The organism is Albimonas marina, from assembly GCF_029223255.1.
Lineage (GTDB): Bacteria > Pseudomonadota > Alphaproteobacteria > Rhodobacterales > Rhodobacteraceae > Albimonas.
This window is the reverse complement of the sequence record NZ_JARHUC010000004.1, coordinates 442050-498377: the sequence shown is the minus strand read 5'-3', so window position 1 is coordinate 498377 and position 56328 is coordinate 442050. Positions and strand designations below refer to the sequence as shown.

Below are 56328 nucleotides of genomic sequence, written 5' to 3'. Positions count from 1 at the left end.
AAGCTCGAGAACGTGCGCGTCCCCAAGGAGAACATCCTCTGGGGCGTCGGCAAGGGCTTCGAGATCTCCCAGGTCCGCCTGGGCCCGGGCCGCATCCATCACTGCATGCGCTCGATCGGCGCGGCGGAGAAGGCGCTGGACCTGATGATCTCGCGCGGGCTCAACCGCCAGGCCTTCGGCAAGCGGATCATCGATCTCGGCAAGAACATGGAGACCATCTCCCGCGCCCGGATCGAGATCGAGGCGATGCGCCTGATGGTCCTCAAGGCCGCCAAGGCGATGGACGTGCTGGGCAACAAGGAGGCCCGCGTCTGGGTCTCGATGGTGAAGGCCATGGTGCCCGAGAAGTGCTGCCAGATCATCGACCAGGCCATGCAGGTGCACGGCGCCACCGGCGTCTCGCAGTGGTCGCCGCTGTCGGAGATGTACACCAAGCAGCGCACCCTGCGCCTGGCCGACGGCCCCGACGAGGTCCACCACAACGTCATCGCCCGCGCCGAGGTGAAGGACTTCCAGTCCTCCAACGACCGCCAGGCCGCGATGAAGAACACCGCCGGCGGCAAGCTGTTCGAAGGGCCGTGAGGCCTCCCCGGGCGGCCTGAGCGCCGCCCGGCCTGAACCACAGACGCCCCGCCCGGGAGACCGGGCGGGGCGTCTTGCCTTTTCGACGCGGCCCGGGCCGTGGATCGACCGAGCCCGGAGGCGCGCGACGATGCAGATGACCTATACCGTTCTTCCCTGCGCGGACCTCGCGCGGTCGCGCGCGTTCTACGAGCAGGCCCTGGGCCTCCCGGTCGTCGAGGACCTGGAGGGCTGGGTCAGCTTCGACGTCGGCGGAACGCTGCTGACGCTGCGGCCCCGCGGCGTCTGGTGGGTCTGCGACGACGGCCCGATGCCGGCCGGCGCGTCGCCGGTCCAGATCGCCCTGCGCATCCCGGCCGAGAGCGTGGACGACTGGCACGACCGGCTGATGCGCCACGGGGCGACCCTCCTGCGCGCGCCGACGAACCTGCCGAAATGGGGCCACCGCGCGATGTTCTTCGCCGACCCCGACCGCAACATCGTCGAGCTCTACGCCGAACTCTGATCCCCGCGCCCCGCCCCTGCGCGCGGGTCCCGGGCGCGCCGCCCGGGACCCTGGGCGCTCATCCGTCGGCGGATTCGGGGACCGAAAACCGCTCCACCAGCAGGAACTTCTGCACCTTGCCGGTGGGCGTGCGCGGCAGGGCCTCGGTGTCGAAGAGGAACCGCTTGGGCGTCTTGAACCCCGCCATCCGCGCGCGGCAGTGCGCCTCCAGCGCCGCCGCGTCGACCGAGCCGGGCCTGGCGACGATCAGGGCGGTGACCGCCTCGCCCCACATCTCGTGGGGCAGCGCGAAGACCGCGGCGTCCTGCACGGCGGGGTGGTCGAGCAGCACCTCCTCGACCTCTGCGGCATGCACGTTCTGGCCGCCGGTGACGATCATGTCCTTCTTGCGCCCGCGGATCGTCAGGTAGCCCTCGGCGTCGATCGAGCCGAGGTCCCCGGTATGGATCCAGCCGTTGCGGAAGGTCTCGGCCGTCTTCTCGGGGTTCTGCCAGTAGGCCGTGGTGGCGTTGGGGGAGCGGCCGATGATCTCGCCCGTCTCGCCCACCGGCAGGTCGCGGCCCGCGTCGTCCACCACCCGCACCTCGGCGAACAGCACCGCGCGGCCGACCGAGCCGGGGGCGCGCCGGCGGTCCTCGGGCGTCGAGGCGACCAGGGCGCCGGTCTCCTGCATCCCGTAATACTCGTAGACGTGGGGGCAGAGCCGCGCCTCCGTCGCCCGCCGGATCGGCTCGGGCAGGGAGGAGCCGGCGAAGACCACCGCGCGCAGGCTGCTGAGGTCCGCCTGCACGTCGTCCTGCGCGGTCAGCAGCATCGCGGCCATGGTGGGCACGAGGTTGAGGATCGTCACCCCCTCGGCCTCGATGGCGCGCAGCACCGCCGCCGGCTCGAAGTTCATCAGCACGTTGGGCACGCCGTAGACCGCCGCGGCCCCGATCCAGGCGAAGCCGACCCGGCCGAAGGCGGGGAACACGGTCATCATCACGTCGCGGGGCGAGCAGTCGAAGCCGATGAACATCGGGGCGAGCGTCGCGTTGTTGTACTGCGACAGCAGGTAGGACTTGGGCAGGCCCGTCGTGCCGGAGGTGAGGTTGAAGTAGAAGGGATCGCTCTCCTCGACCTCCACCGTCGGCGGCGTCGGCGCGCCCTGCGCCAGCACCTCCTCGTAGAGGCGGGCCGAGGCGTCGCCGTCCGCCTCGCCCACGCGGATGCGCAGGTCGCGGCCGTGCCGGCAGGCGCCCGCGGCGGCGGCGAAGCGGTCCTCGTAGATCAGGCCGCGGGCGCCCATCGCCTCCATCAGCCCGTCGAGCTCGGGCGGCGCGAGGCGGTAGTTCAGCGGCACGCCCACGATCCCCGCCCGCGACAGGGCGAAGTAGATCTCCACGATCTCGGTGCGGTTCGACACCAGGAAGGCCAGCACGTCGCCCTTGGCGAAGCCGGCCGCGCCCAGCGCGTTGGCCAGGCGGTTGGCGCGCGCATCGACCTCGGCGTAGGTGGCGCGCCGGCCGGTCCCCACGTCGACCACCGCCGTGCGCTCGCCCCTGCGGATCGCGGCGGTCGCCAGCAGGCTGCCGGGCAGCATCTTTCCCAGCGCTCTATCCATGACGCTCTCTCCCTGTCGGCGCGTCTCCGCACGCCCTGAAACGGTGTCCGGGGGGCGGTTCGCCCGCCCTCCCGGCGCGGCTTGAAATCAGCTGACGTTGCGGCCGGCGTCGCTCCAGAACGGGGCGCGCAGATCGCGTTTCAGGATCTTGCCCGCCCCCGACAGGGGCAGCGGCTCGGACCGGATCTCGATCGAGCGGGGGCACTTGTAGTGCGCGATCAGGGCGCGGCAGTGCTCGATCAGCTCCGCCTCGGCGGCGGTCGCGCCGGGGGCGGCGTAGACCACGGCGTGCACCTGCTCGCCCCAGTGCTCGTGCGGGATGCCGATCACCGCGGCCTGGGCCACGGCGGGATGCTGGGCGAGCGCGTTCTCCACCTCGACCGAGTAGACGTTCTCGCCGCCGGTGATGATCATGTCCTTCACCCGGTCGACCACGTAGACGAAGCCGTCCTCGTCCAGGTAGCCGCCGTCGCCGGTGTGCATCCAGCCGCCCTTCAGGGCGTCCGCGGTCTCCTTCGGACGCTCCCAGTAGCCCATCATCACCACGTCGCCGCGCACGCAGATCTCGCCGACCTCGCCCACGGGCAGCGGGTTGTCCTCGGCGTCCACGATCCGCACCTCGCAGCCCAGCGTGGCGCGCCCGGCGGAGCGGTGGCGGCCCTTGGCGCGGCCCTCGCCGATATGCTCCTTCCAGTGCAGGACGGTGGCGATGGGCGAGAGCTCGGTCTGCCCGTAGGCCTGCGCGAACTCGACCCCCGGCAGGGCCTTCATCGCGCGGTCCAGCACCGCCTCCGAGATCGGGGAGGCGCCGTAGGCGATGCGGCGGAGCGAGCCGAGGTCGTAGTCCCCCACCTTCGGATGATCGACCAGCATCTGGATCATGGTGGGCACCAGCAGCGCGTCGGTGATCTTCTCGTCCTGGATCGCCTGCAGCACGCCGTCGGGCGTGAAGGCCCGGATCATCCGGTTCGAGCCGCCCGACAGCAGCAGCGAGAACATCGCCGCCCCGTTGGCCAGGTGGAACATCGGCGCCGCGTGCAGATAGGTGACGTCGACGCCGAACAGCCCCTCGGCCAGCGCGTTGAAGGCGTTCGCCGTCAGGTTCCCGTGGGAGAGCATCACCCCCTTGGATCGCCCGGTGGTGCCGCCGGTGTAGAAGATGCCGGCCAGGTCCTCGGCCTTGCGCATCGCGTCGGGGATCGGGTCGGAGGCGGTCGCCAGCGTCTCCCACGCGGTCATGCCCGCGGGCGGCTCGCCCGCGTCGGCGTAGACCAGCGCCATGCCGGGGAAGGCCTTGGCGATCTCGGCCCCCAGCTCGGCGAAAGCGCGGTCGACGATCAGCACCTTCGCGCGGCAATCCTCCAGCGCGTCGCGGTTCTCGACCGCGCTCCAGCGCACGTTGAGGGGGACGATCACCGCGCCCGCCCAGGCGGCGGCGAGATAGGCCTCGAGGTAGAGGTCCGAGTTCAGCGACAGGATCGCCACCCGCTCCCCCTCCGCCGCGCCCAGGCCGCGCAGGCCGCCGGCGGCGCGCGCCACCCGCTCGGCCACCTCGCCCCAGGTGCGGTATCGCCCCTCGAACCCGGTCGCCACGGCGTCGCGGTTGATCTGCGCCGCCCGGCGCAGTCCGTGCGTGAGATTCATCTCGTCCTCCCTGATTGCGCGCGGGGCGTCTTTTCGACCCCGTCGCGCCGGTCCGTCAGTCGTTCGCGAGCCCCTGGGTCAGCGTCTGCGCGAAATCCTCCACCACCGCCTCGGCGCTCATCGGGCCGTCGTCGCGATGCCAGCGGCCGATCCAGTTCAGCGCGCCGCCCAGCGCGAAGGCCGCCATCTTGGCGTCGCACGGGCGGATCGAGCCGTCCGCGATCCCCGCCTCGATCCAGCCGCGGAAGGCCGCGTCCACGCGCTTCTTGCACTCCGAGATGCCCTCGCGCTGGTCGGGCGTGAAATCCTGGACGTCGAAGCGGATCAGGCAGCGCCCGCGCGGGGTGGTCATCAGCAGTCCGTAGGCGCGGATCAGCGCCCGCAGGCGCGCCAGCCCGTCGCCGGGCCCCGCCTCGATCCGCGCGATCGCCTCGGCCGCCTGCTCGTAGCCCGCCATCCAGCAGGCGAACAGGATCTCGGTCTTGCCGGAGAAGTAGTTGTAGAGCGCCGGCTTGGTGATGTGCAGCCGCTCGGCCACCTGGTTGAGCGTGACGTGGTGGTAGCCCTGCTCGAGGAACAGCTCCAGCGCCGTGTCCAGGATCGCCTCGCGCTTGGCCGAGCGGTCGCGGCGGCGCCGCTCCGGCGTCGGAAAGGGCGAGATCTGCGTCGCGGGACGGGTCATGCGCGGGGTCGTCTCCTGCCGGGCCCGCGAACCGGAGTCGCGGGGCTGCGCCGTCGGGCGCATCATGGCGCCGAACGCGGTCGTTGACCACGACCACGGGCCCGTTTATTACCCACGGGTAACCAAATGTCCACGGGTAGGAACCGCCCGGGACGGCCAGGGAGGGCCGCAGATGTCCGGCAAGGCGCATGTCGCGGGCGTGGGGATGATCCCCTTCGCCAAACCGGGGGCGTCGGCCCCCTATCACGCGATGGGGGCCGAGGCCGCGCGCCTCGCGCTCGCCGACGCGGGCATCGGCTACGAGGACGTCGCCCAGGCCTACGTCGGCTACGTCTACGGGGATTCGACCTGCGGGCAGCGCGCGCTCTACCAGGTGGGCGCCACCGGCATCCCGATCGTGAACGTGAACAACAACTGCTCCACCGGCTCGACCGCGCTCTACCTCGCGCGCCAGGCGGTGGAATCGGGCCAGGTCGACTGCGTGCTGGCCCTGGGGTTCGAGCAGATGAACCCCGGCGCGCTGGGCGCCGTCTTCCACGACCGCGACAACGTCTTCGCCGCGTTCGACGCCGCCACCGACGCGCTCGTCGGCCATCCGGAGGTGCCGCTGGCGCTGCGCTATTTCGGCGGCGCGGGGCTGAGCCACATGGAGAAGCACGGCACGCCGCTGGCCTCCTTCGCCAAGATCCGCGCCAAGGCCTCCCGCCACGCCGCGAAGAACCCCAAGGCGGTGTTCCGCAAGGAGGTCACGGCCGAGGACGTGCTCGCCGACCAGGTGATCTGGCCCGGCGTGATGACCCGGCTGATGGCCTGCCCGCCCACCTGCGGCGCGGCGGCGGCGGTGCTGGTGTCGGAGCGCTTCGCGAAGGACCGCGGCCTCGACGCCTCGGTCCGCATCCGCGCCCAGGCGATGACCACCGACCGCCCCTCGACCTTCGAGGCCGGGGACATGATGCGCGTGGTCGGCTACGACATGGCGCGCGAGGCGGCCGACAAGGTCTACGAGGCCGCGGGCGTCGGCCCCGAGGACCTCGACGTGGTCGAGCTGCACGACTGCTTCGCCCACAACGAGCTGATCACCTACGAGGCGCTGCGCCTGTGCCCCGAGGGCGGGGCCGAGCGGTTCATCGACGACGGCGACAACACCTACGGCGGCCGGGTGGTGACCAACCCCTCGGGCGGCCTGCTGTCGAAGGGCCACCCGCTGGGCGCCACCGGCCTCGCGCAGTGCTACGAGCTGACCCGGCAGCTGCGCGGAACCGCCGAGGCGACCCAGGTCGCGGGCGCGCGCCTGGCGCTTCAGCACAACCTCGGCCTGGGCGGCGCCTGCGTGACCACCCTCTACGAGCGCGCCTGAGGGGGCCCCGCCCCCCTCTCGCCCCCACTTACGCCGGAGACGCCCCGCCCCATGACCGACCCCATCGACCCCGAGAGCGCGGTGATCGAGAGCCGCGAGGGCGCCGTCGCGGTGCTGCGGCTGAACAACCCCGCCCAGCTCAACGCCCTGACCCTGCCGATGATCGGCGCCCTGCGCCGGGCGGTGCAGCGCGCGATCGACGATCCGCAGGTCCGCGCCCTGCTGCTGACCGGCGAGGGGCGCGGCTTCTGCGCCGGCGCGCAGCTGGGCGGGGAGGTCTTCGCCTCCGGCGCCTCCATCGCCGACGGGATGCGCCGCGAGCTCAGCCCCCTGATCCTCGCCCTGCGCGAGGGGCCCAAGCCCGTGGTCTGCGCCGTCAACGGGGCGGCGGCGGGGGCGGGCGTGGGCATCGCGCTGGCCGGCGACGTGGTCATCGCGGCCCGCTCGGCGCGCTTCCTGCTCAGCTTCGGGCGGCTGGGGGCGGCGCTCGACGGGGGGACCTCGGTGCTGGTGCAGCAGCTCGCGGGCGCGGCGCGGGCGCGGGGCATGGCCCTGCTCGCCCGACCCCTCGACGCCGAGACGGCCGAGCGCTGGGGCCTGGTCTGGTCGGTCGTCGACGACGAGGCCCTGGCGGAGGAGGCGATGGCGACCGCCCGGGCCCTCGCCGACGGCCCGCCCCTGTCCCTCGCCACGATCAAGCGACAGCTGCGCGAGGGCTGGACCGCCGATCTCGCCGACGCGCTCGACGCCGAGGCGGGGGAGCAGGCGATCCTGTTCCAGACCGAGGACCTGCGCGAAGGCGCCGCCGCCTTCGTCGAACGCCGCGCCCCGGTCTTCCACGGCCGCTGAGCCCGCCCCCCTCCGGCGCGGGCCGCCCCGCGCCGGCGCGCCCTCCGATTGAATTCCCGGCCGGGGCGCGCCATGCTCGGACGCTGCGTCATGCGTGCCGATCCGAGGGGGGCCTCACCGATGCCCGGCGATCCCGAGCCGACCAAGCCGTTCCTTCTGGGGCTGACCATGGCGGGCTCCGTCTCGGCCGGCGCCTACCTCGCGGGGGTGGTCGATTTCCTGACCCGCGCGCTGGCCGCCCATGCCGAGGCGCACCCGGACCGCCCCGTGGTCCTGAAGGTCATCAGCGGCACGTCCGGGGGCGGCACCTCGGCGAGCCTCGTGGTCGCCTCCCTGCTCGACGGCCTCCCCTCCGAGCGCAAGCTGCATGCCGGGACCTACGCCCCCCGCCCGCAGGCGGCGCGCGACTACGCCTTCGCCCTCAGGCGCCTGCACGACATCTGGGTGACCGAGCTGGCCCTGACCGTCGATCCCCGCGCCGCCCGGCGCGCGAAGCCCGACCCAGACGCCGCGCCCGAGGACGACGAGACGCCCGAGGGCCTGCTGGGCGTCGCCGACCTCGAGGCCTGCCGCCGCCATCGCCTGCCGATCCCCTCGCTGCTCAGCGGCTTCGCCATCGACCGGGCGGCGAACCGGGCGCTGAAGGACGTGGTCTGGCGGCGCGGCGAGGGCTACCCGTTCCTGGCCGAGCCGCTGGACCTGTTCATCACCACCACCAACGTTCAGGGCGTGGTCTACCAGGCGCATTTCGACCGCCGCGCCGGCCACAAGATGTCCCGCCACGCCATGGCGCGCCACTTCGCGGTGCACGGGCTGGGCACGGTCCCGCTGGGCTCGGCCTGGCTCGAGGGCCACCACGACCGCGGCGTGCCCCTGCGCACGCCCCCCAGGGGCGGCGCCGTCGACCTCGGCGCCCGTCGCAAGGGCCGCGCCGCCACCGCCTGGACCGACCTGCGGGAGACGGCGATGGCCTCGGGCGCCTTCCCCGTCGGCCTCCCCTCCCGCTTCATCCATGCGAAGATGGGCGAGCACCAGGCCTTCGAGATCGATGGCGCGCCCAGCGCCGCCGGCGGCGCCTGGCCGCTGGACCTGCCGCTGGACGAGCTGCCCCGCCCCGACTGGGGCCTCGCCAAGACCTCTCCCGACGGGGACGCCACCTACGTCGCCGTCGACGGCGGGGTGACCAACAACGAGCCCTTCGAATTCGCCCGCTACACCCTGCGCCCGAAGGCGAAGGGGCGCGGCGGAAAGAAGGGCTCCGACTGGCTCGACCCCAACCCCCGCGGCTCGGCCGAGGCCGACCGCGCCGTCATCATGATCGACGCCTTCCCCGAGGGCGGCGTCTTCGCCACCGTCTCGCCCGAGAACCCGCTCGACCTCGCCGGCGCGGGGCTGCCGGGCGTGGTCGGCAAGCTCTTCGGCGCGATGATCTCCCAGGCGCGCTTCAAGCCGGCGGAGCTCGCGGCCGCGGCCATGCCCAACGTGAAGTCCCGCTTCATGATCGCCCCCAGCCGCCCGGCGGAGGGCGGCAGCCAGGCGCTGACCGGCGCCTCGCTGCTGGCCTGCGGGGCGCTGGGCGGGTTCTCGGGCTTCCTCGACCTGCGCTTCCGCCAGCACGACTTCATCCTCGGCCAGCGCAACTGCCAGCGCTTCCTGCAGGAGCATTTCGCGCTCGACCCCGCCAACCCGATCTTCGGGGGCGACCCCGGCGGCCCGCGCACCGCCGACGGCTCCGAGCGCCCGGTGGTCGAGCTGCCGCCGGAGCTGGCGCGCGAGATCCCGCAGCCCGACTGGCCGCGCATGTCCTTCGCCGAGCTCGACGCCCTGCGCGGCCCCATGCGCTCCCGCCTGCAGGGCCTCTACGAGACGCAGATCGCCTCCGCCCGACCCGGCTTCGCGATGCGGGCGGCGGGCTGGGCGCTGTGGAACGGGCTGGGGCGCGACCGCATCCTCGCCATCGCCCTGCGCTCGCTCGAGGCCGCGCTGATCGAGCACGGGCTGCTGGAGCTGGAGCTTCCGGAGAGCTTCCACGAGCCCCTGCCCCGCGGCGTCGTCGCCCGCCTCGTCTCCGCCGCCGACGCCGGGACCACCGTCGCCGAGATCGCCGAGGCCTTCGCGCAGGGCCGCCGCAGCCGCGGAGAGGCGCCGCTGCACCCCGGGGCCGAGGCCGACGAGCGCGCCGAGATCCAGCGCACCCTCGACCACCTGCGCGAGGTCCGCGCCGACCACCGCTGCCGGGTCGAGGCCGAGAAACGCGACGACGGCGCGACGGCCTATCGCCTGAAGCGCTTCGCCCCCGGCGGGATCTCGGGCCTGGTGGGGCGGCTCTTCGGCTGATCCGCCCGCCGCCGGGGGCCGACGCCCCTGCCGCACGATCCGCCGGGAATCACTGGAACTTGCCGACCGGCCGATAGAAACTGCGCCCCAACGAAGGCCGGCGCCCGCGACCGGCCCGCAATACGGGAGGGCCGCGCATGGACGACGGCATGAACCGCGAGGCCGCGTCGACGGCCGCCGCGCCGGGGGTGCTTGACGGCGTCCGGGTTCTGGATTTCAGCCGCTACATCGCGGGGCCCTACTGCGGCTCGATCCTCGGCGACCTGGGCGCCGAGGTGATCCGGGTCGAGCCCCACGGCGGCGCCGACGACCGCTACCTGCTGCGGCTCGACGGGTTCGAGGACGGCGCCCAGTTCCTGGCCCTGAACCGCAACAAGAAGTCCATCACCCTGGACCTGCGCAGCGCGCGCGGGCGCGAGGTGCTCGACCGGCTCGTCGCGGTGGCGGACGTGACGCTGACCAACATGCCGCCGCCCGCGCTGGCGAAGCTGGGGCTCGACTACGCCTCCCTGAAGGCGGCGAACCCGCGGATCATCTCGGCCAACGTCTCGGCCTACGGGCCAGAGGGTCCGCTCTCGGGGCGCAACGGCTTCGACCTGATCGGCCAGGCGATGAGCGGCGCCACCTACATGAGCGGCTGGCCCGGCCGCCCGGTGCGCACCGCGGCGAACTACGTCGACTTCGGCACCGGCCTGGGCACCGCCATCGGCGTGCTGGCCGCCCTGATGCACCGTCAGCAGACCGGCGAGGGGCAGGAGGTGCAGGCCTCCCTCCTCCAGACCGCGCTGACCTTCATGAACGCGGTCCTGCTCGAAGCCTCCACCGGCGTCGACCGCCCCCCCGCCGAGGGGCGCAGCCCCTACGCCGGCCCCGCCGAGCTGGTCCCCACCAGCGACGGCGCGGTGGTGGTGCAGGTGGTCGGCCCGGCGATGTTCGGCCGCCTGTGCGACGCCATCGGCCGGCCGGAGCTCGCGACCGATCCCCGCTTCGACACCGACGAGAAGCGCGGCGCCGCGGGGGCCGAGCTGTCGGCGATCCTCGCCGAATGGGCCGCGCCCCTGACCATGCAGCAGGCGATGGACGCGCTGGCGCAGGCGCGCATCCCCTCGGGCCCCGCCCTCAGCCCGATCCAGGCGATCAACGATCCGGGCGTGCGCGGCTCGGGCGTGTTCCAGGATCACCAGCCGCGAGCGGACGGCCCCGTCCTGCCGCTGGCGGGCCTGATCGCGCGGCTCTCGGCCTCGCCGGGCACGATCCGGGCGCCGGCGTCCTCGCCGGGCGCAGACACCCGCGCCACCCTGCGCCAGGCGGGCTTCACCGACGACGAGATCGACGCGCTCGCCGCCGACGGCTGCGTCTCGCCCCCCGACTGAGGGGCAGGGCCATGGGGGAGGCCGGGCGCTCAGCCCGGCGGGCAGAAGCCGACCTCGGGCGGGGTGCGCCCGGTCGCGGCGATGAAGCCCTGCAGCCGTCCCGTCGCCTCGGCCGTCGCGCCGGCGTCGGCGGCCGACCAGACCTTGCCCGGCGGCGTCTCGCACAGGCCCGCGCCGCAGTCGCTGGCGAAGGTGTTCCAGGTCCCCGTCGCGGGGTTCACCGGGCAGAAGCAGCTCGCCTCCGCCGAGACGCCGTCCCAGAAGCAGGGCTGGTCCAGGCAGTTGGCATAGAGCGCCCGCTTCCCCGCTGCGTCCGTCGGCGGGCAAAGCTGCATCCGCGCCCCGTCGAGCGTGCCGTAGCGCGCCCCCGGCGCCGCGTCGCCCAGCGAGTATTGCGAGAAGATCAGCTGCACCTGCCCGCTCCCGCCCAGCGGCGTCGCGAAGTCCGGCAGCGTCGTCGCCGAGCGCTGCAGGCAGGCCGTGTCGCCGATGTTGGCATTGTAGGCGGGCTCCGGACCCACCTTGACCACCGGACACGCGCAAGAGGCCCAGGTCACCGTCCCCGCCGCCGCGGGATCCTCCGGGCAGTCGGTCGGCGCGCCGTCGGCGTCGAGGCACGCGCACAGCGCGTGCGAGCACAGCGCATAGGCGTTCGCATCGCAGGTCGTGTTGTCCTGCGCGCGCGCCGCCCCGGGCGCGAGCAGGACCGCAAGCAGGGCCGCGAAAAGGAAACCGATCATCGTCCCACCCCTACGCCACGCACCGGACGGGCATGGTGGCCGCAAAGCGACGCAACGGCAAGCGCCGCGGCCCGGCGCGTCGGGCGCGCATTCGGCCAAAGGACGCGTTAACACTATGGAAACCGAACGACGCCGCGGGCACGGCCCCCGGCGCAACGCGCATGGGAGGCGCAGCATGACCGACACCGGATCCATCGACCGGCCCGCCGAGACCTCCGCCGAGGCCGCGGCCGCCGAGGCGCTCTCCGCCGCGCTCGCCGCCCAGGGCGGCGACCTCCCCCCCGACCTGCTGGTCTTCGGCGAGGAGGTGCCCGCCCGCAACCGCCAGGACTGGTCCCGCCAGCCCCCGGTGCGCCCGCTCGCCCTCGCCCGCCCCCGCTCGACCGCCGAGGTCGCCGCGGTGCTCGCCGCCTGCGCCCGCGCGGGCCTCGCGGTGGTGCCCCAGGGCGGGCTGACCGGGCTGGTGCGCGGCGCCCACCCCGTCGCCGGCGGCGTCGCCCTGTCGCTGGAGCGGATGACCGGCGTCGAGGAGGTGGACGTCGAGGGCGCCACGATGATCGTGCGCGCCGGCACGCCCCTGCACGAGGTGCAGGCGGCGGCCGACGCGGCGGGCCTGTTCTTCCCGCTCGACCTCGGCTCCCGCGGCTCCTGCTCGATCGGCGGCAACGTCTCGACCAACGCCGGCGGCAACCGGGTGATCCGCTACGGGACCGCCCGCGACCAGGTGCTGGGGCTCGAGGTGGTGCTGCCCGACGGCACGGTGGTCAACGCCCTGAACCGGCTGGTGAAGAACAACACCGGCTACGACATCAAGCACCTGTTCATCGGGGCCGAGGGGACGCTGGGGGTCATCACCCGCCTGGCGCTGCGGCTCCAGCCCAAGCCCGCCGCGCTGGACGTGGCGCTGTGCGCCCTGCCCGACTACGCCTCGCTTCTCTCGCTGCTCTCGGCCCTGCGCGCCCGCTTCGGCCCCGGCCTGACCAGCTTCGAGGCGATGTGGGACGAATACCTCGACACCATCACCTCCACCTTCGAGCTGCGCCGCCCCTTCGCCGCCCCCCACCGCTTCTACGCCATCGTCGAGATCTCCCGCTTCGGGGCCGGCGAGGACGCCCGCCTGCCCGACGCCCTGGGCGAGCTGATGGAGGAGGGCCTGATCGAGGACGCCCTGATCGCCCAGACCGAGCGCGAGGCCGCCGATTTCTGGAAGATCCGCGAGATCGTGGGCGACCTGCGCCAGAAGGCGGGGCCGCTGGTCTCCTACGACATCGGCCTGCCGGCGGGCGTCACCGACCGCTTCGTCGAGACCTCGGCCGCCCGCGTCCGCGCGCAATGGCCCGATGCGATGCACCTCGCCTACGGGCACCTGGGCGACAACAACCTGCACCTGATCGTGCGCTCCCCCGCCTGCGGGACCGACCAGCCGCGGGAGGGCTTCGACCGGGCGATCTACGACACGGTGCGGGAGTTCGGGGGCAGCATCTCGGCCGAGCACGGGATCGGCACCACCAAGCGCCCCTACCTCGGCCACACCCGCTCCCCCGAGGAGATCGCGGTGATGCGCCTGGTGAAGCGGGCGCTGGACCCGGACGGCCGCATGAACCCCGGCAAGGTGCTGGAGGAGGAGGGCTGAGGCCCTCTCCCCCCTCTCCGCGCTTGATTGACGTACCTCAGGACGACGTCTAGGTTTCGGGGCGGAGGCGCCCGATGAGACCGACGGTTCACGACATCGCGAAGGAGGCGGGCGTCAGCCTGGCGACGGTCGATCGCGTGCTGAACGCCCGCCCCGGCGTGCGCGAGAAGACCATCGCCCGGGTGCAGGAGGCGGTCGCCCGGCTGGGCTACGTGCGCGACGCCTCGGCCGCCAACCTCGCCCGCCAGCGCTTCTATCGCCTCGCCTTCGTGCTGCCGGAGGGGCCCAACCAGTTCGTCGACGCCCTGCGCGCCGCCCTGCTCGAGGCCTCGGCCACCCAGGTCGCGGACCGGGCGGCGGTCAAGGTGGTGACCACCCCGGCGCAGGACCCGCACGCCGTGGTCCGCGCGCTGCGCGCGCTGAACCCCCGCCGCCTCGACGGGGTGGCGATCATGGCGCCCGAGACGCCCCAGGTCCGCGACGCCGTCGCCCGCCTGAAGGCCGAGGGGCTGGCCGTGGTCGCCCTCGTCTCCGACCTGCCGAACGCCCCGCGGGACCGCTTCGTGGGCATCGACAACGTCGCCGCCGGGCGCACCGCCGCCCTGCTGATGGGCCGCTTCGCGCCCCAGGGCGGCGAGGTGCTGGTGGTCACCAACTCCCTGAGATCGCGGGACAGTCTCGACCGACGCCTCGGCTTCGACCAGGTGATGGCCGAGGATTTCCCGCGCCTCTCGGCCCTGCCCACCGCCGAGTCCTACGACGATCCCGCCCGCATGGAGACGGTGGCGCTGGAGGCCGCGCTGAACCGCCCGAAGCTGGTCGGCGTCTACTCGATGGGCTCGGGGAACACGCCGCTTCTGAAGGCGCTGCGCCGCTCCGGCCGGCTGGACGACCTGGTGGTGATCGGGCACGAGCTGACGCCGGCCACCCGCCGCGCGCTGCAGCTCGACGAGATGGCGGCCGTCATCTCGCAGGACGTCGGACACCTGGCGCGCAGCGCCCTGCGGGTGCTGCGCGCCGCCTGCGACGCCGCCCCCGTCTTCGAGGCGCAGGAGCGGATCCGCATCGAGATCGTGCTGCGCGAGAACCTGCCCTGATTCGCAGGCCCCGCGCCCTCCGGCCCGCCCCAGCCCCCACTCTCCCCCGATTTTCGCCCGCGCCGCCCTGCCCCGTCGCGCGCGCCGAATCCGCCTTGCGACCGAAGCGCTTGCGCCCGGAAACCGGCCTCGGGCCCGCGCCCGGCGGTCTGCGCAAAATGATGAACGTACCTCAAAACAGTGGACGTGAGGCACGCCCCTCATTTACGAATTCCCTGCACCCCGGCGCGCAGCGGAGGTGTGAAGAAGAACACACGCGCCTTCGTCCAGGGAGGACCCCACCATGAAGACCACCCCCGTCACCCTCGCGTCGGCCGTGGCCGTCGCCTCGGCGCTGGGCGCCGGACAGGCGAGCGCCGCGGACCTCACCCTGTGCTGGGCCGCCTGGGACCCCGCCAACGCCCTCATCGAGCTGAGCAAGGACTTCGAGGCGAAGTCCGGCCACAAGATGAGCTTCGAGTTCGTCCCCTGGCCCAACTTCGCCGACCGCATGCTCAACGAGCTCAACTCCGGCGGCCAGCTCTGCGACCTGATGATCGGCGACAGCCAGTGGATCGGCCTGGGCGCCGAGGCCGGGCATTACGTGAAGCTCAACGACTTCTTCGACGCCAACGGCATCGACATGGGCGACTTCATCCCCGCCACCGTGACGGGCTACGCCGAATGGCCCAAGGGCACGCCCAACTACTGGGCCCTGCCCGCCTTCGGCGACGTGGTCGGCTGGACCTACCGCAAGGACTGGTTCGAGAAGCCCGAGCTCCAGAAGGAGTTCAGCGAGAAATACGGCCGCGACCTCGCGCCCCCCAAGACGCTCGCCGAACTCAAGGACATCGCCGAGTTCTTCCAGGAGCGCGAGATCGACGGCAAGACCGTCTACGGCGCCGCGATCTATACCGAGCGCGGCTCGGAAGGCATCACCATGGGCGTCACCAACGCCCTCTACAACTACGGCTTCCTCTACGAGAACCCGGACAAGCCCTATGACCTCGAGGGCTACGTCAACTCGGCCGGCGCGGTGGAAGGGCTGGAGTTCTACAAGGCCCTCTACGACTGCTGCACGCCGCCGGGCTCGTCCGACTGGTACATGTCCGAGGACATCGACGCCTACAAGTCGGGCCAGGTGGCGCTGCAGATGAACTTCGCCTTCATCTGGCCCGGCGTCGAGGCCGACCCGAACGTGGGCGGCGGCAAGTCGGGCTATTTCGCCAATCCCGCCGGCCCCGCGGGGCATTTCGCCCAGCTCGGCGGCCAGGGCATCTCGGTCGTCAGCTACTCCGACCAGCAGGAGGCGGCGCTGGAATACATCCAGTGGTTCGCCCAGCCCGAGGTCCAGAAGAAGTGGTGGAGCCTCGGCGGCTACTCGGCCCTGAAGGCGGTGGTCGAGGATCCGGGCTTCGCCACCTCCCAGCCCTATGCGCAGACCTTCCTCGACAGCATGGCGATCGTGAAGGACTTCTGGGCGGAGCCCTCCTACGCCTCGCTGCTCCTGGCGATGCAGGACCGGGTCCACAAGTACGTCGTCGCCGGCCAGGGCACCGCGCAGGAGGCGCTGGACGGCCTGGTGAAGGACTGGACCGAGGTCTTCGAGGACGACGGCAAGCTCTGACCCCACGGGGTCGCCCCGGGCGCCGGCCCGCCCCCGCACGGGCGGTCCGGTCCGGGCGGACGCGGGATCCTCGCGCCCCGCGTCCGCCCTGAACCGCCCGGCCGGGACCACGCTTCCTCCCCCGGCCGGGCGGCCCCCCGCGCCCGCGAACCGCAAGGACTTCCGATGACCGACACGGCGATGGGCCGCGTGGCGGAGGCTACGCCGCCCGGCATGGCCCGACGCATCCGCGGCCTCTCCGACCGGGCGATCGCCTGGATCTTCGTGGCCCCGACGATCTTCCTGCTGCTGGCGGTGAACATCTTCCCGCTGATCTGGACGATCCGGCTGAGCTTCACCAACTTCCGCGCCAACCGCCCCAACGCCGAGGTCGAGAACATCGGCCTGCGCAACTACCAGCGCATCCTGACCGACGCCGACATCTGGGCGACGATGCAGGCGACGGCGCATTTCCTGTTCTGGACGCTGTTCTTCCAGGTGCTGCTGGGCTTCGCGCTCGCCTGGCTCATCAACCGCAAGTTCCGCCATTCCGACCTGTGGACGACGATCATCGTGCTGCCGATGATGCTGTCGCCGGCGGTGGTGGGGAACTTCTGGACCTTCCTCTACCAGCCCCAGATCGGCCTGTTCAATTACGCCATCGAGTTCCTGACCGGGGCGCCGGCCACCAGCTTCTCGATGATCGGCGAGGTCTCGCTCGCCCCTTGGGCCATCGTCATCGTCGACACCTGGATGTGGACGCCCTTCGTGATGCTGATCTGCCTCGCCGGGCTCCGCTCGATCCCCGAGTCGATCTACGAGGCCGCCGAGTGCGACCGCGCCTCCCCCTGGCGGCAGTTCTGGACGATCACCGTCCCCATGGTGCTGCCCTTCCTGATGCTGGCCGTGCTGTTCCGGGGCATCGAGAACTTCAAGATGTTCGACCTGGTGGTGCAGCTGACCGGCGGCGGCCCCGGCAACACCACCACGCTGACCTCGATCGACCTCAAGCGCGAGGCCTTCGAGAAGTGGCGCACGGGCTATTCCTCCGCCTACGCGATCATCCTGTTCGTCACGGTCTTCGGGCTCGCCTCGATCTACGTGAAGGCGCTGAACAAGGTGAAGGAACGATGAGTTTTTCGACCACCGATCCGTCTCCCCGCCAGAAGGCCGTCGCCGGCACGCTGGTGATCCTCTACGCGCTGGTCACGATGCTGCCGCTGGTCTGGATCGTGTCCACCGGCTTCAAGAGCTCGGCGGACAGCATCGCCTACCCGCCCAAGATCGCCTTCCAGCCGACGCTCGAGGGCTACGTGAACCTGTTCACCGCCCAGACCCGGCAGACGCCCGAATACCTCGCCGAGAACCCGCCGCAGACCTGGTACGAGGAGATCGTGCACGAGAAGGGCATGGTCATCGCCGGGCCGAGCCGGTTCGGGGAGCGGTTCCTGAACTCGGTCATCATCGGCTTCGGCTCGACCTTCCTCTCGGTCTTCCTCGGCACGCTCGCGGCCTACGCCTTCTCCCGCTACCGGATCCCGCTGAAGGACGACCTGCTGTTCTTCATCCTCTCGACCCGGATGATGCCGCCCATCGCGGTGGCCATCCCGATCTTCCTGATGTTCCGCAGCCTCGGGCTCTCGGACACGCACCTGGGGATGATCCTGCTCTACACCGCGGTGAACCTCTCGCTCTCGGTCTGGCTCCTGAAAGGCTTCATCGACGAGATCCCGCGCGAATACGAGGAGGCCGCGCTGATCGACGGCTACACCCGCTTCCAGGCCTTCCGGAAGGTGGTGCTGCCGCAGGCGGCCACCGGCATCGCCGCCACCGCGATCTTCTGCCTGATCTTCAGCTGGAACGAGTACGCCTTCGCGGTCCTGCTGACCTCGGGCACCGCGCAGACGGCGCCGCCCTTCATCCCCACGATCATCGGCGTGGGCGGCCAGGACTGGCCCGCCGTCGCCGCCGGCGCGACGCTGTTCCTGCTGCCGGTCATGGTCTTCACCATCCTGCTGCGCAAACACCTGCTGCGCGGGATCACCTTCGGAGCGGTGCGCAAATGACCCGGTTCCTGTCAGGCCTCGCCCGCCTCCGCCGCGGCCCGTGGGAGATGGTGGCCTCCATCGCCATCGGCCTGGGCGTGTTCATGCTGATGCAGCCGTTCTGGCTGGCGGCCTTCACCTGGTCGTTCCTGGTGCTGCTGACCGGCACGGTGATGTTCATCATCGTCAGCCATTTCCCGGAGGATCGCTGATGGCCGAGATCGTCATCCGCAACGTCCGCAAGCAGTTCGGCGACTTCACCGCCGTGCAGTCCTCGTCGTTCAAGGTCGAGGACGGCGAGTTCTTCATGCTGCTTGGCCCGTCGGGCTGCGGCAAGACCACCACCCTGCGCATGATCGCCGGCCTCGAGCTGCCGACGTCCGGCGAGATCCTGATCGGGGGCGAGGACGTCGCCTCCCGCCCCGCCTCCCAGCGCGACATCGCCTTCGTCTTCCAGATGTTCGCCCTCTACCCGCACCTGAACGTGCGCAAGAACATCGCCTATCCGCTGGTCAGCCAGGGGATGCCCCGCGCCGAGGTCCGCCGAAAGGTCGAGGAGGCCGCGCGCATCCTCGGGATCGAGGACATCCTCGACCGCCCCGTCGGCGGCCTCTCGGGCGGCGACCGGCAGCGCGTCGCCTTGGGTCGCGCCATCGTGCGCGACCCCGCCTGCTTCCTGATGGACGAGCCGCTGGGCGCGCTCGACGCCGAGTTCCGCGAGCGCATGGCCGAGGAGCTGCGCGCCCTGCACGACCGCATGGGCGCCACCACCATCTACGTCACCCACGACCAGCTCGAGGCGATGCAGATGGGCGACAAGATCGTGGTCATGAACCACGGGGTGATCGAGCAGTTCGGCGCCCCGCAGGACATCTACGACAAGCCCGCCACCCTGTTCGTGGCGGAGTTCATCGGCTCGCCCCCGATGAATTTCCTGCGCTTCCACGGAACGCTCCCCCCCGGCGCCACGCAGGCCAGCCTGCACCACGCCGCCCTCGGCCTGCCCGCCCTGCGCGAGGCCTTCGAGGGCGACATGGTCTACGGCGTGCGCCCCGAGCATGTGCGCCTGTCCGACGCCGCCCCCTACCGCGGCGAGGTGCTGGCGACCGAGTACCTGGGCACCACCCAGGTGGTCACGCTCGCCACCCCCAACGGCGAGGTGAAGGCCCGCATCCCCGCCGACCAGCCCGCCCGGATGGGCGAGACCGTGGGCCTCGAGTTCGACGGCCGCACCACCACCGTCTTCGACGCGCAATCGGGCCGCGCCCTGCGCTCGGAGCTGAACGAGGGGGTCCTGCATGGCTGAGATCCAGCTCGCCGGCGTCTCCAAGGCCTTCGGCGACACGCAGGCCCTGTCGGACGTGACGATGACCGTGCCCGACGGCGCCTTCGTGGTGCTGCTGGGCCCTACCGGCGCCGGCAAGACCACCACCCTGCGCCTGATCGCGGGGCTCGACCGGCCCGACCGCGGCGACATCCGCATCGCCGGACGCTCGGTCCTCTCGGACACGCCGGCCCAGCGCAACGTGGCGATGGTGTTCCAGCAATACTCGCTCTACCCCCACATGACGGTGCGCGAGAACCTGGCCTTCCCGCTCCGCTCCCCCATCCTGCGCACGCCCGAGCCCCAGATCGCCCGCAAGATCGCCGAGGTGGCCGAGGTCCTGCGGATCTCTCACAAGCTCGACAACAAGGCGACCGCGCTCTCGGGGGGCGAGATGCAGCGCGTCTCCATCGGCCGGGCGCTGGTGCGCGACCCGGCGGCGCACCTGATGGACGAGCCGCTGAGCTCCCTCGACGCCAAGCTGCGCGCGGAGCTGCGCGTCGAGCTCAAGCGCATCCAGGCGAGCCTGGGGGCCACCCTGCTCTACGTCACCCACGACCAGGTCGAGGCGATGACCATGGCGACCCACGTGGGCGTGCTCGACCACGGCCGGATGGTGCAGTTCGGCACGCCCCGCCAGATCTACGAGGACCCGGTCAGCCTCTACGTCGCCGGCCGCCTCGGCCTGCCGCGGATCAACGCCCTGCCCGCCGACCTCTGGGCCGGCGCGCCCGCCGGCGCCGCCGTCATCGGCCTGCGCCCCGAGCACATCGCCCACGATCACGGCCCGCAGGCGCAGGTGATCCGGGTCGAGCGGCTGGGTGACCAGACCCGCCTGCACCTCGCGCTCGCGGGCCACGCGCTGGTCACGCTCGCCGACCCCCACACCGCGCTGGAGCCGGGCGACGCCGTCCCCGTCGCCCCCCGCAACCCGCTCTATTTCGACGCCGCCGGCGCCCGGATCGCCTGAAGGGAGAGGCCCCATGGACCAGTTCATCAACACGAAGGACCGGCTCGTCACCGAGGCCATAGACGGCGCCCTGCGCACCGCCGGCGGGCGGCTCGCCCGGCTCGACGGCTACCCGCACATCAAGGTGGTGGTGCGCACCGACTGGGACCGCTCGAAGGTGGCCCTCGTCTCGGGCGGCGGCTCGGGGCACGAGCCCTCCCACGCGGGCTTCGTCGGCCAGGGGATGCTGACCGCGGCGGTGTGCGGAGAGGTCTTCGCCAGCCCGTCGGTCGACGCGGTGCTGGCCGGCATCCTCGCCGTCACCGGCAAGGCCGGGTGCCTGCTGATCGTGAAGAACTACACCGGCGACCGGCTGAACTTCGGGCTGGCGGCCGAGCGCGCCCGCGCCCAGGGCCTGAAGGTCGGCATGGTCATCGTCGACGACGACGTGGCCCTGCCCGACCTGCCCCAGGCCCGCGGCGTCGCCGGCACCCTCTTCGTCCACAAGATCGCCGGGGCGTTGGCCGAGCAGGGGGCCGACCTCGAGGCCGTGCAGGCCGCCGCCGAGCGCGTCATCAAGGGCGTCGCCTCGATCGGCATGTCGCTCGACACCTGCACCATCCCCGGATCGCCGAAGGAAACCCGCATCGCCCGCGGCAAGGCCGAGCTGGGCCTGGGCATCCACGGCGAGGCGGGGATCGAGCAGGTGGAGTTCTCCACCGCCCGCGACGCGATGGAGATGGTGGTCGACCGCCTCGCCCCCCACATCGGCCCGGGCCCGCACGTGGCGCTGCTGAACAACCTCGGCGGGGCCACGCCGCTGGAGATGGGCGTGCTGGCCGAGGAGCTGGTCCGCTCCCGCATCGGCTCGCAGGTCCGCTGGATGGTGGGGCCGGCGCCGCTGATGACCTCCCTCGACATGCAGGGCTTCTCGGTGTCGCTGCTGCCCGCCACCCGCGAGGATGAGGCCGCCCTGCAGGCCCCCGCCGCCCCCTGGGCCTGGCCCGGCTGCCGCGCGGTGGGGGAGGTGGAGGTGGTCGAGCTTCCCGACGGCCTGACCCCCATCCAGCCGATCCCCTCGGCCAACCCCGCCGTGCGCGCGTTGCTGGAGCGGTGCTGCACGATCCTGGTGGAGGCGGAGGCGGATCTGAACGCGCTCGACGCCAAGTCCGGCGACGGGGACACCGGCTCGACGCTCGCCACCGCCGCCCGGGCGCTGGCCGGGGCGATGGACCGGCTGCCGCTCGCCGACCAGACCCAGCTCTACCGCGCCATCGGGCTGGAGCTGAGCCAGACCATGGGCGGCTCCTCGGGCGTGCTGCTGGCGATCTTCTTCGCGGCCGCCGGCGACGGCTCGGCCTCGGGCAAGGACATGGTGGGGGCCCTGCGCGCGGGGCTCGAGCGGGTGCAGCAGGTGGGCGGCGCCCAGCCGGGCGACCGCACCCTGGTCGACGCCCTGACGCCTGCGCTCGAGGCGCTGCCCCGCGGCCTGGGCGCGGCGGCCAAGGCCGCGCGGGAGGGGGCCGACGCCACCGCCCGCATCACCCGCGCCCGCGCCGGCCGGGCGAGCTACCTGTCCGAGCAGAGCCTTGCGGGCCACAACGACCCCGGGGCGGAGGCGGTCGCGCGCCTGTTCGAACGTCTGCTGGCCGCCGAGACGGCCTGACGGTCGCGGGCGGCGCCGGCGCCCTGCACGGGCCGCCGGCGCCCCCGCTCAACCGCAGCCTTATGAAAACGTCATCATTTCAACGCTTGATCGAAGATGTTCCGGACAGGCACACTCCCGCCTGCCGCAGGATCACGTTCCAGCGACGCGACGCCGAGTCGGGCTCCGCCCCTTTGGGACTCGCCTGCGCGACGCCGCCTCCGGCGAACACAGGGAGACTGCGTCATGAGCAGCATTGTTCCAAACACCTTCAGACGGGCCTGGGTCGCCGCCGCGGCGCTGGCCTGCGTCGCCGGCGCCGCCTTCGCGCAGGAATCGAAGCCCAACATCCTCGTGATCTGGGGCGACGACATCGGCCAGTCGAACATCTCGGCCTACACCTTCGGCCTGATGGGCTACCGCACGCCCAACATCGACCGGATCGCCTCCGAGGGCATGATGTTCACCGACTACTACGGCGAACAGTCCTGCACCGCGGGCCGCTCCTCCTTCATCATGGGCCAGTCGGTGTTCCGCACGGGCCTGTCCAAGGTCGGCCTGCCCGGCGCCGACCTCGGCATGCGCGTCGAGGATCCGACCATCGCGGGCCTGCTGAAGGCGCAGGGCTACGACACCGGCCAGTTCGGCAAGAACCATCTCGGCGACAAGGACGAGATGCTGCCCACCAACCACGGCTTCGACGAGTTCCTGGGCAACCTCTACCACCTCAACGCCGAGGAGGAGCCCGAGAACGAGGACTATCCCGGCGACATGAAGCTCGCCGACGGCTCGACCTTCCGCGAGAAGTTCGGCCCCCGCGGCGTGATCAAGTCCTCCGCCGACGGCACGATCGAGGACACCGGCCCCCTCACCCGCAAGCGCATGGAGACCGTGGACGACGAGACGGTCGCCGCGGCGATCGACTTCATCAAGCGCAAGACCGACGAGGGCAAGCCCTGGTTCGTGTGGTGGAACGGCACCCGGATGCACTTCCGCACCCACGTCGCCCCCGAGATGCGCCAGAAGGCCGACGAGCTCGCCGGCCGTCACCTGGACGAATACCAGGCCGGCATGATCCAGCATGACATGCACGTGGGCCAGCTGCTCGACACGCTCGACGAGCTCGACATCGCCGACAACACCTTCGTGTTCTACTCGACCGACAACGGGCCGCACATGAACACCTGGCCCGACGCGGCCATGACCCCGTTCTGGTCCGAGAAGAACACCCAGTGGGAAGGCGCCTGGCGGGTGCCCGCGATGGTGCGCTGGCCCGGCAAGGTGCCCGAGCACTCGGTCTCCAACGAGATCGTGCACCACATGGACTGGCTGCCGACCTTCCTCGCCATGGCCGGGGCCCCGGACATCAAGGAGCAGCTCCTCCAGGGCGGCGTCCAGGCCATCGGGCGCGAGTACAAGGTGCATCTCGACGGCTACAACATCCTGCCGATGCTGACCGGCGAGACCGACAAGTCCCCGCGCGAGGAGATCTTCTACTTCACCGACGACGGCGACCTGGCGGCCCTGCGCTGGAACGACTGGAAGCTGACCTTCCTCGAGCAGACCGCCTGGGGCACGCTGCGCGCCTGGATGGAGCCGCTGACGCCCCTGCGCGTGCCGCTGATCTTCAACCTGCGCCGCGACCCCTACGAGCGGGCCTACCGCACCTCCAACACCTACTACGACTGGATGCTGGACCGCGCCTACATGCTGGTCCCCGCCCAGCAGTACGTGGCGAACTTCCTGTCCACGTTCCAGGAGTTCCCGCCCCGACAGAAGGCGGCGAGCTTCTCGCTCGACCAGGTGATGGAGAAGATGGCGCCCCCGGCCCAGTGAGGCCCGGCGCCCGATCCTGACCCCGGCGCGGACGACGGCCCCCGTCGTCCGCGCCTCTCCGATCCGCCTCCGCCCGCCGCCGCCGGCGCGTCCGGCGCCGGGACCGACCGGACCCGACGCGACGCCGCCCCTCGCCGGGCGCCCGCGTCCGGGCAGGCGTCGGCGCGAGACCGCGCGACGGGCGATCCGCCCCGCCGTCCCGCGCCCGCCGGACCGCCGCCCGCCAACAGGAGACGCGCCATGCGCAGCCTTCCCGCCTCCGCCGCCGCGCTCTGCGCCCTGCTCGCCGCCGCCCCCGCGCTCGCCGCCGATCCGCTGCCCCTGTGGGCCGACGACGGCGCCCAGGCCAAGATCGTGGCCTTCGTCGAGAGCGTCACAGAGGAAGGCGGCGCCGGCTATGTCGAGCCCTCGCGCCGCATCGCCGTCTTCGACAACGACGGCACCCTGTGGTCCGAGCAGCCGGTGTATTTCCAGGCGGTCTTCGCGCTCGACTACCTCAAGGCCCAGGCCGCGAAGGACCCCTCGATCCTGACCTCCCCGGCGCTGAAGGCCGGCGCCGCGGGCGACCTCGAGGCGCTGGCCGCCACCGGCATGGACGGGCTGCTCGAGGTGATCGAGGTCTCGCACGCCGGGCTCTCGGTCGAGGCGTTCCAGGACCGCGCCCGCGACTGGGCGACCACCGCCACGCACCCGACCACCGGCCTGACCTACGCGCAGATGACCTACGCCCCGATGGTCGAGCTGCTGGGCTACCTGCGCGACAACGGCTTCGCCACCTGGATCGTCTCGGGCGGCGGCGTCGACTTCATCCGCGGCTTCGCCGAGGCGGCCTACGGCATCCCCCCCTGGCAGGTCGTCGGCACCCGCGGCAACACCGAATGGGACCCCGCGACCAAGACCGTGATGAAGACCGGCGGCGCCACCCTGATCGACGACAAGGAGGGCAAGCCCGTCGGCATCGCCCAGCAGATCGGCGTGCGCCCGATCCTGGCCTTCGGCAACTCCGACGGCGACTACCAGATGCTGGACTACGTGACCTCGGGCGAGGGCCCCTCGCTGGGCCTGATCGTCCACCACACCGACGCCGAGCGCGAGTTCGCCTACGACCGCGACGGCCATATCGGCGTGCTCGACAAGGGCCTCGACGACGCCGAGGGCCGCGGCTGGGTGATCGTCGACATGAAGTCCGAATGGTCGAAGATCTGGAGCGGCGAGTGACGCCGCGCGACTCGGTCGAGGCGCTGCGCGCCCGCATGGGCGAGGCCATCGTCGGCCAGCAGGGGGTGATCGAGCGGCTGCTGATCGGCCTGCTCGCCAACGGCAACCTGCTGGTCGAGGGGCTGCCCGGCCTCGCCAAGACCCGGGCGATCAAGGCGCTGGCGAAGAACCTGGAATGCGCCTTCTCGCGCATCCAGTTCACGCCCGACCTGCTGCCCTCCGACGTCACCGGCACCGAGATCTATTCCCAGGAGACCGGCGGCTTCCGCTTCCAGCCGGGCCCGATCTTCGCCGACCTGGTGCTGGCCGACGAGATCAACCGCGCGCCCCCCAAGGTGCAGGCCGCCCTGCTGGAGGCGATGGAGGAGCGCCAGGTCACCGTCGGCGGCGCGACCCACAGGATGCCGCCCCTTTTCATGGTGATGGCCACCCAGAACCCCATCGAGCAGGAAGGCACCTACCCCCTGCCCGAGGCGCAGACCGACCGCTTCCTGATGCACGTCCTCGTCACCTGGCCCTCGGTCGAGGAGGAGGTGGAGGTGATCCGCCTGGTCCGCTCCGAGGAGATCGCCGCCCAGGCCCAGGCCTCCGACGCGCCCCCCGCGCCGACGCCCGAGCCGATCCCCCAGGCCGCGATCTTCGCCGCCCGGCGCGAGATCGCCGCGATCCACGCGGCGCCGGCCATCGAGCGCTACATGGCCGACCTCGTGCAGGCCACCCGCACGCCCGCCGCCTTCGGCGAGGACCTGGGCCGCTGGATCGAGATCGGCGCCAGCCCCCGCGCCTCCCTCGCGCTCGACCGCTGCGGGCGGGCGCACGCCTGGCTCGCCGGGCGCGACTACGTCGACCCCGAGGACCTGCGCGCCGTCGCCCCCGACGTCCTGCGCCACCGCCTGCGCCTGAGCTACGAGGCCCAGGGCGAGGGCGTCGCCCCCGACCGCGTGGTCGAGGAGATCCTCGCCACCGTCGCCCTGCCCTGAGGGCCCGCCCGGTGGCCGGCCCCTCCCCCTCCGACCGCGCCCGCCTGCGCGCCGGCCTCGTCGCCGCCCGGCCCCAGGCGCTGGACGATCCGCGGGTGCATGTCTCGCTCGCCGGCCTGCGGGCGCTCGAGGGGCGGGCGCGGGCGCTCAGCTTCGCGCCGCGCCAGCCGGCGCGCTCGGCCCTGAACGGGCGCCACGCCTCCCGCCTGCGCGGCCGCGGCCTGACCTTCGAGGAGCTGCGCGCCTACGTCCCCGGCGACGACGTGCGCGCCATCGACTGGAAAGCCACCGCGCGCATGGGCGAGCCCTTCGTGCGCGTGACGACGGAGGAGCGCGACCGCCCCGCCCTGATCGTCGTGGACCAGCGCATGTCGATGTTCTTCGGCTCGGTCCTCAACATGAAGGCGGTGACGGCGGCCGAGGCGGCGGCGCTGGCCGCCTTCCGCATCGCCGACCAGGGCGACCGGGTCGGGGGGATCGTCTTCGGCGACGCCCACCTGGCCGAGATCCGCCCCGCCCGCGGGCGCGCGGCGCTCGACCGCTTCCTCGCCGCGCTGGCCGAGGCGAACGGGATGCTCGCGGCCGACGCCCCGACCCTCGCGCCCACGCCCCTCGCCCAGGTGCTGCGCGCGGTGGCCCGGATCGCGCCGCGCAACCACCTGATCGTGGTCCTCTCGGACTTCGACGCTGGCGGAGAGGAGGGCGGGGAGGGCCCCGACCCCGCGGCGGAGGAGGAGACGCGCCGCCTGGTCTCGGCCCTGGCGCGGCGCAACGACCTGGTGCTGGGCCTCGTCTCCGACCCGTTCGCCCAGGACCTGCCCGCGGGGCTGCGTCTGTCGGTCTCGGACGGGGAGCTCCAGGCCGAGGTGAACACCGCCGACAGCCGCGCCCACCGCTCCCTGCGCGAGATGGCGCGCGGCCGGCTGGCCGCGGTGCTCGACTGGCAGCGCAGCCTCGGCGTGTCCGTGCTGCCCCTGACCACGGCCGAGGAGACGACGCCCCAGATGCGCCGCCTGATGGGCCTCGCCCCCCGGCCGCGCCGATGAGCGGCCCTCTCGACGCCCCGGCCCTCGCTCCGGCCCCCGGCCCGGTTCCCGGCCCAGTTCTCGCCCCGGCCGGCGAGCCTCCCGTGCGGATGGCCCAGACCGGGACCGCGCCCGGATCCGTCGCCACGGAGGCCGGCCCCACACCGACTTCCCGGAACGAGGCCGCGACCGCCGCCCCCGCCTCCGCCCCGCCCAACCTGGTCGACCTGCTGGACGAGCTGCGCCAGCCGCCTCCGCCGCCGCCGGTCTCGATGCTCCCGCAGACCGCGGGCTGGCCGGTGCTGGGGCTGCTGCTCCTGCTGGCGCTCGCCTTCGCCGTCCGGTCGGGCCGCCGCCGGCGCCGCGCCGACGCCTGGCGGCGCGAGGCGCTGGCCGCCCTCGCGCAGGCCGGCGACGACCCCGCCGCCGTCGCCCCGATCCTGCGCCGCGCCGCCCTCACCGCCCGTCCGCGGCAGGCGGTCGCCGGCCTCTCGGGCGAGCGCTGGCTGGCCTTCCTGGACGAGACCGCAGGCGCTCCGCCCGAGAGATCCGGCGGCTTCGCCCACGGCCCCGGTCGGGCGCTGCTGCACGGCCCCTACGACGGCCGGGGCGCCTCGGCGCCGGGCCTCGGCGCCCTCGCCGCGCGCTGGGTGCGGCGGGTGAAGGCGGAGGGGGCGCGATGATCTCCCTCGCCGAGCCCTGGGCCCTCCTGCTCCTTCCCGCGCCGCTGCTGGTCTGGCTGCTCGCGCCCCCGCATCGCGCGCCCTCGCCTGCCCTGCGCGTGCCCTTCTTCCGCCGGGTCGCCCGCGCCGCCGGCGCCCAGCCCCGCCGCGGGGCGTCCGTGCGCGCCCGCTCCCGCCTGCAGATGGCCGCCGCCATCCTGTGCTGGTCCCTGCTGGTGCTCGCCCTCGCCGCGCCCGAGCGGCTGGGGAAGCCCGTCGAGGTCACGCGCGCCGCCCGGGACGTGGCGCTCGCGATCGACATCTCCGGCTCGATGGACGCGCGCGACTTCCCAGGCCCCGACGGCGTCCCCCTCCAGCGCCTCGCCGCCGTGCGCGAGGTGGTGCGCGCCTTCGTCGAGGGGCGCGAGGGCGACCGCGTGGCGCTGATCGTCTTCGGCTCGCGCGCCTATCTCCAGTCGCCCCTGACCGAGGATCTCGACGCCGTCGCCGACCTGCTGGAGCGCACCGAGGTCGGCATGGCCGGCCCCCACACCGCGCTCGGCGACGCCATCGGCCTCGCCATCCGCACCTTCGAGGCGAGCGAGGTCGAGCAGCGCCTGCTGATCCTGCTCTCCGACGGCGCCGACACCGCCAGCCGCATGAGCCCGGTCAACGCCGCCGAGATCGCCGCCGCCCGCGGGGTCGAGATCCACACCGTCGGCGTCGGCGATCCCGACGCCACGGGCGAGGACCGGGTGGACCTCGGCGCGCTCGAGGACATCGCCCGGCGCAGCGGCGGCGGCTATTCCTTCGCCTCCGACGCCGATGCGCTCGCGCAGGTCTACGCCCGCATCGACCGCCTCGCCCCGCGGGAGGTCGAGCGGCTGTCCTGGCGCCCGCGCACGGCGCTCGCCTGGATCCCCATGGCCGCCGCGCTGCTGATCGCGGGCGGGACCACGGCGGGCCTGCACCTCGCCTCGCGGCGCCGGGGGCGGGCATGAGCGCCGAGTCCCTCGCGCTCGCCTGGGAGGCGTTCCGCTTCCTGCGCCCCGGCTGGCTGGCGGCGCTGCCGCTGATCGCGCTGCTCTGGGCGCTGGCCCGCCGCGCCCGGGGCCGGCCGCGGGCGCCGGCGGCGAAGATCGCCCCGCATCTGCACGCGGCCCTCAGCCTCGACGCCGCGCGCCGGCGCCGGCCGCAGCCCATCGACGGCGTCGCCCTGGCGCTGGTCTTCTGCGCCCTGGGCGCGGCGGGCCCCGCCTGGACCCGGGCCGAGGATCCCTTCGCCGCCCAGGCCGCCCCCGCGGTGATGGTGCTCAAGGTCGCGCCCTCGATGCTCGCGACCGACCTCTCCCCCTCGCGGCTGGAGCGCGCGCGCCAGAAGCTGCGCGATTTCCTCGACCTGCGCGCTGGCGGGCGCACGGCGCTGGTGGCCTACGCGGGCTCCGCCCACGTGGTGATCCCGATGACCGAGGACGCGGGCCTGATCGCCCCCTACCTCGCCGCCCTGACGCCCGAGACGATGCCGCGCGAGGGCGACGTCGCCGCCGCGGCCCTGCGCCTCGCGCGCGACCTGCTGGCGGCCGAGGGCGCGCAGGGAACGGGCGGCGTGCTGCTGGTCGCCGACGCCGTCGACCTCGCCCAAGCCCGCGAGGCGCGCGCGGCGCTGGAGGGCTCGGGCGCAAGCCTCGCCGTGCTCGCCCCCTTGCCCGAGGGCGCCGCCGACCCGGGGCTCGACGCGCTGGGCGCGCCGGTGATCCGCGTCACCCCCGACGGGTCCGACCTGCGCCGCATCGACGGGCTGCTGAACGCCGCGTGGGAGCGGGCGCGCCTGGGCGACGAGCGCCTGCCGTGGGAGGATCGCGGCCGCTGGCTCGCCTGGCCGGCGGCGCTGCTGACGCTCCTGTGGTTCCGCCGCGGCTGGACGATGCGCTGGGCGGCCGCGGCGCTGCTCGCGGCCGCGCTGACGCTCCCCTCCGCCCCCCGGGCGCAGGAGGGGACGCGCGACCTGCGCGCCGCCGCCCCGACCGAGCCGCCGGGGATCTTCGCGCTCGGCGGCCCCCTCGCCGCCTGGTTCCTCGCCCCCGACCAGCAGGGCGACCTCGCCGCACGCCGCAAGCGCTGGGACCAGGCCGCGCGGCTCTACGCCGATCCCTACCGGCGCGCCTACGCGCAGTATCGCGACGGCGACTACAAGGCGGCGGTCGCGACCCTCTCCACGCTCGACACCGCGCAGGCGGCGTTCCTGCAGGGCCTCGCCTCGATCCGCTCGCAGGCCTATCGCGACGGGGTGCGGGCGTTCGAGACGGCGCTGGCGCGCGACCCCGCCTATCCCGACGCGGCCGAGAACCTCGCCCAGGCCCGGCGCATCGTCGCCTGGGTCGAGCAGGCGCAGGAGGACCAGGACGCCGGCGACCAGCCCGACCTCGGCGCCGACGACGTGACCTACGACAACGAGGAGAACCGCGGCCAGGAGATGCAGGTCCCCCGCGAGGCCGAGACCGGCTCCGCCCCCCTGACCGCCGAGCAGTGGATGCGCACCGTCGACACTCGCCCCGCCGACTTCCTGCGCCAGCGCTTCGCCCTCGAAGCCGCCGGGGCGGGGAGCGGCGCGACGGGCGGGGGGACGAGCGAATGACCCCTCCCGACCCCCCCGCGCCCGGCGCCGCCGCCACGATCCCCACGACGATGGCCCGCCTCCGCGACGCCGCCCTCCGCCTCCGCGGCCTCCCCGTCGCCTCGCGCAGCCGGGCGCCCGCCGGCGCCCGCCCGCGCAGGCCCCTCGCCGGGGGCCGCCTCGGCCCGATCCTCGCGCTGGCGGCGGCGCTCCTCGCGACGGGACCGGCCCCGGCGCAGAGCCCCGCGGCCGTGCCAGACGCCCAATCGCCCCGCCTCAGCGTCGAGCTCTCGGCCGAGGAGGTCGTGCCCGGCCAGCCGCTGACCCTGCGCATGACCCTGCTGGTCCCCACCTACCTCCCCTCCCCGCCGGTCTGGCCGGACCTGGACGCGCCCGACCTGCTGGTGCGCCTGCCGCCCCGCGCGACCAACCCCACCAGCGCGGAGGTGGACGGCGAGACCTGGTCCGGCGTCTCCCGCCGCTGGCGCATCGCGCCGCTGGTCCCCGGCGCCTTCGCCCTGCCCGCCGGCGAGCTGCAGGTGACCTGGGCCGATCCCGCGGGCGGCGCGCCCCTGCGCGCCGTCCTGCCCACCCCCGCCCTGCGCCTGCGCGCCACGATCCCGCCGGGGGCCGAGGACCTCTCCCCCTTCATCGCCGCCCAGGACCTGACGCTGGAACGGCGGGTCGAGGGCGATCCGCAGGCCATGTCGCCCGGCGACGCCTTGGCCGTGACGCTGACCGCCCGGATCGCCGGCGCCTCGCCGATGGTCCTGCCGCCCCTGGCAGCCCCCGGCGGCCCGCCCGGCCTCGCCGCCTATCCCGAGGCGCCCGAGCTGACCGAGACCGAGGACCGCGGCCGGATCGGCGGCGCGCGCACCGAACGCCTCTCGCTGATCGCCCAGGGCGGCGGCGAGGGCGAGCTGCCCGCCGTCTCCCTGCGCTGGTACGATCTCGACGACGGCCGGGTGAAGACCGCCGAGGTCCCGGCCGTGGCGATCTCGGTCTCGGGCCCGCCGCTCGCCGCCGCGCCGCCCGATCCCGCCGCCCGCCTGCGCCTGTGGCTGTCGCTGGGCGCCGCGGCCCTGGCGCTGGGGGTGCTCGCCGCCCTCCTGCGCCGCGCCGCGCCGGGCCTGCGCGCCCGCCTCTCCCGCCGCCGCGCCGCGCATCGCGCCTCCGAGACCTGGGCCTGGCGCCGGCTTCGATCCGCGCTGCGCGCCCGCGACCGGGCCGGCCTGCGCCCGGCGCTCGACCTGTGGTCGGCGCGGGTGCAGGGCGACCCGCGCGCGGACCCGGCGGTGCAGGCCGCCCTCCTCTCCCTCGGCGCCGCGCGCTACGCGCCCGGCCAAGGCGACGAAGCCGCCGCCTGGCAGGCCCTCGCCCGCGCCCTGCCCGAGGCCCGCCGCCGCCATCCGCCCCTCGACGCGCGCGGCCCCTCCGCGACGGCCCCCCGGCGGCTGCCCCCGCTCAATCCCGTCGCCTGAGCGCCCATCCCCCGCCGCGCCGCTTGCCCGCCCGCCCCGGCTCTGCAAACCTGTCGGCCGACAAGAAAGGGAGGAGCCGCATGACCCGCAGGACGCAGATCCTGGCCGACGACCTGTGCTTCGGGGAGGGGCCGCGCTGGCATGACGGGCGGCTGTGGCTGTCGGACATGCACGACCACAAGGTGCTCGCCATCGCCCCCGACGGCGCCAAGGAGGTGATGCTCGAGCTCGAGGACCGCCCCAGCGGCCTCGGCTGGATGCCCGACGGCGACCTGCTGGTGGTGGCGATGACCTCGCGCCGGCTGCTGCGGGTGCGCGACGGCGCCGTCTCGGTCCATGCCGAGCTGTGGGACCTCGCCGACTTCCACTGCAACGACATGCTGGTCCTGCCCGACGGGACCGCGCTGGTGGGCAACTTCGGCTTCGACCTCGACGCCGTGCTGCGGGGCGAGGGCGAGCCCTCCGCCACCCGCCTGATCCGCGTCGCCCCCGACGGAACCGCCGAGCGGGTGGGCGAGCCGATGCTGTTCCCCAACGGCATGGTCGCCACCCCCGACGGCAAGACCCTGATCGTGGGCGAGACCCGGGGCGGGCGCCTCTCGGCCTACGACCTCGGGCCCGGGGGAGCGCTGAGCAATCATCGCGTCTGGTCCGCGCCCCCCGACCTGCGCCCCGACGGCATCTGCCTCGACGCCGAGGGCGCGGTCTGGGTCGCCTCGCCCCGCCGCGGGGGCTGCGTGCGGGTGGCCGAGGGGGGCCGCGTCCTGGACGAGATCCCTGTCGAGACCGAGGCCTTCGCCTGCATGCTGGGCGGGGAGGACGACCGCACCCTGCACATCCTGACCGCCGTGAACCACGACCGCGAGGACACCCGCCGCCGCCGCGCCGGCCGGGTCGAGACCGTGCGCGTCGACGCCCCGCGCGCCGGCCTGCCCTGAGGCGGGCGGGCCCGCGCCCGCCCTCCGGCTCAGGCCGTCTCGCGCGCCTCCGCCGGGGCGGCGGGAAGGCCCACGACGCGGTCGAGGAAGGCGAGGATCTCGTCCCACAGCACCCCGGTCTCGCCGCCCTCGATCCGGGCCTCGGCCGGGTAGAAATGACCGTGGTCGGGGACCACCACCCAGCGCGCGTCGAAGCCCGCCTCGACCAGCGCGCCGTGCAGCCGCGGCGCCCCCTCGCGGATCGCGGGCAGGTCGTCGTCCGAGGTGACCAGCAGCGCGGGGAAGCGCGCGCCCCCCGCCGCCCGGTGATCCTGCGCGAAGCGCTCGGGCGCCGCGGCCGACAGGCAGACCACGCCGGCGGGGTCCACGTCATGGGTCAGCGCCGCCGAGATCGTCAGCCGCGCCCCGGCCGAGAAGCCCCCGATCACGATCCGCGACGGGTCGATCCCGTAGCGCCGCGCGGCCCCGGCGAGGAAGCGATAGGCCGCCGTCACGTCGTCGATCGCGCCCTCGATCGCCGCGTGCATCTCCTCGGGCGTGGTCGGGGGCAGGCCCAGCATCCCGCGCACCACCTGGATGCGGTCGAGGTTCGCGGCCCCCGGCGCCATCGCCTGCGTCGGCCCCGCCTCGGGCCGCAGCTGCGCCAGCCGGTAGCTGACCGAGGCCGCCACGAAGCCGCGCGCCGCGAGCCTGCGGCAATACTCGGCCATGGCGGTGCTGGTCCGCCCCTGCTCGTCCGCGAAGGCGTCGTCCTGGCGCGAGCCGCGGTGGAAGGCGCCGCCGAAGGCCAGCATCACCGCCGGCCGCCCGCCCGGCGGCGTCGGCGCGTCGGGGGCGTAGAGATCGAGCTCCAGCGCCATGACTTCGGGCGCCGGCCCGTCCCGGCGCAGGGCGTGACCGTAGACGACGTCCCGGGTCTCGACGACCGGGAAAAGGGGGGTGGGGGGCATGGCGGTTCCTTCGGCGGCGACGGGGCCGAGCCTGCGGGATCCCCGAGCCCCGCGCCAGCGCGAATGCGCGGGCGCAGGTTCCGGCCCGCCCCTCAGGCCGCCTCGGGCGCGAGGAAGCCGGCGAGGTCGGGGGCGCGCGCCAGCGCCTCGAACGAGGCGACGCGGCGGGTCGCCTCGCCATGGTCCTCGTCGGCGGTGTAGCGCCCCGCGCAGGCCACCGTGGCGATCCCCGCGGCGCGGGCCGAGAGGATGCCGTTGCGCGAATCCTCCAGCGCCAGGCACGCCTCCGCCGGCAGGCCGAGGCGCCTGAGCGCCAGCCGGTAGACGTCGGGCGCCGGCTTCTTGCGCGCCACCTCGTCGCCCGCCGCGATCACGTCGAAGACCGCGCCTGCGCTGCGCCCGAAGACCAGCTCGGCCAGCGCGTCGAGGTTGGGGCGGCTGGTGGTGGTCGCCACCGCCAGCCGCAGCCCCTCGGCCCGGCCGCGGGCGATCAGCGCGGCCACGCCGGGGCGCAGGGCCAGCCCCTCCCGCCGCGCCAGCCGGTCGTAGGCGCGGGTCTTGGCGGCGTGCAGGGCCGCGATCTCGCCCTCCGGCATCGGGCGGCCGAGGTGGTCGCGGGTCCAGGCCGCGATGCGCTCCTTGCCGCCGGTGGTCTTGAGGAGGCGGGCGTAGAGCGGCGGGTCCCAGCGCCAGTCCAGCCCAGCCTCCTCGAAGGCCGCGTTGAAGGCGGCGCGGTGCAGCTCCTCGGTCTCGGCCAGGGTCCCGTCGACGTCGAAGATCAGGGCGCGGAGGGTCATGCGGCGGTCCTCGCGGCGGCCACGGCCTCGCGGATCGCGCGGATGTTGCGCCCGTAGACTTCCGGCTGCGCGACCGAGCCGCCGCGGAACACCGCCGAGCCCGCCACCAGCACGTCGGCGCCCGCCGCGACCAGCCCCGGCGCGGTCGAGGGATCAACCCCTCCGTCGATCTCGACATGCACCGGACGGTCGCCGATCATCGCGCGCAGCTCGGCCACCTTGCCGCGCAGGTCGATGAACCTCTGGCCGCCGAAGCCGGGGTTCACGGTCATCACGCAGACCAGGTCCGCCAGATCCAGCAGGTGCGCCACGGCCGAGGCCGGGGTTCCGGGGTTCAGCGCCACGCCCGCCTTCATGCCCGCCCCGCGGATCGCCTGCAGGGTGCGGTGGACGTGGGGGCCGGCCTCGACATGGGCGGTCAGCACGTCGGCGCCGGCCTGGGCGAACGCCTCGATCCAGGGGTCGACCGGGGCGATCATCAGGTGGACGTCCATCACCGTGCGGACGTGCTTTCGGAACGCCGCCACGGCCGGCGGGCCGAAGGTGAGGTTGGGGACGAAGTGGCCGTCCATGACGTCGACGTGGATCCAGTCGGCGCCCTGATCCTCGACCGCGCGGATCTCCCGGCCGAAATCGGCGAAGTCGGCCGAGAGGATCGAGGGCGCGATCTTGGGCGTGCGGTCGAAGGTCATTTGCGGGCCTCCCCGGTTCCGGCGCGGTCGACGTCGAGCCCGCCGGCGAAGACGCGGCTGGCGCGCAGGTCCGCCTCGGTCAGGGTCGAGAGGGCGGCGGCGTCCACCGGCCCGGTCGCGTCGGCCACCAGCCGGTTCGCATGCCGCAGCCGCGCCCGGTCCAGCGCGTTGCGGATCGAGCGGGCGTTGGCGAAATGCGGCTGCGCCCGGCGCAGGCCGATGTATTCGCTCATCGCCGACCGGGCGGGGCCGTCGAGCGCATAGCCGCTGCCGTCCAGCATCGACTCGGCGATCCGCAGAAGCTCGTCGTCCGAGTAGTCCGGGAAGTCGACATGATGGGCGATGCGCGAACGAAAACCGGGATTGGCCGAGAAGAACCGGTCCATCCGGTCGGCGTAGCCCGCCATGATGACGACCAGGTCGTCGCGGTTGTTCTCCATCACCTGCAGCAGGATCTCGATGGCTTCCTGCCCGTAGTCCCGCTCGTTGTCGGGCTTGTAGAGGTAATAGGCCTCGTCGATGAAGAGGACGCCGCCCATCGCCTTCTTCAGCACCTCGCGGGTCTTGGGGGCGGTGTGGCCGATGTACTGGCCCACCAGGTCGTCGCGGGTGACCGAGACGAGGTGCCCCTTGCGCACGTAGCCCAGGCGATGGAGCAGGCCGGCCATCATCCGCGCCACGGTCGTCTTGCCGGCGCCGGGGTTGCCGGTGAAGGACATGTGGAGCGTGGGCGCCGCACCCCCCAGCCCCATCGCCTTTCGAGCCCGGTCGACCAGCAGCAGCGCCGCCATCTCCCGGATCCGCGCCTTCACGGGGGCGAGGCCGATCAGCTCGGCGTCCAGCCGCCCCAGCACCTCGTCCACGCCCGAGGACTCGCGCTCGGCGGCGAGGTCGATGGTGGCGACGGGGGTCTGCGGTGTGGCGGGGGTCTCCGCCTCGAGGGTCGCGGCCTGGGTCATCGGAAGGCTCCTTGCGCGAGGAATGGGTGGGGGGAGGCGGCGCCTTCGCCTCCCCCGCGGGCCGGGTGGAACGGGAGGCCGGCCCGCCCCGCCGCCGCCTCCGCTCCGGGATGTGGCCCGGGGAAGGAGAGGAATGCGGAGACGACGGCGGAGATCGTGGCCGCCGCCCGGCCCCGGACGACGGCGAGGATGAGGGGCGGCCGGGCGGTCGGCGCTCCGGGGCGGAACCGGGGCGCTCGCGCGGGGAGCGGAGCCGTGGCTCCGGCGTCCGCCCCATCGCCGCGACGGAGGCCCCGGATCAAGCCCGGGGCGCCCCGCCCCCGCGGCCGCGCGCGGCAATCAGAACCGCGCGTCCCAGGCGTAGGTCTGGGAGCGGCCCCGCACGTCGGTGCGCTGCATGTGGAAGCCGGGCTCGGAGGAGGGGCGGTTGACGATGAAGGACATCATCACCGTCTCGAAGCCGCGCTGATCCTCGAAGGCCTGCACGCGGATGTAGGCCTCGGGATGCGCCTTGCGCAGCTCGTCCAGCTCCATCATCGCGCCCTTCGCGTCGCGCAGGTCGAACATCGGGTGGCCCCACATCTCCCAGTAGGTGTTGCGGGGGTGGGGGTCGTAGGTGAACTCGAGGCTGACCGCCCACTCGCGGCTCAGGATGTATTCCACCTGCGCGGTGATCTGGGCGTCGTCGAGGTCGGGCAGGAAGCTGAAGCAGCCCTGGGTGATGCGCATGATCGCGTCTCCTGTCGGATCGGGAGGGGGGCGCGCCCGGGCCGGCCGGGCGCGCAGGGCTCACATCGCGGGTGAGGGCGTCGGCACGTAGTCCGAGCTGTCGGTCGAGGCGTAGTTGAAGGTGATGCTGCCCCAGGTCTCCAGCGCGGCCTCCAGCGGCTTGCACCACTTGGCGGCCTCGCGCAGGACCTCGGGGCCCTCCCCCTTCAGGTCGCGCCCCTCGTTGCGGGCCAGGACCATCGCCTCCAGCGCCACGCGGTTGGCGGTGGCGCCCGCCTGGATGCCCATCGGGTGGCCGATGGTGCCGCCGCCGAACTGCAGCACCACGTCGTCGCCGAATAGGTCCAGCAGCTGGTGCATCTGGCCCGCGTGGATGCCGCCCGAGGCGACGGGCATCACCTTCTTGATGTCGGCCCAGTCCTGCTCGAAGTAGATGCCCCGCGGCAGGTCGACGGCGTTGTGCGTCTCCCGGCAGACGTTGTAGTAGCCCTGCACCGTCAGCGGATCGCCCTCGAGCTTGCCGACGGCGGTGCCGCAGTGCAGGTGATCCACCCCCGCCAACCGCAGCCACTTGGCGATCACCCGGAAGCTGACGCCGTGGTTCTTCTGGCGGGTGTAGGTGCCGTGCCCCGCGCGGTGCATGTGCAGGATCATGTCGTTGGCCCGGCACCAGCGCGAGATCGACTGGATCGCCGTCCAGCCCACGATCAGGTCGACCATGACGATGACCGAGCCCAGCTCCTTGGCGAACTCGGCGCGGGCGTACATCTCCTCCATCGTGCCGGCGGTGATGTTGAGGTAGTGGCCCTTGACCTCGCCGCTCTCGGCGGTGGCCTTGTTGACCGCCTCCATGCAGTAGAGGAACCGGTCCCGCCAGTGCATGAAGGGCTGCGAGTTGATGTTCTCGTCGTCCTTCATGAAGTCGAGGCCGCCCTTCAGCCCCTCGTAGACCACGCGCCCGTAGTTCTTGCCCGACAGGCCGAGCTTGGGCTTGGTCGTGGCCCCCAGCAGCGGCCGGCCGAACTTGTCCAGCCGCTCGCGCTCCACCACCAGGCCCGTGGGGGGGCCGGCGAAGGTCTTGCAGTAGGCGACCGGCAGGCGCATGTCCTCCAGCCGCGCGGCCGCCAGGGGCTTGAAGCTGAACACGTTCCCGATGATCGAGGCGGTGAGGTTCGCGATCGAGCCCTCCTCGAACAGGATCAGGTCGTAGGCGACCCAGGCGAAGAACTGGCCCGGCTGGCCGGGGACCGGCTCCACCTTGTAGGCCTTGGCGCGGTACTGGTCGCAGGCGGTCAGCCGGTCGGTCCAGACCACCGTCCAGGTCGCGGTCGAGCTTTCGCCCGCCACGGCCGCCGCCGCCTCGATCGGGTCCACGCCGTCCTGGGGGGTGATGCGGAACAGGGCCAGGACGTCGGTGTCCTTCGGCTCGTAGTCCCCGTCCCAGTAGCCCATCTGGGCGTATTTCAGGACGCCGGCGGCATAGCGCTTGCGGACGTCGCGGATCTCCTGCGGGTCGCTCATGTCGTTCATCGTCTTTCCTCCGGGGTGGGGCGTCAGGCGGCGGCGCGCGAGGCGACGCGGGGGTCCAGGGCGCCCGCGGCGTAGCGGGCGGCCATCTCGTCCATGGACAGGGGGCGGATGCGGGCGGCGTGGCCGGCGGCGCCGAAGCGCTCGAACCGGTCGCGGCACAGCGCCTCCAGCTCCCGCATCGCGGGGATGGCGAACTTGCGGGGATCGAACTCCTCGGGGTGCTCCATCGCCACCCGGCGCATCTGGCCGGTCATCGCCATGCGGCAGTCGGTGTCGATGTTGACCTTTCGCACGCCCATCCTGATGCCGCGCTCGATCTCCTCGACCGGCACGCCCCAGGTCTGGGGCATCCGCCCGCCGTGGGCGTTGATCAGGTCCTGCAGCGCCTGGGGGACCGAGGACGAGCCGTGCATCACCAGGTGCGTGTCCGGCAGCTTCTCGTGGATCCGCGCGATGGTCTCCATCGACAGGATCTCGCCGTCCGGCTTGCGGGAGAACTTGTAGGCCCCGTGCGAGGTCCCGCAGGCGATGGCCAGCGCGTCGACCTTGGTGGCCAGCACGAAGTCCACCGCCTCGTCGGGGTCGGTCAGAAGCTGGTCGTGGCTCAGCTTGCCCTCGGCGCCCGAGCCGTCCTCGGCCGCGGCCTCCCCGGTCTCGAGGCTGCCCAGCACCCCCAGCTCCCCCTCGACCGAGGCGCCGACGGCATGGGCCGCGGCGGCGACGCGGGCGGTGATGGCGACGTTGTAGTCCCAGCTGGCCGGCGTCTTCATGTCCGCCTCCAGCGAGCCGTCCATCATGACGGAGGTGAACCCGTGCCGGATCGCGCTCAGGCAGGTGGCGTCGTCGTTCCCGTGGTCCTGGTGCAGGCAGATCGGGATCGAGGGGTTGGTCTCGGCCAGCGCCTCGACCATCCGGCGCAGCATCACGTCGCCGGCGTATTTGCGCGCCCCGCGGCTCGCCTGCAGGATCACCGGCGCGTCGCAGGCCCGCGCCGCGGCCAGGATCGCCAGCCCCTGCTCCATGTTGTTGATGTTGAAGGCCGGCACGCCGTAGCCATGCTCGGCCGCGTGATCGAGAAGCTGTCTGAGGGTGATCAGCGCCATGGGGTTTCCTCCCGGGTTCAGGCGGCGCGGCGGGCGACCAGCGCCCGGGCGCGGTCGGCGACGGCCTGGGGCGTGACGCCGAAGTGGCGGTAGAGGTCGGCCGCCGGCGCCGAGGCGCCGAAGCCGGTCATCCCGACGAAGAGGTCCGCGGGATCGAGCATCAGCTCCCACCCCTGCCGGATCGCGGCCTCGACCCCCACGCGGGGCGCGGCGCCGAGGACGGAGGCGCGGTAGCTGGGCTCCTGCACCGCGAAGAGCTCGAAGCAGGGGGCGGAGACCACCGCCGCCCGCAGCCCCTCGGCCGCCAGCAGTCCCGCGGCCTCGACCGCGATCTCGACCTCGGAGCCGGTGGCGATCAGGGTGACGTCCCGGCCGCCCTCCGGCTCCTCCAGCACGTAGGCGCCCCGCGCGGTCAGGTTCCGCGCCTCGGGCGTCCGGCGCAGGGTCGGCAGGGCCTGGCGGGACAGGCACAGGACCGTGGGCGTGCGGGCCGAGGCGGCGGCGATCTCCCAGGCCTCGGCCGTCTCGACCGCGTCGCAGGGGCGGATCACGGCCATGCCCGGCATGGCGCGCAGGCTCGCGATCGTCTCCACCGGCTGGTGGGTCGGCCCGTCCTCGCCCAGGCCGATGGAGTCGTGGGTCATCACGTAGACGACCGGCACCCCCATCAGCGCCGAGAGCCGCATCGCCGGCCGCGCATAGTCCGCGAAGGCCAGGAAGGTGCCGCCGTAGGGCCGCAGCCCGCCATGCAGGGCGATGCCGTTCATCGCCGCCGCCATGCCGTGCTCGCGGATGCCCCAGTGGAGGTAGTCGCCGCCGTAGTCCCCCGGCGCCACCGCCCGCTGGGCGGAGGAGCGGGTGTTGTTCGATCCCGTCAGGTCGGCCGAGCCGCCGACGCTGTTGGGCAGGACCGCGTTCACCACCTCCAGCGCCATTTCCGAGGCCTGGCGGGTGGCGACGCGCGGCGCCTCCTTCGCAAGCCGCGCCTTGTGCTCGCCCAGCGCCGCGGCCAGCGCCTCGGCGTCCGGCGCGGCATGGGCGGCGGCGAAGGCGGCGGCGCGGGGGCTGGCGTCGCGCCGCGCCGCCCACTCGGCCCGCGCCCGGGCGCCGCGGGCGGCGACGGCGCGCCAGGCGGCGGCGATCTCGGCGGGAACCTCGAAGGGCGGATGGGGCCAGTCCAGCGCCTCGCGCGCGGCGGCGATCTCGGCGGCGCCCAGCGGCGCGCCGTGGACCTTGTGGCTGCCGGCCTTGCTCGGCGCCCCCCGCCCGATCTGCGTGCGGCAGGCGATCATAGAGGGGCGCGGGTCCAGCGCCGCCGCCTCGATCGCCGCCGCGATCTGCTCGCGGTCGTGGCCGTCCACCTCGCTCACCTGCCAGCCCGCGGCGACGAACCGGGCGCGCTGGTCCATCGAGGTCGACAGCGACGTCGCCCCGTCGATGGTGATGCGGTTGTCGTCCCAGAAGACGCACAGCCGCCCCAGCCGCAGGTGCCCGGCGAGGTCTATGGCCTCGTGGCTGATCCCCTCCATCAGGCAGCCGTCGCCCGCCAGCACCCAGGTGCGGTGGTCGACCAGCGCGTCCCCGAAGCGGGCGTTCAGCATCCGCTCGGCCAACGCCATGCCCACGGCGGTCGCGACGCCCTGCCCCAGCGGGCCGGTGGTGGTCTCGATCCCCGCGGCGTGGCCGTATTCCGGATGCCCGGCCGTGCGGGCGCCCAGCTGGCGGAAGCGCCTCAGCTGGTCCGCCCCCATGTCCGCGTAGCCCAGCAGGTGATGCACCGCGTAGACCAGCATCGAGCCGTGGCCCGCGCTCATCACGAACCGGTCCCGGTCCGGCCAGGCGGGGTCCGCCGGGTCCAGCTTCACGAAGCGGTTGAACAGCACCGCCGCGACGTCGGCGAGCCCCATCGGCGCGCCGGGATGGCCGGAGCTCGCGGCCTCGACCGCGTCCATGGTCAGCACGCGGATCGCGTCGGCCATGCGGGACTCGAGCGCCCTCGCGGGCGTGGCGTAGGTCATGGTCATGGGCTCCTTCACGCGCGGCGGGAGTCGGAGACCAGGCGCAGGATCATCGGCGTGAAGATCAGCTGCATCGCCAGGTCCATCTTGCCCCCCGGGATCACCAGGGAGTTCGCGCGGGTCATCCAGCTGTCGTGGATCATCGACATCAGGTAGGGAAAATCGATCCCGCGGGGGTTCTTGAAGCGGATCACCACCACGCTCTCGTCGGCGGTGGGGATCCAGCGGGCGACGAACGGGTTCGAGGTGTCGACCAGCGGCGCCCGCTGGAAGTTGATGTCCGTCTCCGAGAACTGCGGGCAGATGCAGTGCACGTAGGCGTGCATCCGGCGCAGGATCGTGTCGGTCACCGCCTCGGTCGAATACCCGCGCTTGGACGAGTCCCGGTGGACCTTCTGGATCCATTCGAGGTTGATGACCGGCACCACCCCGATCTTCAGGTCCGCCAGCGCCGCCAGGTTCACCCGGTCGTTGACCACCGCCCCGTGCAGCCCTTCGTAGAACAGAAGGTCCGAGCGGTCGTCGAACGCCGCCCAGGGCGTGAAGTTCCCCGGCGGGACGTCGTGCCGCTCCGCCTCCTCCTCGTCGTGGACGTAGTGGCGGGTCTCGCCGCAGCCGGTCTCGCCGTAGCTGCGGAACACCTCCTCCAGCTTCTCCAACTCGTTGGCGTCGTAGGAGAAATGCGAGAACGTCTCGTCCCCCGCCGCCTTGCGGGCGTCGAGCTCGGCCTTCATCGCCGCGCGGTCGTAGCGGTGGAAGGCGTCGCCCTCGATCGAGACGGTCTTCACCCCCTCGCGCCGGAAGATCTGGTCGAAGGTGGATTTCACCGTCGTGGTGCCGGCCCCGGACGAGCCGGTCACCGAGATGATCGGATGCTTCTTGGACATGGTTTCTTCCGAAGGGTCGGGGATCAGGCCAGGAACAGGCCGCGCGCGCCGAACAGCGAGGCGACCTCCGCCTCGGGCAGGTCGTGGTAGGCCGTCACCCGGTCCACCTTCCCGGCCGAGCCGAAGACGAAGGGCGTGCGCGCATGCAGGCTGGAGGGCGCGCGGTCGAGGATCCGCGCCGTGCCGGTGGTCGCCCGCCCGCCCGCCTGCTCGATCAGGAAGGCGATGGGCGCGCATTCGTAGACCAGCCGCAGCCGCCCCTGCCCGTAGCCGTCCCGCCTGTCGGCGGGGTAGAGGAAGATCCCCCCGCGGGTCAGGATCCGGTGCGTCTCGGCCACCAGCGAGGCGACCCAGCGCATGTTGAACTCCCGCCCCCGCGGCCCCTCGGCGCCCGCCAGGCAGTCGTCGATGTAGGCGCGCACCGGCTTCTCCCAGTGGCGGTAGTTCGAGGCGTTGATCGCGAACTCGGAGGAGGTCTCGGGGATCCGCGCCGCCGGCTCGGTCTCCACGAACCGGCCCGCCGCGCGGTCCAGCGTGAAGAGGCGAACCCCCTCGCCGAAGCTGACCGCCAGCACCGTGCGCGGGCCGTAGATGAAATAGCCCCCCGCCAGCAGGTCGCGCCCGTCGCGCAGGAAGGTCGCCTCGCCGTCCGCCAGCGCCGGCCGGATCCCGAAGATCGTCCCGATCGAGACGTTGACGTCGATGTTGGACGACCCGTCCAGCGGATCGATCGCCACCGCCAGCGCCCCCTCGGGATTCAGCTCCACCACCCCCTCGCGCTCCTCCGAGGCGAGCCAGCGCACGTCCTGCCCGCCCAGCGCCGCGGCGAAGGCCGCGTCGGCCTCGACGTCCAGCGTCGTCTGCGCGTCGCCGTCGGCGTTGCGGCCCGCGCCGGCGTCGCCGCCCAGGGCGCCGTCCAGCGGGCCGCGGCCGATGCGCTCGGCCAGCTCGGCCGCGGTCCGGCACAGCGCCTCCATAACCCCCTGCAAGGCCTGGGGAATCGGCGGCGCGTCAGGGCGCGTCTCAGGGCGCATGGCTGGGTCCTCCCGGTCGTTCGTCGTGTCGTCGGCGCTAGCTTTCGGACGGGAGACGCGATAAGAAAATTTAGAAATTCTGCCGATGCCTTCAGGAAAATTGAATGCGCCGCCTCGACCGCATCACCCTCAAGCAGCTCCGCGCCCTGCAGGCGGTGGCCGAGGAGGGCGCCCTCTCCGCCGCCGCCGAGCGGCTGCACCTGACCGCGCCCGCCATCCATAACCAGCTGAAAACGCTGGAGGACCTGATCGGCTCCCCGCTGTTCGAGCGCGACGGGCCCGAGCGCACCGCCCCCACCCCCCAGGGCCGCGCCCTGCTCGACGCCCAGGCCGAGATCCAGGCCGCCCTGACCCGGGCGCTGGGAACCGTGCGCGCGCTTGACGCAGGCGCGAGCGGCCGGGTGGTGCTCGGCGTCGTCTCGACCGCCAAGTACTTCGCCCCCCGCATCGTCGCCCGCCTCCAGCAGGAGATGCGCGACGTCGAGATCGCGCTGCGCGTCGGCAACCGGACCGAGACCCTCGCGGCCCTCGCCCGCGGCGAATACGACCTCACCATCATGGGCCGCCCCCCGCGGGAGCCGCTGTGCGACGCCATCCCGCTCGCCGCCCATCCCCACGTGCTGATCGCCCCCGCCGACCACCCGCTCGCCGCCCTCCCCCTCGCCCCGCGCGAGGCGCTGATGGCCGAGCGCTTCGTGATGCGCGAACCCGGCTCCGGCACCCGGATCCTGGCGGAGCGCTTCCTAGACGACCTCGGCGAGGGTCTTCAGGCCCGGACCACGGAAATGTCGTCCAACGAGACCATCAAGCAGTCGGTGATGAGCGGCCTGGGCGTCGCGATCATCTCCGCCCACACGGTGGCCGAGGAGCTGCGCAGCGGCCGCCTCGCCGTCATTCGGGCCGAGGGCCTGCCCATCGTGCGTCACTGGTTCGTGCTGACCCGGCAGGACCGCGCGCCCTCCCCCGCCGCCGCCCGGGTGCGGGACTGGATCACGCGCAACGTCCACGAGGTCTTCCCGACCCTCGCCTGATCCGGGGGCGGCGGGCGGGCGTCCCGGCCGCGCAGCGGCCGGCGGAGCCGCCCCGCCGGCCCGTCCCGGAACGCGACGCTTGTTTTTAAGAGACGCCCGGTCTAATCCCTCCCCAACGCCGAGGGCGCAACGCCCGAAGGGAAGGAGACCCCATGTTCGACGCCATCCTCATCGACAAGGCCGACGACGCCCAGACCGTGAAGCTGACCCAGCTCGACGACGACGCCCTGCCCGAGGGCGACGTGACCGTGCGCGTCGCCGCCTCCACCCTGAACTACAAGGACGGCCTCGCCGTCACCGGCAAGTCGCCGGTGGTGCGCAAGTTCCCCATGGTCCCCGGCATCGACTTCGCCGGCGTCGTGGAAAGCTCCACCTCCCCCGACTGGAAGGAAGGCGACCGCGTCGTCCTCAACGGCTGGGGCGTGGGCGAGACGCACTGGGGCGGCCTCGCCGGCAAGGCCCGGGTGAAGGGCGAATGGCTGGTGCCGCTCCCCGACGCGTTCTCGATGCAGCAGGCCATGGCCATCGGCACCGCCGGCTACACCTCGATGCTCTGCGTGCTGGCGCTCGAGAAGAACGGCGTGACCCCGGCCTCGGGCCCCGTGCTGGTCACCGGCGCCGCCGGCGGCGTCGGCTCGGTCGCGGTCGCCCTGCTCGCCAAGCTCGGCCACGAGGTCCACGCCGTCACCGGCCGCCCGGAGGAGAGCGACTACCTCAAGGCGCTCGGCGCCTCCGAGATCCTCGACCGCGCCGAGTTCGCCGAGAAGGGCCGCCCCCTGGGCAAGGAGCGGTGGGCCGCGGCCGTCGACGTCGCCGGCGGCCAGGTGCTCGCCAACGTGCTCTCCCAGATCCGCTACGGCGGCACGGTCGCGGCCTGCGGCCTCGCCGCCGGCATGGGCCTGCCCGCCACCGTCGCCCCCTTCATCCTGCGCGGCGTGACGCTTGCGGGCATCGACAGCGTGATGCGCCCCAAGGCCGACCGGATCGAGGCGTGGACCCGCCTCGCCGCCGACCTCGACCCCGCGCTCCTCGCCTCGATGACCGTCGAGGTTCCGCTCTCCGAGGTGATCCCCACCTGCGAGCGCCTGCTCGCCGGCCAGGTCCGCGGCCGCGCCGTGGTGCCGATCGACCCCTCGATCGCCTGACGCCGCCGAACCTCCCCGCCCCGGCCCCGCGCCGGGGCGGTCTTCCGATTTCCGCGCCCCGGGACCAGCCCCGCGCGCCGCCCGTTTCAGGACCCCGCTCCATGACCGCCGACCTGCCGATCAGCCGTTTCCCCGTCCCGACCCTCGCCGAGCTGCCCGACGACATCCGCGAGAAGCTCGAGGCCGTGCAGGAGAAGGCCGGCTTCATCCCCAACGTGTTCCTCGTCCTCGCCCACCGCCCCGACGAATTCCGCGCCTTCTTCGCCTATCACGACGCCCTGATGGAGAAGCCGGGCAACCTGACCAAGGCCGAGCGCGAGATGATCGTGGTCGCCACCTCGAACCTCAACCAGTGCCAGTACTGCGTGATCGCCCACGGCGCGATCCTGCGCATCCGGGCCAAGAACCCGCTGATCGCCGACCAGGTCGCGATCAACTACCGCAAGGCCGACATCACGCCCCGCCAGAAGGCGATGCTCGACTTCGCGATGCAGGTCTCCCAGTCCGCGCAGGAGGTCGGCGACGCCGAGATCGAGGCGCTGAAGGCCCACGGCTTCGACGACGACGACGTCTGGGACATCACCGGCATCGCCGCCTTCTTCGCGCTCTCGAACCGCATGGCCAACGTCACCGGCATGCGCCCGAACCCCGAGTTCTACACGATGGGCCGGGGCTGACCCCCGGCGACTGAAGGGAGGTCGCGCCCATGTTCCTCGACTGGAAATCCTACCTGCGCACCGGCCGCCGCGCCGGCGCCGTGCTGGCCAAGGCCAACCCGAAGATGGTCGAGGGGTTCCAGGCCCTCTCCGCCGGGCAGAACGGCAACGGCGCGCTCGACGCCCGCACGCGGGAGCTGATCGCGCTCGCCGTCGCCGTGACCACCCGCTGCGACACCTGCATCGCGGTCCATGCCGAGCGCGCCCGCAAGGCCGGGGTGACCGAGGCCGAGCTCGCCGACGCCATGGGCACCGCCATCGCCATGAACGCCGGCGCCGCCTACAGCTACGCGATGCGCACGCTCGAGGCCTTCGACCAGCTCGGCGAGGACGCCCCCGCCGAGCAGACCGCGCGGTGAGCGCAGGCCGCCAGCACCGCCGCGCGGCGCGGCGGGGGGCCCGCGCGCCCCTCGCCGCGCCGCCCCTCGCCGCCGCCGACCCCGCCTCGGAGGGGGCCCGATGATCTACATGATGATCGTGGCCCTCGCGCCCACCGCCCTGCTGATCGCCCTCGGCCACGTCCTGCGCTGGCGCACCGCGCTGCTGCCCGAGGCGTTCTGGCCCCCGGCCGAGAAGCTCGCCTATTTCGTCCTGCTGCCCGCGCTGATCGTGCACGGCCTCGCCACCGCCGACCTCTCCGAGGTGCCGGTCGCGGGCATGGTCGCGGCCATCGGCCTGCCGCTGCTGGTCACCGGCGCGGGCCTCGTCGCCGTCCAGCGGCCGCTGGAGATCGCGCCGGCGGCCTTCACCTCGGTCTTCCAGGGGGGCGTGCGCTTCAACAACTACGTGGGCGTGACCGCGGCGCTGGCCCTCTTCGGCCCGCAGGGCGCCGCGCTCTCGGCCATCGCCATCGCCACGATCGTGCCGATCGCCAACGTGCTGTGCGTCACCGTCTTCGCCCGCTACGTCCCCGGCGGCGCGTCCGAGGACGGGTCGGCGGCCGGCTCCGCCTCGATCCTCCACACGCTCAAGCTGCTGTCGCGCAACCCGCTGATCCTCGCCTGCGTGGTGGGCATCGCGCTGCACGCCTTCCACCTGGGCCTGCCGCCGGGGATCGAGGGCTTCTTCAAGGCGCTGGGCCAGGCCGCGCTGCCGCTGGGCCTTTTGTGCGTGGGCGCCGCGCTCGACCGCGAGTCGCTCGGCCGCGCCCCGCGCCTCGCCGGGATCTCGATGGCGGCGAAGTTCGGGGCGATGCCGCTGCTCACGGCGCTGGGCTGCATCGCCTTCGGGCTCGACGGCGCGCCGGCGATGCTGGCGGTGCTGTTCAACGCCCTGCCCACGGCCTCGTCGTCCTACGTCCTCGCCCGCCAGCTCGGCGGCGACGCGCCCTTGATGGCGAGCCTCGTGGCCACCCAGACCGTCGTCGCCGCGCTCGCCGTGCCGCTGGCGATGCTCGCCGCCCAGGCGCTGTTCGGATGAGCGACGACGCCCCGCCCCCCTCCCTGCCCCGCCGCCGCGGCCGCCCGCCGCGCGACCAGGCCAGGCTGGAGGAGGCGCGCGCGAAGCTCCTGCGCACGGGCGTGGCGATGCTGACCGAGCGAGGCTTCGGCGCGGTGGGGCTCGAGGAGGTGCTCTCTGCCGTGGGCGTGCCCAAGGGCAGCTTCTACCACTACTTCGGCTCGAAGGCCGAGTTCGGGCTGGCGCTGATCGACTCCTACGCCGCCTATTTCGCCGCCAAGCTCGACCGCTGGTTCCTCGACGAGCGCCGCGCCCCCCTCGACCGCCTGCGCGCCTTCGTGGACGACGCCCGCGCCGGCATGGAACGCCATGCGTGGCGCCGCGGCTGCCTGATCGGCAACCTCGGCCAGGAGGTCGGGACCCTGCCCGAGCCGTTCCGCGATGCGCTGCGCGCCGTGCTCGCCGACTGGGAGGCGCGCACCGCCCGCCTGCTCGAGGCCGCGCGTGACGCCGGCCAGATCGCCCCCGACGCCGACTGCGCCCGCCTCGCCTCGTTCTTCTGGATCGGGTGGGAGGGCGCGGTGCTGCGCGCCAAGCTCGACCGCGGCCCCGCCCCCCTCGACCGCTTCGCCGAGGATTTCCTGGCGATGATCGAGCGCAGGGGCTGAGGGCGGGCGCCCTCAGTCGCGCCGCGTGCTCTCGCGCTCGATCAGCTCGAAGCCGAGGTCGACGTTGCTCTCGGCCGGACGCCCGCCGCCGATCCGCTCCACCAGCATCTCGATCGCGAGCCGCCCCATCCGGTAGCGCCGCGTCTGCACCGAGGTGATCGAGGGCACGGCGGCCGCCATCATCTCCAGGTCGTTGAACCCCACGATCCCGAAGTCCCGCGGCGGAACGATCCCCCGCGCCTGGCATTCGAACAGCGCGCCCAGCGCCAGGTCGTCGTTGGCGCAGAACAGGGCGTCGAGGTCGGGATGCACGTCCATCAGCTCCGCCGCCAGCCTGCGCCCCATGGTGGCCGAGGACGGCTCGGGCGAGATCGCCTCGAGGAACGGCAGCCCCGCCTCGGCCAGCGCCGCGCGCCAGCCCTCCCGCCGTCGCATCAGGCGGGGGTCCATGCGCGCGCCCAGCACCCCGATGCGCCGGTAGCCCTTCGACAGCAGGTGGCGCACCGCCTCCTGCGCCGCGTCGAAATGCGAGAAGCCGATGATCATGTCGATGGGGTCGTCCCCCTTCTCCATGATCTGCACCACGGGAAAGCCCGCCGCCTCCAGCAGCGCGCGGGTGGGGGGCGTCTGGTCGATCCCCGTCAGCAGCATCGCCGCCGGCCGCTGGGAGGCGAACAGCGGCACAAGGCGCGCCTCCTCCTCCGGGTCGTAGCGGGTGTTGCCGATCTGGATCTGGAAGCCGGTCCCCGCCACCCCGTCGTAGATGCCCTGCAGGACGTCCGCGTAGACGTTGTTGGTCAGGCTCGGCAGGATCACCCCGATCACGTCCGAGCGCCCCGAGGCCAGGATCCGCGCCTGCGGGTCGGGGATGTAGTTCAGCTCCGCCACCGCCCGCTCGATCCGCTCGCGCGTGGCGGGGGAGACCTGGTCGGGCCGGCGCAGCGCGCGCGAGACGGTGATCGCCCCCACGCCCGCCAGCGCCGCCACGTCGGCGAGCGTCGGGCGGCCCGAGCGTCGCTGGCTCATGCCCCTCTCCTGCGTGCCGGCGCGTGCATCCGCGGTCCCTCCCCCCTTCGCCCGCGCGCCCGCCGCGCCGCGGAGGCGAAACCGCCTCCCCGGGCGCCGGCGACGCGGGCCGAAACATCCTGCCCATCGCCCCGCCATTGTCGACGGAGCCCGACGCCGCGGCGGCGATCGGGGGCCATTGACAAGCATGACAGCGCTATCATAGCGTCATGACAGCGCTGTCACAAGGTTGACCATGCGTGATTCCCACGTCGGGAACGCCGAGCCCGCGGGCCCGGCGACGCGAATTCCTAGGGAGGACATCAAGATGATGTGGATGAAGGCCGCGCTCGCGGCGAGCACCCTCGCGCTCATCGCCGGGGCCGCCTCGGCCCAGGAGTATTCGTTCCGGTTCCAGTCGAGCGACCCCGCCGGCAACCCGAACTTCGAGATGCAGAAGAAGTGGACCGAGATGGTCGCCGAGAAGACCGGCGGCGCCGTCTCGATCGAGCTGCTGCCCGTCGAGTCCCTCGTGGCCCACAACGAGACGCAGGACGCCATCGCGGCCGGCATCCTCGACGGCCACATCACCGACGTCAGCTACTTCGCGGGCAAGGATCCGGCCTTCGGCCTGATCGCCAACCCCGTGGGCGCCTACTCCGACCCGCAGGAGATGTTCGACTTCATCTACGAAGGCGGCGGCATGGAGCTGATGCGCGAGCTCGAGGCGCCCTACGGCCTCCAGTTCATCGGCCCGACCTCGCCGGGCCTCGAGGCCTTCGTCTCCAAGGTCCCGCTCGAGGGCGTCGACGACCTCAAGGGCCTGAAGCTGCGCGCCCCCGAGGGCCTGGTGCAGAACGTCTTCGCCGCGGCCGGCGCGGCCCCGGTGAACCTGCCGGGCTCGGAGGTGTTCACCTCGCTCGACAAGGGCGTGATCGAGGCGGCCGACTACAACGTCTTCTCGACCAACCAGGCCCAGGGCCTGCATGACGTGGCCCACCACCCGGTCTACCCCGGCTTCCACTCCCTGCCGCTGATCGAGATCTCGATGAGCAAGGCCAAGTGGGACGAGCTGCCCCCCGAGATCCAGACCGCGCTCGAGGAGTCGGTGAAGGAGTTCGGCCAGGTCCAGACCGCCACGGTCAAGCAGAAGGACCAGGAGGCGGTCGAGGCCGCGAAGGCCGGCGGCGTGATCACCGTCCACGACTGGTCCGCGGAGGAGCGCGCCAAGTTCCGCGCCATCGCCATGGGCGAGTGGGAGAAGGTCGCCGAGCGCTCCGAGAACGCCCGCAAGGTCTACGACACGCTGGTGGCGTACCTGAAGGACAAGGGCCTCATGAACTGAGGCCGGATCGCGGGGGCCTCGGCCCCCGCCTTCCGTTTCCGAGCCCCGGCTCGCCCCCCGTTTCCCCATGCGCGGACCCGCTCCGCGCCGGTCCCCTGCGGCCCCGCTCCCCGCGCCGGAACGCGGACGCGGCCGCGACGCGGAGCCTGATCTCATGTCCGACACCCCCCCGCCCGAATCCCCGCTGGACGAGGAAGGCGGCCCGATCCCCGAGGCCGGACGGCTCGGGCGCTGGATCGACCGCGGCGGCCTCCTCTTCGCCGCCGGCATCGTGGTCTCGATGCTGGTGCTGATCCAGGAGGTGTTCCTGCGCTACGTCTTCAACTCGCCCACCATCTGGGCGCATGAGACGACGGTGTTCCTGTGCGGCGCGGCCTTCGTCTACGGCGGGCTCTACTGCGCCTCCCACGACCGGCACATCCGCGTGGTGCTGATCTACGACGCCCTGCCCGCGCGCGTGCGCCGGGGGCTGAACGTGGTGATCTCGGCCATCTGCGCGCTGGCCTCGGCGATGTTCTGCTGGGCGTCCTGGGTGATGGTCTCCCGCGCCGCCTTCGCGCCCGACGGGTCCGTGCGGCTCGAGCGCTCGGGCTCCGCCTGGGATCCGGTCTACCCGGCGCTGATCAAGATCTTCCTGATGCTGGTGATGGGCGTGATGGCGATCCAGTTCCTGATCCTGGCGTGGGGCTACCTGCGCGGGACCCGCACGATCGGCACCAAGGGGCGCGCGTGATGGATTTCTTCGGCTCCTTCCAGGCCCTCGGGGTCGAGGGCGGCACCCTCCTGATGTTCGGGATGATGATGGTGCTGCTGCTCACCGGCATCCCGCTGGCCTTCGTCACCCTGCTCGTCGCGCTGGTCTTCGCGCTGGGCTGGTTCGGTCCCATGGCGGTGCCGCTGATCACGTCCCGCGTCTATTCCTTCGTCGGCAGCTTCGTCTTCGTCTCGGTGCCGATGTTCGTGCTGATGGCCGCGATCCTCGACCGCTCCGGCATCGCGCGCGACCTCTTCGACGCGATGAAGCTGGTCGGGGGCCGCCTGCGCGGCGGCGTGGCGATCCAGACCCTGGTGGTCGCGGTGATCCTCGCCGCCATGTCGGGCATCATCGGCGGCGAGATCGTGCTGCTGGGCCTGCTGGCCCTGCCCCAGATGCTGCGCCTGGGCTACGACAAGCACCTCGCCATCGGCGTCGTGTGCGCCGGCGGCGCGCTGGGCACGATGGTGCCCCCCTCGATCGTGCTCATCCTCTACGGCCTGACCGCCAACGTCTCGATCGGCGACCTGTTCACCTCGTCCTTCCTGCCGGGGCTGATGCTGGCCGGGTTCTACGTGATCTACGTCCTGATCCGGGCCTACCTGAACCCCGCCGTCGCCCCGATCCTCGAAGAGAACGAGATGCCCCGGGCCGAGAAGCTGCGCCTTCTCAAGGGCCTGATCCTGCCGATCCTGGTGGTGGCCTGCGTGCTCGGCTCGATCTACGGCGGCGTCGCCTCGGTGACCGAGGCCTCGGCCGTGGGCGTGATGGGCGTGCTGCTGTCGACCGTGATCCGGCGCGAGTTCACCTTCGAGCTGCTCAAGGGCGCGGCGATGCAGACCCTGCGCACGGTGGGCATGATCGTGTGGATCGGCATCGGCGCCTCGGCGCTGGTCGGGGTGTTCAACCTGATGGGCGGGATCAAGTTCGTGACCGAGCTGATCACCGGCATCTCCGACAACCGGCTCTACATCCTGCTGTTCATGATGCTGATCCTGTTCGTGCTGGGCATGTTCCTGGACTGGACCGGCATCGCGCTGCTGACCATGCCGATCTTCGTGCCGATCATCACCAAGCTGGGCTACGACCCGGTCTGGTTCGGCGTGCTGTTCTGCATGAACATGCAGGTCAGCTTCCTCAGCCCGCCCTTCGGACCCGCCGCCTTCTACCTCAAGTCCGTGGCGCCGCCCGACATCTCGCTGGGCACCATCTTCAAGTCGCTGCTGCCCTTCATCGGCATGCAGATGCTGGCGGTGGCCGTCCTGATCGCCTTCCCCGGCATCACCGGGCGCTGAGGGTCCCATGGTCTCGCAACTGAAGATCGCCAGGGTCGAGACGCTCCGCCTGAAGGAGTTCGCGAACCTCTGCTGGGTGAAGGTCACCGCCGACGACGGCACGGTGGGCCTGGGCGAGAGCTTCTTCGGCGCCTCCGCCGTCGAGGCCTATGTCCACGACTGGTGCGCGCCCCTGCTGCTGGGGCGCGACCCGCTGGCCATCCCCGCCCGGATGACCGAGCTGCGCGACTACATCGGCTGGCGCGGGGCGGGGGTCGAGACGCGCGCGATGTCCGCCATCGACATCGCCCTGTGGGACCTGAAATCCAAGGTCCACGGCGTCCCGCTGGTCGAGATGCTGGGCGGCCGCGCCCGCCCCTCGATCCGCACCTACAACACCTGCGCCGGCTACCGTTATGTGCGATCCGCCGAGGGCCAGAAGGTCGCCAACTGGAACACGGAAGCCGCCGAGGGCCCCTACGAGGACCTCGACGCCTTCCTCCACCGCGCCGACGAGCTCGCCCTCTCCCTCAAGGAGCAGGGCATCACGGCCATGAAGATCTGGCCCTTCGACCCGGCCGCCGAACGCTCCAACGGCTGGGACATCACGCCCTCCGAGCTGAAGACCGCGCTGGAGCCCTTCGAGAAGATCCGCTCGGCGGTGGGCGACGACATGGACGTCATGGTCGAGTTCCACTCCCTGTGGTCCCCGCCCATGGCCCGCCGCCTGTCCCGCGCCCTGAAACCCTTCGACACCTACTGGCACGAGGACCCGTTCCGGCTGGAGAACCTCTCCGACCTCAAGGAATACGCCCGCCACACCGACGCGCTGATCTGCGCCTCCGAGACGCTGCCCTCGATCCACGCCTTCCGCGAGTATCTCGAGACCGGCGTGGCCGGCGTCGCCATGCTCGACCTCGGCTGGTGCGGCGGCGTCTCCTCGGCGCGCAAGATCGCCGGCATGGCCGAGGCCTACGGCGTCCCCATCGCCCCCCACGACTGCACCGGCCCGGTGGTCTACGCCGCGTCGTGCCACCTGTCCCTGCACGCGCCCAACACCCTGATCCAGGAGTCGGTGCGCGCCTTCTACACCGGCTGGCACCTCGAGATCGCCGAGGCGGTCCCCACCCCGGTGCAGGGCATGATCGACGTTTCCGACGCGCCGGGCCACGGCGTCGTCCTTCGGGCTGGTCTCGAGGACCGTCCCGACGCCATTCTCCGCGGATCGACGAACTGAGGACCAGACCCATGACCGAAGCGCCCAAGAAGCTCCGCTCCCGCGCCTGGTTCGACAATCCCGACGACCCGGGCATGACCGCGCTCTACCTCGAGCGCTACCTGAACTACGGCCTGACGCGGGAGGAGCTGCAGTCCGGCAAGCCGATCATCGGCATCGCCCAGTCGGGCTCGGACCTCAGCCCCTGCAACCGCCCGCTGATGGAGCATGCCAAGCGCGTGCGCGAGGGCATCCGCGAGGCCGGGGGCATCTGCTTCGAATTCCCCGTCCACCCGATCCAGGAGACGGGCAAGCGGCCCACCGCCTCGCTGGACCGCAACCTCGCCTACCTGGGCCTTGTGGAAGTCCTCTACGGCTACCCGCTCGACGGCGTGGTCCTGACCATCGGCTGCGACAAGACCACCCCGGCCATGCTGATGGCCGCGGCCACCGTGGACATCCCGGCCATCGCGCTGTCCGGCGGGCCGATGCTGAACGGCTGGCACAAGGGCAAGCGGGCGGGCTCCGGCTCGATCATCTGGCTGGCGCGCGAGATGCTGGCCAAGGGCGAGATCGACTACGAGGGCTTCATGGAGATGGCCGCCGCCTCCGCCCCCTCCCCCGGCTGGTGCAACACCATGGGCACCGCGACCACGATGAACTCGCTCGCCGAGGCGCTCGGCATGTCCCTCACCGGCTGCGCCGCGATCCCCGCCCCCCACCGCGAGCGCGCCCAGATCGCCTACGAGACCGGCAAGCGCATCGTCGACATGGTGCACGAGGACCTCAAGCCCTCCGACATCCTCACCCGCGAGGCGTTCGAGAACGCCATCGCGGTGAGCAGCGCCATCGGCGGCTCCACCAACGCCCCCATCCACATCGCCGCCATCGCAAAGCACGCGGGCGTCGAGCTGGACCTGCAGGAATGGGAGCGCATCGGCCGCGACATCCCCCTGCTGGTGAACCTCCAGCCCGCCGGCGAATACCTGGCCGAGGATTTCCATCGCGCCGGCGGCGTCCCCGCCGTGATCGGTTCGATGATCGAGAAGGGCCTGATCCGCGAATCCGCCCTCACCTGCACCGGCAAGACCATGGGCGAGAACTGCCGCGGCCGGGCGCCGGAGGATGCGGACGTGATCCGCGGCTTCGACAACCCGATCCAGAAGGCCGCCGGCTTCCGGGTGATGCGCGGCAACCTCTTCGACAGCGCGATCATGAAGACCTCGACGATCTCGCCGGACTTCCGCGCCCGCTACCTCTCGAACCCCGAGGACCCCGAGGCCTTCGTCGGCCGCGCCATCGTCTTCGACGGGCCTGAGGACTACCACCACCGCATCGACGATCCGTCGCTGGAGATCGACGCGAACTGCATCCTGTTCATGCGCGGTGCCGGCCCCATCGGCTACCCCGGCGCGGCCGAGGTCGTGAACATGCGCGCCCCCGACTACCTGCTCAAGCAGGGCATCCGGGAGCTTCCCTGCATCGGCGACGGCCGCCAGTCGGGCACGTCGGGCTCCCCCTCGATCCTCAACGCCTCGCCCGAGGCCGCCGCGAACGGCCCGCTGGCGCTGCTGCGCACGGGCGACAAGGTGCGCGTGGACCTCAAGACCGGCTCGGTCGACGCGCTGGTCTCGGAGCCCGACTGGGCGATGCGCAAGGCGGAGCTGGAGGCGGCGGGCGGCTACGCCTACCCCGACCACCAGACGCCCTGGCAGGAGATCCAGCGCGGCTGCGTCGACCAGCTCGGGAACGGCATGGTCCTGAAGCCGGCGGTCAAGTACCAGCGCATCGCCTCCAAGGGCCTGCCGCGCGACAACCACTGAGGCCGCGCGCCGCCCGCGCGCGCCTCCCCGGACGGGCGGCCCCGCCTCGACTCCGAGGTCGCCCTCGCCTGGCCCCCGCCCCACACCGGGGGCCAGGCCGCCCCGTTCCGCGAGGCCCCGGGTCAAGCCCGGGGCGCGCCCAGACCGACCCGAGACCCCGATGCCCGACGCCCAAGCCCCCGCGACCCTGATCGCCCTCGACTGGGGCACCTCCTCGCTGCGCGCCTGCCTGCTCGACGCCGCCGGCGCGGTGCTCGACCGCCGCGAAAGCGCCCACGGCATCCGCGCCCTGCCCGAGGGCGGGTTTCCGGCGGCCTTCGCCGAGGCGATCCAGACCTGGCCCGAGGCGCTGCCGGTCCTGATGTCCGGCATGGTCGGCGCCCGCTCCGGCTGGCGCGAGGCGCCCTATGCCGAGACCGGCCCGCAGGGCGTCGGCCTCGCCAACCTCGCCGCCGCGCTGACCGACGTCTCCGACCTGACCGGCCGCCCCGCCTGGATCGTCCCCGGCGTCTCCACCCGCGGCCCCTCCGGCCCCGACGTGATGCGCGGG

Annotated in this window: 51 protein-coding genes (2 of these 51 running past the window's edge); 36 read left to right on the top strand and 15 right to left on the bottom strand. The window is 72.9% G+C overall.

The features are described from left to right. Positions 1 to 582 carry the 3' portion of an acyl-CoA dehydrogenase family protein gene (locus P2H44_RS13810; protein ID WP_275764595.1) on the top strand. Its footprint begins 687 nt before the window's first position, so the window shows 582 of its 1269 coding nt (coding positions 688–1269); its start codon lies beyond the left edge, outside the window; it ends in the stop codon at positions 580 to 582. Between the two features lie 130 nt (positions 583 to 712). Continuing rightward, positions 713 to 1087, top strand: coding sequence for a VOC family protein (locus P2H44_RS13805; RefSeq protein ID WP_275764305.1), 375 nt, complete (start codon positions 713 to 715; stop codon positions 1085 to 1087). Between the two features lie 58 nt (positions 1088 to 1145). Here the strand turns inward: P2H44_RS13805 and P2H44_RS13800 are convergent, their stop codons facing one another. The 3 genes from P2H44_RS13800 to P2H44_RS13790 form a co-directional block, all read right to left on the bottom strand. Continuing rightward, positions 1146 to 2690, bottom strand: a complete 1545-nt coding sequence (locus P2H44_RS13800; RefSeq protein WP_275764303.1) for a class I adenylate-forming enzyme family protein — start codon at positions 2688 to 2690, stop codon at positions 1146 to 1148. Between the two features lie 87 nt (positions 2691 to 2777). Continuing rightward, a complete protein-coding gene (locus P2H44_RS13795) occupies positions 2778 to 4334 on the bottom strand; it encodes an acyl-CoA synthetase (protein ID WP_275764301.1) in 1557 nt (518 codons plus the stop codon). Between the two features lie 55 nt (positions 4335 to 4389). After that, positions 4390 to 5016 (bottom strand): TetR/AcrR family transcriptional regulator, encoded by a 627-nt coding sequence (locus tag P2H44_RS13790; RefSeq protein WP_275764299.1) that lies wholly within the window; start codon positions 5014 to 5016, stop codon positions 4390 to 4392. A gap of 172 nt (positions 5017 to 5188) precedes the next feature. On the opposite strand from P2H44_RS13790, the gene P2H44_RS13785 reads away from it, so the two are divergent. The 4 genes from P2H44_RS13785 (at position 5189) to P2H44_RS13770 (ending at position 10932) form a co-directional block, all read left to right on the top strand. Beyond that, positions 5189 to 6373 (top strand): lipid-transfer protein, encoded by a 1185-nt coding sequence (locus tag P2H44_RS13785; protein WP_275764297.1) that lies wholly within the window; start codon positions 5189 to 5191, stop codon positions 6371 to 6373. A gap of 51 nt (positions 6374 to 6424) precedes the next feature. Then, positions 6425 to 7222 (top strand): enoyl-CoA hydratase/isomerase family protein, encoded by a 798-nt coding sequence (locus P2H44_RS13780; RefSeq protein WP_275764296.1) that lies wholly within the window; start codon positions 6425 to 6427, stop codon positions 7220 to 7222. A 120-nt stretch (positions 7223 to 7342) separates the two neighbouring features. After that, complete coding sequence (locus P2H44_RS13775; RefSeq protein WP_275764295.1) at positions 7343 to 9559, top strand: hypothetical protein; 2217 nt, start codon at positions 7343 to 7345, stop codon at positions 9557 to 9559. A 137-nt stretch (positions 9560 to 9696) separates the two neighbouring features. After that, positions 9697 to 10932, top strand: a complete 1236-nt coding sequence (locus P2H44_RS13770) for a CaiB/BaiF CoA transferase family protein (RefSeq protein ID WP_275764293.1) — start codon at positions 9697 to 9699, stop codon at positions 10930 to 10932. Between the two features lie 29 nt (positions 10933 to 10961). Here the strand turns inward: P2H44_RS13770 and P2H44_RS13765 are convergent, their stop codons facing one another. Then, positions 10962 to 11672 carry a hypothetical protein gene (locus P2H44_RS13765; RefSeq protein WP_275764291.1) on the bottom strand — a complete coding sequence of 237 codons (711 nt, stop codon included), beginning with the start codon at positions 11670 to 11672 and terminating at the stop codon, positions 10962 to 10964. 175 nt (positions 11673 to 11847) lie between these two features. Here P2H44_RS13765 and P2H44_RS13760 point away from each other — a divergent pair, with 175 nt between their 5' ends. The 18 genes from P2H44_RS13760 to P2H44_RS13675 all read left to right on the top strand — a co-directional run bounded on the left by P2H44_RS13760 (position 11848) and on the right by P2H44_RS13675 (position 32704). After that, entirely contained in the window at positions 11848 to 13305 is a 1458-nt protein-coding gene (locus tag P2H44_RS13760; RefSeq protein WP_275764289.1) for an FAD-binding oxidoreductase, read from the top strand. Between the two features lie 74 nt (positions 13306 to 13379). Next, complete coding sequence (locus P2H44_RS13755; protein WP_275764287.1) at positions 13380 to 14402, top strand: LacI family DNA-binding transcriptional regulator; 1023 nt, start codon at positions 13380 to 13382, stop codon at positions 14400 to 14402. 283 nt (positions 14403 to 14685) lie between these two features. Then, complete coding sequence (locus P2H44_RS13750) at positions 14686 to 16008, top strand: ABC transporter substrate-binding protein (RefSeq protein WP_275764286.1); 1323 nt, start codon at positions 14686 to 14688, stop codon at positions 16006 to 16008. 165 nt (positions 16009 to 16173) lie between these two features. Beyond that, a complete protein-coding gene (locus P2H44_RS13745; protein ID WP_275764285.1) occupies positions 16174 to 17121 on the top strand; it encodes a carbohydrate ABC transporter permease in 948 nt (315 codons plus the stop codon). After that, entirely contained in the window at positions 17118 to 18053 is a 936-nt protein-coding gene (locus tag P2H44_RS13740; RefSeq protein ID WP_275764284.1) for a carbohydrate ABC transporter permease, read from the top strand. The genes P2H44_RS13745 and P2H44_RS13740 overlap by 4 nt, the downstream gene beginning before the upstream one ends. Next, the gene (locus P2H44_RS13735; RefSeq protein ID WP_275764282.1) at positions 18050 to 18244 is read left to right on the top strand and encodes a hypothetical protein; all 195 of its coding nucleotides are present in this window, start codon (positions 18050 to 18052) and stop codon (positions 18242 to 18244) included. The genes P2H44_RS13740 and P2H44_RS13735 overlap by 4 nt, the downstream gene beginning before the upstream one ends. Further along, complete coding sequence (locus P2H44_RS13730) at positions 18244 to 19338, top strand: ABC transporter ATP-binding protein (protein ID WP_275764281.1); 1095 nt, start codon at positions 18244 to 18246, stop codon at positions 19336 to 19338. Before P2H44_RS13735 ends, P2H44_RS13730 begins: the two co-directional genes overlap by 1 nt. Next, a complete protein-coding gene (locus tag P2H44_RS13725) occupies positions 19331 to 20326 on the top strand; it encodes an ABC transporter ATP-binding protein (RefSeq protein ID WP_275764279.1) in 996 nt (331 codons plus the stop codon). The genes P2H44_RS13730 and P2H44_RS13725 overlap by 8 nt, the downstream gene beginning before the upstream one ends. A 13-nt stretch (positions 20327 to 20339) precedes the next feature. After that, a complete protein-coding gene (locus P2H44_RS13720) occupies positions 20340 to 21971 on the top strand; it encodes a dihydroxyacetone kinase subunit DhaK (protein WP_275764278.1) in 1632 nt (543 codons plus the stop codon). A 225-nt stretch (positions 21972 to 22196) separates the two neighbouring features. Continuing rightward, positions 22197 to 23786: an arylsulfatase gene (locus P2H44_RS13715; protein ID WP_275764276.1), complete on the top strand. Its 1590-nt coding sequence runs from the start codon at positions 22197 to 22199 to the stop codon at positions 23784 to 23786. Between the two features lie 240 nt (positions 23787 to 24026). Continuing rightward, positions 24027 to 25004, top strand: coding sequence for an HAD family hydrolase (locus P2H44_RS13710; protein ID WP_275764275.1), 978 nt, complete (start codon positions 24027 to 24029; stop codon positions 25002 to 25004). Beyond that, complete coding sequence (locus tag P2H44_RS13705) at positions 24977 to 25984, top strand: AAA family ATPase (RefSeq protein WP_275764274.1); 1008 nt, start codon at positions 24977 to 24979, stop codon at positions 25982 to 25984. The genes P2H44_RS13710 and P2H44_RS13705 overlap by 28 nt, the downstream gene beginning before the upstream one ends. 11 nt (positions 25985 to 25995) lie before the next feature. Then, on the top strand, positions 25996 to 27030 hold the full coding sequence (locus tag P2H44_RS13700; RefSeq protein WP_275764272.1) for a DUF58 domain-containing protein: 1035 nt from the start codon (positions 25996 to 25998) through the stop codon (positions 27028 to 27030). 89 nt (positions 27031 to 27119) lie between these two features. Continuing rightward, entirely contained in the window at positions 27120 to 27692 is a 573-nt protein-coding gene (locus tag P2H44_RS13695; protein ID WP_275764594.1) for a DUF4381 domain-containing protein, read from the top strand. Continuing rightward, a complete protein-coding gene (locus tag P2H44_RS13690) occupies positions 27689 to 28672 on the top strand; it encodes a VWA domain-containing protein (protein ID WP_275764271.1) in 984 nt (327 codons plus the stop codon). Before P2H44_RS13695 ends, P2H44_RS13690 begins: the two co-directional genes overlap by 4 nt. Further along, positions 28669 to 30306 (top strand): vWA domain-containing protein, encoded by a 1638-nt coding sequence (locus tag P2H44_RS13685; protein WP_275764269.1) that lies wholly within the window; start codon positions 28669 to 28671, stop codon positions 30304 to 30306. The genes P2H44_RS13690 and P2H44_RS13685 overlap by 4 nt, the downstream gene beginning before the upstream one ends. Beyond that, positions 30303 to 31766 (top strand): hypothetical protein, encoded by a 1464-nt coding sequence (locus P2H44_RS13680; protein WP_275764267.1) that lies wholly within the window; start codon positions 30303 to 30305, stop codon positions 31764 to 31766. Before P2H44_RS13685 ends, P2H44_RS13680 begins: the two co-directional genes overlap by 4 nt. 80 nt (positions 31767 to 31846) lie before the next feature. Then, positions 31847 to 32704, top strand: coding sequence for an SMP-30/gluconolactonase/LRE family protein (locus tag P2H44_RS13675; protein WP_275764265.1), 858 nt, complete (start codon positions 31847 to 31849; stop codon positions 32702 to 32704). Between the two features lie 29 nt (positions 32705 to 32733). Here P2H44_RS13675 and P2H44_RS13670 read toward each other — a convergent pair whose 3' ends face one another. From P2H44_RS13670 to P2H44_RS13625, 10 genes are all read right to left on the bottom strand, one after another. Further along, the gene (locus tag P2H44_RS13670; RefSeq protein WP_275764264.1) at positions 32734 to 33654 is read right to left on the bottom strand and encodes an alpha/beta hydrolase; all 921 of its coding nucleotides are present in this window, start codon (positions 33652 to 33654) and stop codon (positions 32734 to 32736) included. 92 nt (positions 33655 to 33746) lie between these two features. Then, positions 33747 to 34451 carry an HAD-IA family hydrolase gene (locus tag P2H44_RS13665; RefSeq protein WP_275764263.1) on the bottom strand — a complete coding sequence of 235 codons (705 nt, stop codon included), beginning with the start codon at positions 34449 to 34451 and terminating at the stop codon, positions 33747 to 33749. After that, the gene (rpe, locus tag P2H44_RS13660) at positions 34448 to 35143 is read right to left on the bottom strand and encodes a ribulose-phosphate 3-epimerase (RefSeq protein ID WP_275764262.1); all 696 of its coding nucleotides are present in this window, start codon (positions 35141 to 35143) and stop codon (positions 34448 to 34450) included. Before rpe ends, P2H44_RS13665 begins: the two co-directional genes overlap by 4 nt. Continuing rightward, a complete protein-coding gene (gene cbbX / locus P2H44_RS13655; RefSeq protein WP_275764261.1) occupies positions 35140 to 36102 on the bottom strand; it encodes a CbbX protein in 963 nt (320 codons plus the stop codon). Before cbbX ends, rpe begins: the two co-directional genes overlap by 4 nt. 339 nt (positions 36103 to 36441) lie before the next feature. Further along, positions 36442 to 36831, bottom strand: a complete 390-nt coding sequence (locus P2H44_RS13650; protein WP_275764260.1) for a ribulose bisphosphate carboxylase small subunit — start codon at positions 36829 to 36831, stop codon at positions 36442 to 36444. Positions 36832 to 36891: 60 nt separating this feature from the next. Then, positions 36892 to 38352 (bottom strand): form I ribulose bisphosphate carboxylase large subunit, encoded by a 1461-nt coding sequence (locus P2H44_RS13645; RefSeq protein WP_462976295.1) that lies wholly within the window; start codon positions 38350 to 38352, stop codon positions 36892 to 36894. 32 nt (positions 38353 to 38384) lie between these two features. Further along, positions 38385 to 39464 carry a class II fructose-bisphosphate aldolase gene (gene fba, locus P2H44_RS13640; RefSeq protein WP_275764256.1) on the bottom strand — a complete coding sequence of 360 codons (1080 nt, stop codon included), beginning with the start codon at positions 39462 to 39464 and terminating at the stop codon, positions 38385 to 38387. A gap of 17 nt (positions 39465 to 39481) precedes the next feature. Continuing rightward, positions 39482 to 41482 (bottom strand): transketolase, encoded by a 2001-nt coding sequence (gene tkt / locus P2H44_RS13635; protein ID WP_462976294.1) that lies wholly within the window; start codon positions 41480 to 41482, stop codon positions 39482 to 39484. Between the two features lie 14 nt (positions 41483 to 41496). Continuing rightward, positions 41497 to 42369, bottom strand: coding sequence for a phosphoribulokinase (locus tag P2H44_RS13630; protein WP_275764254.1), 873 nt, complete (start codon positions 42367 to 42369; stop codon positions 41497 to 41499). 23 nt (positions 42370 to 42392) lie between these two features. Further along, entirely contained in the window at positions 42393 to 43403 is a 1011-nt protein-coding gene (locus P2H44_RS13625) for a class 1 fructose-bisphosphatase (protein WP_275764253.1), read from the bottom strand. A gap of 104 nt (positions 43404 to 43507) precedes the next feature. On the opposite strand from P2H44_RS13625, the gene P2H44_RS13620 reads away from it, so the two are divergent. The 6 genes from P2H44_RS13620 (at position 43508) to acuR (ending at position 48361) form a co-directional block, all read left to right on the top strand. After that, entirely contained in the window at positions 43508 to 44434 is a 927-nt protein-coding gene (locus tag P2H44_RS13620) for a LysR family transcriptional regulator (protein ID WP_275764251.1), read from the top strand. Between the two features lie 152 nt (positions 44435 to 44586). Continuing rightward, on the top strand, positions 44587 to 45579 hold the full coding sequence (gene acuI / locus P2H44_RS13615) for an acrylyl-CoA reductase (NADPH) (protein WP_275764250.1): 993 nt from the start codon (positions 44587 to 44589) through the stop codon (positions 45577 to 45579). 101 nt (positions 45580 to 45680) lie between these two features. Next, on the top strand, positions 45681 to 46256 hold the full coding sequence (locus tag P2H44_RS13610; protein ID WP_275764248.1) for a peroxidase-related enzyme: 576 nt from the start codon (positions 45681 to 45683) through the stop codon (positions 46254 to 46256). Positions 46257 to 46285: 29 nt separating this feature from the next. After that, positions 46286 to 46654, top strand: coding sequence for a carboxymuconolactone decarboxylase family protein (locus P2H44_RS13605; RefSeq protein WP_275764247.1), 369 nt, complete (start codon positions 46286 to 46288; stop codon positions 46652 to 46654). A gap of 100 nt (positions 46655 to 46754) precedes the next feature. Further along, complete coding sequence (locus P2H44_RS13600) at positions 46755 to 47714, top strand: AEC family transporter (protein WP_275764246.1); 960 nt, start codon at positions 46755 to 46757, stop codon at positions 47712 to 47714. Beyond that, the gene (gene acuR, locus P2H44_RS13595; RefSeq protein WP_275764245.1) at positions 47711 to 48361 is read left to right on the top strand and encodes an acrylate utilization transcriptional regulator AcuR; all 651 of its coding nucleotides are present in this window, start codon (positions 47711 to 47713) and stop codon (positions 48359 to 48361) included. The genes P2H44_RS13600 and acuR overlap by 4 nt, the downstream gene beginning before the upstream one ends. Positions 48362 to 48373: 12 nt before the next feature. Here acuR and gntR read toward each other — a convergent pair whose 3' ends face one another. Next, entirely contained in the window at positions 48374 to 49387 is a 1014-nt protein-coding gene (gene gntR, locus P2H44_RS13590) for an HTH-type transcriptional regulator GntR (RefSeq protein ID WP_275764244.1), read from the bottom strand. Positions 49388 to 49697: 310 nt separating this feature from the next. Here gntR and P2H44_RS13585 point away from each other — a divergent pair, with 310 nt between their 5' ends. From P2H44_RS13585 to P2H44_RS13560, 6 genes are all read left to right on the top strand, one after another. Further along, a complete protein-coding gene (locus tag P2H44_RS13585) occupies positions 49698 to 50711 on the top strand; it encodes a TRAP transporter substrate-binding protein (protein ID WP_275764593.1) in 1014 nt (337 codons plus the stop codon). A 154-nt stretch (positions 50712 to 50865) separates the two neighbouring features. Next, positions 50866 to 51444, top strand: coding sequence for a TRAP transporter small permease subunit (locus P2H44_RS13580; protein ID WP_275764243.1), 579 nt, complete (start codon positions 50866 to 50868; stop codon positions 51442 to 51444). Further along, a complete protein-coding gene (locus P2H44_RS13575) occupies positions 51444 to 52760 on the top strand; it encodes a TRAP transporter large permease (RefSeq protein ID WP_275764242.1) in 1317 nt (438 codons plus the stop codon). The genes P2H44_RS13580 and P2H44_RS13575 overlap by 1 nt, the downstream gene beginning before the upstream one ends. A 7-nt stretch (positions 52761 to 52767) precedes the next feature. Next, positions 52768 to 53976, top strand: a complete 1209-nt coding sequence (locus tag P2H44_RS13570; protein WP_275764240.1) for a mandelate racemase/muconate lactonizing enzyme family protein — start codon at positions 52768 to 52770, stop codon at positions 53974 to 53976. A gap of 11 nt (positions 53977 to 53987) precedes the next feature. Beyond that, entirely contained in the window at positions 53988 to 55778 is a 1791-nt protein-coding gene (locus P2H44_RS13565) for an IlvD/Edd family dehydratase (protein ID WP_275764239.1), read from the top strand. Positions 55779 to 55938: 160 nt separating this feature from the next. After that, positions 55939 to 56328, top strand: the start of a protein-coding gene (locus P2H44_RS13560; RefSeq protein ID WP_275764238.1) for a 2-dehydro-3-deoxygalactonokinase. 549 nt of this gene lie beyond the right edge of the window; the window shows 390 of its 939 coding nt (coding positions 1–390); its start codon is at positions 55939 to 55941; its stop codon lies off the right edge, out of view.

Excerpts from the sequence above, each read along its gene's own strand:
- P2H44_RS13805 (WP_275764305.1), top strand. The coding sequence starts at position 713 with ATGCAGATGACCTATACCGTTCTTCCCTGCGCGGACCTCGCGCGGTCG.
- P2H44_RS13800 (WP_275764303.1), bottom strand. The coding sequence starts at position 2,690 with ATGGATAGAGCGCTGGGAAAGATGCTGCCCGGCAGCCTGCTGGCGACC.
- P2H44_RS13795 (WP_275764301.1), bottom strand. The coding sequence starts at position 4,334 with ATGAATCTCACGCACGGACTGCGCCGGGCGGCGCAGATCAACCGCGAC.
- P2H44_RS13790 (WP_275764299.1), bottom strand. The coding sequence starts at position 5,016 with ATGACCCGTCCCGCGACGCAGATCTCGCCCTTTCCGACGCCGGAGCGG.
- P2H44_RS13785 (WP_275764297.1), top strand. The coding sequence starts at position 5,189 with ATGTCCGGCAAGGCGCATGTCGCGGGCGTGGGGATGATCCCCTTCGCC.
- P2H44_RS13780 (WP_275764296.1), top strand. The coding sequence starts at position 6,425 with ATGACCGACCCCATCGACCCCGAGAGCGCGGTGATCGAGAGCCGCGAG.
- P2H44_RS13775 (WP_275764295.1), top strand. The coding sequence starts at position 7,343 with ATGCCCGGCGATCCCGAGCCGACCAAGCCGTTCCTTCTGGGGCTGACC.
- P2H44_RS13770 (WP_275764293.1), top strand. The coding sequence starts at position 9,697 with ATGGACGACGGCATGAACCGCGAGGCCGCGTCGACGGCCGCCGCGCCG.
- P2H44_RS13765 (WP_275764291.1), bottom strand. The coding sequence starts at position 11,672 with ATGATCGGTTTCCTTTTCGCGGCCCTGCTTGCGGTCCTGCTCGCGCCC.
- P2H44_RS13760 (WP_275764289.1), top strand. The coding sequence starts at position 11,848 with ATGACCGACACCGGATCCATCGACCGGCCCGCCGAGACCTCCGCCGAG.
- P2H44_RS13755 (WP_275764287.1), top strand. The coding sequence starts at position 13,380 with ATGAGACCGACGGTTCACGACATCGCGAAGGAGGCGGGCGTCAGCCTG.
- P2H44_RS13750 (WP_275764286.1), top strand. The coding sequence starts at position 14,686 with ATGAAGACCACCCCCGTCACCCTCGCGTCGGCCGTGGCCGTCGCCTCG.
- P2H44_RS13745 (WP_275764285.1), top strand. The coding sequence starts at position 16,174 with ATGACCGACACGGCGATGGGCCGCGTGGCGGAGGCTACGCCGCCCGGC.
- P2H44_RS13740 (WP_275764284.1), top strand. The coding sequence starts at position 17,118 with ATGAGTTTTTCGACCACCGATCCGTCTCCCCGCCAGAAGGCCGTCGCC.
- P2H44_RS13735 (WP_275764282.1), top strand. The coding sequence starts at position 18,050 with ATGACCCGGTTCCTGTCAGGCCTCGCCCGCCTCCGCCGCGGCCCGTGG.
- P2H44_RS13730 (WP_275764281.1), top strand. The coding sequence starts at position 18,244 with ATGGCCGAGATCGTCATCCGCAACGTCCGCAAGCAGTTCGGCGACTTC.
- P2H44_RS13725 (WP_275764279.1), top strand. The coding sequence starts at position 19,331 with ATGGCTGAGATCCAGCTCGCCGGCGTCTCCAAGGCCTTCGGCGACACG.
- P2H44_RS13720 (WP_275764278.1), top strand. The coding sequence starts at position 20,340 with ATGGACCAGTTCATCAACACGAAGGACCGGCTCGTCACCGAGGCCATA.
- P2H44_RS13715 (WP_275764276.1), top strand. The coding sequence starts at position 22,197 with ATGAGCAGCATTGTTCCAAACACCTTCAGACGGGCCTGGGTCGCCGCC.
- P2H44_RS13710 (WP_275764275.1), top strand. The coding sequence starts at position 24,027 with ATGCGCAGCCTTCCCGCCTCCGCCGCCGCGCTCTGCGCCCTGCTCGCC.
- P2H44_RS13705 (WP_275764274.1), top strand. The coding sequence starts at position 24,977 with ATGGTCGAAGATCTGGAGCGGCGAGTGACGCCGCGCGACTCGGTCGAG.
- P2H44_RS13695 (WP_275764594.1), top strand. The coding sequence starts at position 27,120 with ATGGCCCAGACCGGGACCGCGCCCGGATCCGTCGCCACGGAGGCCGGC.
- P2H44_RS13690 (WP_275764271.1), top strand. The coding sequence starts at position 27,689 with ATGATCTCCCTCGCCGAGCCCTGGGCCCTCCTGCTCCTTCCCGCGCCG.
- P2H44_RS13685 (WP_275764269.1), top strand. The coding sequence starts at position 28,669 with ATGAGCGCCGAGTCCCTCGCGCTCGCCTGGGAGGCGTTCCGCTTCCTG.
- P2H44_RS13680 (WP_275764267.1), top strand. The coding sequence starts at position 30,303 with ATGACCCCTCCCGACCCCCCCGCGCCCGGCGCCGCCGCCACGATCCCC.
- P2H44_RS13675 (WP_275764265.1), top strand. The coding sequence starts at position 31,847 with ATGACCCGCAGGACGCAGATCCTGGCCGACGACCTGTGCTTCGGGGAG.
- P2H44_RS13670 (WP_275764264.1), bottom strand. The coding sequence starts at position 33,654 with ATGCCCCCCACCCCCCTTTTCCCGGTCGTCGAGACCCGGGACGTCGTC.
- P2H44_RS13665 (WP_275764263.1), bottom strand. The coding sequence starts at position 34,451 with ATGACCCTCCGCGCCCTGATCTTCGACGTCGACGGGACCCTGGCCGAG.
- rpe (WP_275764262.1), bottom strand. The coding sequence starts at position 35,143 with ATGACCTTCGACCGCACGCCCAAGATCGCGCCCTCGATCCTCTCGGCC.
- cbbX (WP_275764261.1), bottom strand. The coding sequence starts at position 36,102 with ATGACCCAGGCCGCGACCCTCGAGGCGGAGACCCCCGCCACACCGCAG.
- P2H44_RS13650 (WP_275764260.1), bottom strand. The coding sequence starts at position 36,831 with ATGCGCATCACCCAGGGCTGCTTCAGCTTCCTGCCCGACCTCGACGAC.
- P2H44_RS13645 (WP_462976295.1), bottom strand. The coding sequence starts at position 38,352 with ATGAGCGACCCGCAGGAGATCCGCGACGTCCGCAAGCGCTATGCCGCC.
- fba (WP_275764256.1), bottom strand. The coding sequence starts at position 39,464 with ATGGCGCTGATCACCCTCAGACAGCTTCTCGATCACGCGGCCGAGCAT.
- tkt (WP_462976294.1), bottom strand. The coding sequence starts at position 41,482 with ATGACCTACGCCACGCCCGCGAGGGCGCTCGAGTCCCGCATGGCCGAC.
- P2H44_RS13630 (WP_275764254.1), bottom strand. The coding sequence starts at position 42,369 with ATGTCCAAGAAGCATCCGATCATCTCGGTGACCGGCTCGTCCGGGGCC.
- P2H44_RS13625 (WP_275764253.1), bottom strand. The coding sequence starts at position 43,403 with ATGCGCCCTGAGACGCGCCCTGACGCGCCGCCGATTCCCCAGGCCTTG.
- P2H44_RS13620 (WP_275764251.1), top strand. The coding sequence starts at position 43,508 with ATGCGCCGCCTCGACCGCATCACCCTCAAGCAGCTCCGCGCCCTGCAG.
- acuI (WP_275764250.1), top strand. The coding sequence starts at position 44,587 with ATGTTCGACGCCATCCTCATCGACAAGGCCGACGACGCCCAGACCGTG.
- P2H44_RS13610 (WP_275764248.1), top strand. The coding sequence starts at position 45,681 with ATGACCGCCGACCTGCCGATCAGCCGTTTCCCCGTCCCGACCCTCGCC.
- P2H44_RS13605 (WP_275764247.1), top strand. The coding sequence starts at position 46,286 with ATGTTCCTCGACTGGAAATCCTACCTGCGCACCGGCCGCCGCGCCGGC.
- P2H44_RS13600 (WP_275764246.1), top strand. The coding sequence starts at position 46,755 with ATGATCTACATGATGATCGTGGCCCTCGCGCCCACCGCCCTGCTGATC.
- acuR (WP_275764245.1), top strand. The coding sequence starts at position 47,711 with ATGAGCGACGACGCCCCGCCCCCCTCCCTGCCCCGCCGCCGCGGCCGC.
- gntR (WP_275764244.1), bottom strand. The coding sequence starts at position 49,387 with ATGAGCCAGCGACGCTCGGGCCGCCCGACGCTCGCCGACGTGGCGGCG.
- P2H44_RS13585 (WP_275764593.1), top strand. The coding sequence starts at position 49,698 with ATGTGGATGAAGGCCGCGCTCGCGGCGAGCACCCTCGCGCTCATCGCC.
- P2H44_RS13580 (WP_275764243.1), top strand. The coding sequence starts at position 50,866 with ATGTCCGACACCCCCCCGCCCGAATCCCCGCTGGACGAGGAAGGCGGC.
- P2H44_RS13575 (WP_275764242.1), top strand. The coding sequence starts at position 51,444 with ATGGATTTCTTCGGCTCCTTCCAGGCCCTCGGGGTCGAGGGCGGCACC.
- P2H44_RS13570 (WP_275764240.1), top strand. The coding sequence starts at position 52,768 with ATGGTCTCGCAACTGAAGATCGCCAGGGTCGAGACGCTCCGCCTGAAG.
- P2H44_RS13565 (WP_275764239.1), top strand. The coding sequence starts at position 53,988 with ATGACCGAAGCGCCCAAGAAGCTCCGCTCCCGCGCCTGGTTCGACAAT.